Here is a 56,680-nt window from a genome sequence, read left to right on the forward strand (position 1 = left end):
CGGCGCGGACCCGGAGTGGCAGCGCCGCCGGGCGGAGCAGAAGGGCGAGGCGTTCCACGCCGAGGCGGCGAGCGACTCGCGGTACATCAACCGGGACGAGTTGAAGTACTCGCTCCGGTCGCTGCACCTCAACGCCCCCTGGGTCCGCAACGTCTACATCGTCACCGACCGGCAGCGTCCGGCCTGGCTAGACCTGAGCGCGGGCAACATCTTCCTCGTCAACCACGAGGAGATCTTCCGGGACCGGAGCGCGCTGCCGACGTTCAACTCGTGCGCCATCGAGAGCCAGTTGCACCACATCGACGGCCTCGCAGAACACTTCCTCTACCTGAACGACGACATGTTCTTCGGCCGCCCGCTGGCGCCGCAGACGTTCTTCCTCGCCAACGGCAACACCAAGTTCTTCCTGTCCCAGAACCGCATCCCGATCGGCCCGATCACCAGCCTTGACAGCCCGGTCGATGCGATGATCAAGAACAACCGGCGGTTGATCGAGGAGCGGTTCGGCCGGACCCTGACCCAGGGCAGCCAGCACGTGCCGTACCCGCTGCGGCGGAGCATCCTCGCGGAGATCGAGCGCGAGTTCCCGGCGGAGCACGCGGCCACGGTGCACAGCCGGTTCCGCAGCCCCACCGACCTCACGATCACCTACTCGCTGCACCACTACTACGCCTTCCTCACCGGACGCGCGTTGCCGGGTCACGTGAACTACGGCTACGTGCAGCTCGCGGTGCCGGACCTGGCGGCCCGGCTCAAGCGGGCCGAGGCCCGGCGGGACTGGGACACATTCTGCATCAACGACGCGTACTCGACGTACGCCCAACTCCAGCAGCAGATGGCCATCCTGGAGCCGTTCCTCGAGGCGTACTTCCCGGTGCCCAGTCCCTACGAGTCGGCGGGCCGGGCGTGAAGTTCTCCTTCCTCATCCACAACTTCTACGGGGTGGGCGGCACCAACCGGGCCGTGCTGAACCTGGCCACGGCGCTCGTGGAGGGTGGCCACGAGGTCGAGGTGGCCTCGGTGTTCCGCCGGCTCGACCGCACGATGTTCGACGTCGACGAGCGCATCACCGTGGTGCCCCTGGTCGACACGAGGCCCCGGCGGCCCGACCGCGCCAACCCCCGGCACCGGGAACCCTCGACGCTGATTCCCGAGTCCGAGGAGTTCCATCTGCACTACAGCCGGCTGACTGACGAGCGGCTGGTCGACTACCTGCGGTCCACCGACGCGGACGTCGTCGTCGGCACCCGGCCGGGACTCAACATCGCCGTCGCCCGGCACGCACCGGAGCACGCCGTGCGGGTCGCGCAGGAACACATGACGCAGGACCTGATCGACGACGCGCTGAAGGCCGAGATCCACCGGCACTACCCGCGCATCGACCTTGCGTACACGGTGACTGGCGCCGACGCCGAGGCCTTCCGCCTCGGCAACCCGGTTCCGGGAACCCGGATCGAGGTGCTGCCCAACAGCTCGCCCCCGCCCGGCGTCCCCGCCGCGGACGGCCGGGGCCGGATCGTGGTGGCGGCCGGCCGGCTCGACCCGATCAAACGGTACGACCGGCTGATCACCGCCTTCGCCCGCGCCGTCGTGGACTGCCCCGACTGGACGCTGCGGATCTACGGTGACGGCGAGCAGCGGCCGGCGCTCGCCGCCCTGATCCGTGAACTCGGCGTCTACGACCGTGTCCACCTCATGGGCCGGCGGGACGACATGTCGACGGAGTGGGTGAAGGGCTCGATCGCCGCCGTCTCCTCCGAGCGTGAGTCTTTCGGCATGACGATCGTCGAGGCCATGCGGCTCGGCCTGCCGGTCGTCAGCACGGACTGCCCGGTGGGGCCGCGCGAGATCATCGCCGACGGCGCGGACGGCCTGCTTGTGCCCACCGACGACCTGGACGCGTACACCGTGGCGCTGCGGACGCTGATGCGCGACGACGCCCTGCGCGCGCGCATGGGGGAGCAGGCGTTGGTCAACTCGACCCGCTTCGACCCGGCCCGCCTGGCGGCCCGGTTCGCGCACGAGTGCGCGGGCGTCCTCGCCACCCGCCGGGACGGGACGCCGAAGCCCCGCCGGGTCGCCCGCCGGATCCCCCGGGCCGGAGTGACCCGCTCGGTCCTCGCCCGCTCCGGCGAACTGCTCCGCGAACCGGACCTGGTCCGGACGCTGGCCGATCCGCTGCTACGCGGGATCGCGGGGAACGACCTCGCCCGGCGCGCGAGCATGGGCGCACTCGTCCGGCTGGGCAGGGTACGGCGAGCCCGTGGCACGAGCACCCGGCTGCAACAGGCGATCCGGCGTCGGGTGTCGGCTCCGTCCGACGGCCCCGTCGCCGACTGCCTGGTGCTCCCGGATCTGGCGCTGCGCTGGTCCGTCGACGCGGCGCTCTGCGTCGGCGGCGCGTCGGTCGTGCTGCGCAACCGCGACACCCGCGAGACCGTCGAGGTGGCCCTGGCTCCGTCGGTCGACGGGCTGCGGCACGAGGCCACGCTCGACGTGGCCGCTCTTCCCGAGGGCCGGTGGAACGTCCACCTGGCGGACGGAAAGGGTGTCCGACGCCGCCTGCGCCCGCAGCGGGTCGACAGCCGCGCCCTCGCGGGCGGACCGGACGACTGGCTCGCCGGGAGGCCGGCCGGGGTTCGGGCGCACGTGCCGTACCGCACCGCCGACGGCTTCCTCGCCGTGCGGAGCTGGGTGCGCGCCGCCCACGCCGAGGTCCGTCGGGTCACTCTCGACGGCGAGGCCGTCCTCGTCGGGTTCACGTGGCACGGACCGGGCACCCCGGACACGGCGATGCTCCGTCGCCGGGGGGACCGCACGGATTCCCTCGCCGTGCCCGTCGTTACGGCGGCCGACGGGACCCCGACCCTGGTGGTGCCCCTCGCGATGCTGGCCGAGCTCCGGCTCGGCCGGTACGAGGACTGGGACGTGTTCCTCCAGCAGCCGGCCGGCCCGGGCGAGGTCCGCCTGGGGCGCTTCGTCGACGACGTCGTCGACAAGAAGCGCGTCTACAACTATCCCGAGATCCATCTGCCCGACGAGGTGGACCTGAGCCTGGTCGAGGAGGACCCGGCCGCGACGGTGCGGGTCCGCCCCTTCTACACGGTCGACAGCGAACTGTCGCTCGTGGTCATCGACCGGCCGTAGCGCGAGCGGGCGAAGGGAACGGGATGAGCGAGCACGGGCCGGGACGGCCGAACATTCCACGGGCGGTGGCCGAGCCGTCCCGGCTGGTCGGCGTCTACCGCCGGGTGCTGAGCCCGCAGACGCGCCGGGCCATCGCGAAGAAGGTCAGCCCGCAGACCCGGCACCAGTTGAAGCAGTGGGTGGCGCGGGCGTCGGTCGACGGTCAGCTGGCGGGGCGTCGCGAGGAGCGGTTCGCGCGCCGGCAACCGGAGTTGCTGGCCGGCGGCGACCGGGCCGTGGTCACCGCGGACCGCGGCCCCCGGGTGGCGCAGGTCCGGGCCGACGTCACGCCCGGGCACGCCCGAGCGGGCAACCTGTCGGCCGTCACGTCGGCGCTGGACGCGGCGGGTGTGCCCTATTTCCGGGTGCGCGGCGCGTCGGACCGTTCCTCGGCCGTCGCCGTCGACGCCGCCGACCGGGAGCGGGTGTATGCAGCGCTCGCGCTCGCCTGCGGCCGGGTGCCCGGCTACGTCGCACCGCTGCGGCGCGGCGACGAGAGGCCGGTCCGGCCACCGGCTCCGGGCTTCGAGCCGCCGGTGTGGCGACGGCTGGACGACGCTCCCGTGGTGCGGCTGACCTGGTACTGGACGGATCCGCGCCACCGGCTGGTGCTGGGCCAGGCGTACGGGTGTGACGTCGAGTTCTGGACCCGGCAGGGCGACGCGCTCGTGGCGCCCCGGCGCAACCCGGTGGCCGAGCAGGTGGCGGCGACAGGCCCCACCGTCCTCGCGTCCGAGTCGGTCTTCACCGGCCTGGTGCCGGCCACCGCTCCCGCCACCGCCCGCACCCGGCCCGAGTTCGCGGGCCGGCTCCCCGACGACGTGACCTTCCCGGTCGACGTGGTCTACACCTGGGTGGACGGCACCGATCCGGACTGGCTGCGCCGCCGCGCCGAGGTGACCGGCGTCCCGTACCACGCCGAGTCGGCGAGCGCCGCACGGTTCCTCAGCCGCGACGAACTGCGCTACTCCCTGCGGTCGGTGCACCTGTTCGCGCCCTGGGTGCGGCACATCTACCTGGTGACGGACGATCAGGTGCCGCCCTGGCTGGACGAGTCGGCGCCGGGGATCCGGGTGGTCAGCCACCGGGAGATCTTCGCCGACCCGTCGGTGCTGCCGACCTACAACTCGCACGCCATCGAGAGCCAGCTGCACCACATCGACGGGCTCGCCGAACACTTCCTGTACTTCAACGACGACGTGTTCCTCGGCACGGACGTGGTGCCGCGGGACTTCTTCCTGGCCAACGGGATCTCCCGGTTCTTCCCGTCGCCGGCGTTGGTGCCCCCGGGCGCCCCGACCGCCGAGGACATCCCGTCGTCCGCGGCGGGAAAGAACAACAGGGCCCTCATCGGCGAGCGGTTCGGCACGGTGCTCAGCCGGAAGATGAAGCACATGCCGCACGCGTTGCGGCGCAGCGTGCTCTGGGAGATCGAACGGGAGTTCCCGGACGCGCACCGCCGGACGGCGGCGAGCCGGTTCCGCGGCATCACGGACATCTCGATCGCCTCGTCGCTGCACCACTACTACGCGTTCCACACCGGCCGGGCGGTGCCGGGAGACCTCGAGTACACCATCGCCGAGCTGTCCCATCCGGACACTCCCGCGCGGCTCGCGCACCTGCTCGCGCGGCGTGACCGGCACGTCTTCTGCCTGAACGACGCCTACTCCACGGAGGAGGACCTGGCCCGGCAGTTGTCGGTCCTGACGCCGTTCCTGGACACCTACTACCCGGTGCCCGCTCCCTGGGAGAAGGTCTGACCGGCGTCCCTCGCGCATGACGGTGGCCGGCCGCGCCCTGCCCGGCTGCGACCGGCCACCGTGTCCGTGGGCTCAGTAGTTGTAGCCGGAGCCTCCCGCGTCCGCCCCTTCCTCGCTGTCCGCCGGCGGGGCGACCGGCTTCGGGGTGCCCTTGGGCAGGCAGGTCAGGTTCTTCTTGCCGTCCGGCGCGACCACGAACCAGGTGCCGCTGACCCCCTGGCCCTTCCACTGGCCGGGCTTCTTGTCGCCGATGTACCGGTACAACGGCCAGCCGCCGAGGGTGAGCTGCCGGGTGCCGTCCTGGCGGGTGATGGTGCCGACCTTCTCCTCGGCGACGCCGCTGAGCTGCGGGTCGCCGTCGGTCAGCGCCGGCGGCCACACCTCCGCGCACTTGTCGACGCAGTTCGACGCGGGCGGGTCGGCGGTGTCCTTGTCGAAGCGGTAGAGGACCCACCCCTCCTCGTCGGTGACCACCTTGCCCATGCGGGCGATCGTCTTGCCGGTGAGCTTCTCGGTCAGGTCCACGTCGGCGGGCGGGACGTCGGCCGGCGGCGCCTCCGTCGAGGCCTCGGGCTCCGGCGACGCGGTGGGCTCGGCCGCGGTGACGGCGACCGGCTCGGCCGCGCTCTGGTTCGCTCCGTCGTAGCCGGCGGGAGCGCAGGCCGTCAGGGCGACCATCGCGCCCGCGACGATGACGGTCGTCCGCTTCATTCGTGCCACGTGCCCTCCTCGTGTCTCGGCAGTTCACCCAGGAGTACGGGGAGCGGGGGCGGCACGGTTGAAACAGTAACAGTGGTCAATTTCATAGCGATCGTTTGAACCGATCGACCGATTCGTTCGTGGGCCCGTACGCCGGCGTTTCTCGGCGTACGAAAAAATCGACGCCGGTCATTGTCTGACCGGCGTCGACGGGATTCTCGGCTGTTACGGCTCCACCGTGACCAGCGGGCTCGCCACGCCGTGGGCGTCCACCGACTGCACCTGGATCTGCTTGATGTCGCCCGGCTTCGCGGCGGTCGGCGCCGTGAGTTCGAGACCCTCGGTCCGGGTGTTCGTGCCGTAGCCCGAGGCCGGAACGGACCAGGTGGCGACCACCTCGGTGGCCGAGTTCTTGCGGATCACCACCAGCCGGCAGGTGCGCGGACCGGGCAGTCTCTTGAGGCTGAAATTGATTTGGGTGCCGTAGTCGCGGGCCACGAGGAACATCGTCGCCTCCACGCCGGTGGTCGGGTCCGTGGCCGCCACCTGGGCGCCCTCCACCTCGGTGCCGCCGATGCCGAGCCCCGTCGGGGAGGGGCCCGGTGTGGGCGGGTCGTTGACCGGCGCGGTCAGCGTGGGCTCGGCGACCACGTCGGGCGACCGGGCGTCACCGATGACGCTCGTGTAACCGATCCCCGTGAGGCCACCGACGACCAGCACCGCGGCCGCGGCCACGAGCATCTGCCGGAACCGCGTCCGCCGCCGGTCGGTGCGGACCGCGGCCAGCGTACGGTCCAGCAGGCGTGGATCGGTCGCCGTCTGCTCCAGCGCGGTCATCGTCTCGCCGTCGATGTCCGACAGCATCCCGACCACCGGCACCATCGTCTCCAGCTCGGCGGCGCACGCCCAGCAGGTGGCGAGGTGCTCCTCGAACCGCTCCGTGTCCTGCTCGTCCAGCACGCCGAGCGCGTACGCCGCGACGTCCATGTGGTCCGCCCGGCTCATTCCGTCACCCCCCGTTCCTGCAGAGCCGTGCGCAGCGCGCGCAGCGCGTAGTAGACCCGCGACTTGGCGGTGCCGAGCGGAAGCCCCAGTTCCTCGGCCGCCTCGGGCACGGTCCGCCCCCGGAAGTACGTGGCCACCAGGATCTCCCGGTGCGACTGACTCAGCGTACGCAGCGCGTCCGCCACCGTCATCGTGCGCAGGACCCGTTCGGTGCTGTCCGCCTCGGCGAACGCGGTCAGGTCTCGGTCGTACGTCTCCGCCGGGCGGGCCTGCTCGCTGCGGTGCTCGTCGATGGCGATCCGCCGGGCCACCGTGACCAGCCAGGGCCGCAGCGACGTCTGCCCCTGCGCACCCAACCGGTGGGCGTTGCGCCAGGCCCGCAGCAGCGTCTCCTGGACGATGTCCTCCGCGCGCTGCCGGTCCCCCCCGGTGAGGCGCATGACGAAGGCCAGCAGCGGACCGGCGTGCTCGGCGTACAGCAGTCGCACCAACTGGTCGGAGTGGCTGGCCTCGGTGGACACCGCCTGGTGGCGTCCGGGCGCCGGTCGCGGCGTCACCGGATCATTGTGGCGAGGCGCCTCGCGGGAGTCGACCCCCCGCCGGGCCGGCCGCGACTGGGACCGCGCGGACATCCAGTCCGGCCGTACCACATCGCCGTGCCAACCCGCCGCCACCGCGTGCATGCAGACCTCCGGATTCCCGTGACCACGACGGCCCTTGAGCGGGCCGCCCGGTGGTACGAACCTCCGGCGCGAACGGATCAACGACGGACGAAGAATTTCGCGGCTCTCCGTCCCGGGCGCGCGTCTCCGCTGATCGCGGCGATCATGCACTTGACGCCCCGGCGAAAGGGTCAAAAGCCGCGAACTTGGGGCTGAAAGCGCACGATCGGCGGGGACTCCTCGGCGGGGACCCGCGGGGCGGGCGGCGTCCGTCAGCGGCCGGTGGAGAAGAGACCCGGCGGCGGTGGGGTGGAGTCCCTGGCGTCGGCGTCGTGGACGATCGCGGAGCCGCCGGCGAACCGGTCGAGATCGTCGCCGGCGACGACCCGGCCCGGGAACCAGTCACCGGCGGCCCGCCGTGTCAGCTCCGGCACCGGCGGCTCGGTCCGCCCTGCCATCAGCACGAGGTTGCCGTACCGCCGCCCGCGCAGCACCGCGGCGTCGCCCACGAGCGCGGCGTGCGGCAGCACCGACCGGACGGTGGCGACCTGCGCCCGCGCGTGCCGCAGTGGCGGGCCGTCGGCGAGGTTCGCGAGGTACCAGCCGGCGGGCCGGAGCACCCGGGCCACCTCCGCGGCGTACTCGACGGAGGTCAGGTGCGCCGGGGTGCGGGCACCGGCGAAGACGTCGGCCACCACCACGTCGTAGCTGGCGTCCCGGCTGCCCGCGACCACCTCCCGCGCGTCCGCCACCCGTACCCGCAGCCGCGGGTCGCTCGGCCAGGGCAGCGCCCGGCGGACGAGGTCCACGAGCGCGCCGTCCACCTCGGCCACCCGCTGCGTCGAGCCGGGGCGGGTGGCGGCCACGTACCGGGGCAGGGTGAGCGCCCCGCCGCCGAGGTGCAGCACCCGCAGCGGAGCCCCGGCGGGCGCGATCAGGTCGAACGCCGTGGCGAGCCGGCGCACGTACTCGAACTCCAGGTGCGTGGGGTCCGTGAGGTCCACGTGTGACTGCGGGGCGCCGTCGACCAGCAGGGTCCACGAGCCGGCCCGGTCCAGGTCGGGAACCAGCTCGGCCCGCCCCGTCGCCACCTGCTCGACCACCCGGTCGGCCCCACCCCGCCTACGCCCCACCCGTCCAGTATCCCGACCGGCCCGCGGAGCCGCCCGCGCTGGCCCGTCCTCACCCCGCGCTGGCCGTCCTCACCCCGCGCTGGCCGTCCTCACCCCGCGCTGGCCGTCCTCACCCCGCGCTGGCCGTCCTCACCGCACTGGCCGTCCTCACCGCACCGGCCCCGTCCTTGCCGTCCGCGCCCGCCGGCTGGCGCTGTGACCGGCCAAGATCGCGCAACATCCCGGAAGTAGTGGCCTCCACCTCGATGGGAGGCCACTACTTCCGGGTTCGAGGGTGATCATGCGGGGAGTGCGCCCGGGCGCCCGCCAAGATCCTCACATCTTCTCGGAAAGTGCTGCCTCCCACACCCGCGAGGCAGCACTTTCCGGGAAGTTGCGAAGATCATCGTGCGCTCCGGTGCACGCATCCGACATGTGTGCGCACCGGCGCACCGGCGGACCGGCGGACCGGCCGACCGGCGCACGAGGCGTACCAACGGCTCCGGTGTTCGGAGTGAGCGGAGTGTCAGCGGCGGACCGCCGCGGCCCGGGCGGCCGCGGTGAGCGCCCGGTGTAGCAGCCGCGAGTCGCCGAGCAGGGCGCGCAGCCGGCGCTCGAGCCCGGCGATGGGGATCAGGTTCTGGGGCGCCCGCGGATCCTTGTACGGCGTCGAGGCGAACCGGGGGAGCGTGACGAGCGAGAGGTCGGCCAGCTCGACCGCTTCCCCGATGTCGAGGTCGGCGGAGCACTCCACCCGCACGATGCCCGCCCAGGGGGCGCCGGCGGCGACCGGCAGCCGCAGGTACCAGGACCAGCCGCCCCACGCCGTGCCCACCCGGAACACCGGCGACCGCTGGCCGGGGGAGAGACCGGTGACCACGGCGGTCAGCCGGGCGTCCAGGTACTGGCTGTGCTGGGTCTTGATGTAACCCAGGGTGCGCGGCAGCTGACGGCGGCTGCGCAGCGGCCCGTCGACGACCAGCAGGTCGCCGTCGGTGCGGGCCGCGTCGGAGACCGCCACCTCGAGCGCGGTGAGCGGGCCCTGCACGGCGGCCGGGAGCTTCGGAAGCTCGCCGGTGCCCCCGACCCGGTGCACCGGGTAGCGGACCGTGCCGGCCACCACGTCCCCCGCCGACGGGCTCGCCGTGAACAGGCCCCGGCCGACCCGGGTGCCGGCGAGCTGCGCCGCGCCCCGCTCCAGATCGCAGCGGACCACGCCCGCTGCGTACGAGGCCGCGAGGCCGGGGAACGAGCCGCCGTCGTCCTCGGCGGTCCAGATGCTGGCGTCGATGCGCCGCACCCCGTCGACGAGCAGCACCACGTCGGGCGCGCGCACCCCGGGGCGTACGTCGATCGCCCGCCAGTCGGCGGCGGGCAGCTCCGCGTCGGTCTCGACCTGTGCGCTGCTCGGCGCGGCGGGGCCGGTCGCGGACGCCTCGAACGACGCGCCGTACGACGGGTCCCACGCGTCGACGTAGAACCGGCCACCGGGCGCCGTCACCGGCCGCTCCGTTCCACCCGGGCGGAGCGGGCGTCCTTGCGGACCTCGAACCGCACCGGGATCCGCTCGGCCAGCGCCTGCACGTGGGTGACCACGCCGACCATGCGGTCGCCGCGGGCGGCCAGATTCTCCAGTGTGGCGGCGACCGTGTCGAGGGTGGCCGCGTCGAGGGTGCCGAAGCCCTCGTCCAGCACGATCGACTCGAGGCTCGCCGCCGTCGTGGACATGCCGGCGAGCTGCTCGGAGAGCGCCAGCGCCAGCGCCAGCGACGCCTGGAACGTCTCGCCGCCGGAGAGGGTGCGTACGCCCCGGCGCAGCCCGGCGTCGTGGTGGTCGACCACGAAGAACTCGCCCTTGTCGTGGACCAGGTCGTACTGGCCGCCGGAGAGTTCCCGCAGGATCCGCGACGCGCCGTCGACCAGCAGGTCCAGCGCCTCGGCGAGCAGCCACCGCTCGAAGTTGTTGGCCCGCAGGTGCCCGGCGAGAGCGCGGGCCACCTGGGCCTGGCGTTCGTGCCCGGCCCGCTGCTCGCGCAGGTCGGCGGCCTGTTCGCGCCGCTCCCGCAGCCGGCGGCGCTCCGCGTCGGCCCGCTCGACCGCGACGGTGACGGCGTGGACCGGGTCACCGGAGGCCGGGAGGCCGGCGTCGGTGAGGAGACCGTCGATGCGGCTCGCCACGGCGGCCGCCGCCGCGTCCGCCTCGCCGACCGCGCCCGCGAGGCCGGCCCGATCCGTCTCGCGTCGCCGCGCCTCGGCGCCGGCCCAGTCGGCGAGCGTCGTCCACGCGGCGGCGAGGTCATCGCGGTCGGCGGCCGGCGGACCGAACCGGGCGAGCCCGTCCCGCGTGCCGTCGAAGCGTCGCCAGGCCGCCCGCAGCCGCTCCTCGGCCGCGTCCACGCCGCCCCGCGCCCGTCGCGCGGCCTCCCGGCCGGCGCGGACCGCGGCGGCCGCCTCGTCGAGCGCCCGCCGCAGCCGGGCGTGCTCGGCGAGCTGCTCCCGCAGCGCCTCGGCCGTGGCCGCCCCGGCGAGCTGCCCGTCCAGCTCCGCGAGCCGCGCCCGGAGCCCGTCCTGCTCGGCCCGGGCACGCAGCAGCGCCCGGTCCAGCTCGCGGGCCGCCGCGTCGCGTTCCTGCACGACCCGCCTCGCCGCCTCGCTCGCCGCCCGGGCCGCCTTGCCCGCCTCCACGGCGCGTGCCACCGCCGAACCGGCGGGCACCGCGGGCACCTTCGGCACGACCTGCTCGCAGACCGGGCAGGCGGCACCGTCGGTCAGGTGCGCCCGCAGCGCCGCCGCCTGGTCGGCGGCCTTCGCCTCCTCGTGCGCCCGGAACGCCGCCGCCAGCTCCTCCTCGGCCCGCTCCGCGGCCGTCCGCGCCTCGGCGAGGGCCCGGGCGGCCGCGTCGTGCTCGGCGCCCAACGCGTCGACCGCCGCCCGCACGGCATTGGCCTGGGCGGCCAGCTTCGCCCGATCGGCGTACGCGGACAGCAGCAGCCGCACCCCGCTCTCGTCGCCGGCCGCGGCCAGCTCGCCCCGGAGCTTCTCCTCCCGCTCCTCGGCCAGCGACACGGCCGTCGCCGCCGCCTCGGCCTCGGCCCGTGCCGCCGTTACGGCCGCCGCCACCTCGGCGACCCCGGCCGGCGCCCGGACCGCGCCCAGCACGGCCAGCTCGGTGTCGAGGGCGTCCAGGGCCGCCGTCGCCTCCCGCGCCGCCGAGCGGGCCGCCTCCAGCTCGGGTACGGCGGCCGACACCGCGCCCGCCAGCTCACGCATCCGGTCGACCTGCTCGGTGGCCCGGGCGAACGCCTCGTCGTCGACGTCGGTGAGCCCGGCGAGCAACTGGTCGACCGCCTCCAGCTTCGCCTCGGCCTGCGCGGCCCGCGCGGTGGCCCGCTTCTGCACCTCCTCGTAGACGCCGAGGCCGAGCAGGTTCACGAGGATCTGCTGGCGGGTGGCCGGCTTGGCGTGCAGGAAGTCGGCGAACTGCCCCTGCGGCAGCACCACGCAGCTCGTGAACTGCTCGTACGGCAGGCCGACCGCCTCCAGCACCGCGTCGTCCATTTCGGCGGGCGTGCCGGCGATCACCTCGCCCAGGTCGTCCGGGCTGAGCCCGGTGTCGAGCTTGGTGACGTCGAAGCCGGACGGCATGAGCTGCATCCCGGCGCTCGCGGTCTTGACGTTGCCCCGGCTGTCCCGCCGGACCACGCGCGTGGCCACGTAGCGCGCGCCCGCGGACTCGAACACCAGCCGCACCCGCGCCTCGGCGGCCGACGGGGCGAGCGCGTTGGCGATGCCCCGCGCGCCACCCCAGCGGGGAACGGTGCCGTAGAGGGCGAAACAGATCGCGTCGAGCACCGTCGACTTGCCCGAGCCGGTCGGGCCGACCAGCGCGAAGAAGTCGGCGTCGGTGAAGTCGACGGTGGTCTCGTCCCGGAAGACGGTGAAGCCCGCCATGTCCAGCCGGATCGGCCGCATCAGTGGTCGACCTCCTCGATGAGCTCGTCGAAGAGCTCCCGCACGCCGTCGTCGGCGTGCCCGCGACTGGCCAGGTAGTCGGCGAAGAGGTCGCGGGGGGAGCGGCCGGACCGCTGGGCGACCCGTGTGCCGCTGCCGGGGGTCGGCACCAGCTCCGGGTCGATCCGGATCTCCAGCGCCCGGGGGAGCAGTTCCTGCACCTCCTCGCGCAGGCCGGCCCGGGGCTGCTCGCGCACGTACACCCGCAGCCAGGCGTCCGGCTGCTCCAGCTCGGCGAGCTGAGCGAGGGTGCCCCGCACGGTGCGCAGCGCCGCCGCCGCGGTCACCGGGACCTCCCGGACGCGGGCCGCCGTGTCGGCGGTGACCTCGACGATCGTCACCGACGGGACGTTCTCCTGTTCGCCGAAGTCCACGGCGAGCGGGCTGCCGCAGTAGCGGATCGGGCAGGGGCCGTCGACGCGCTGGGCACGGTGCAGGTGGCCCAGCGCCACGTAGTGCGCGGTGGCCGGGAAGACGGTCGCCGGCACCGCGTAGCCGAGCACGGTGTGCGCGTCCCGCTCGCCCCCGCCGGTGGCCGCGCCCGTCACCGTGAGGTGCGCGGTGACGAGGTGCACCCGGCCGGGCTCGGCGAAGCTCTCGGTGAGCCGGCCCAGCACCCGCCGCAGGTGGTCGGCGTACGTCTGGTTGGCCTCGGCGGCGGTCAGCTCGTACATCTCCACGGCGCGGACCGCGTAGCGCTGCGAGAGGAACGGCAGCGCGGCCACCCGCCACCGCTCGCCGCCGGTCGTGGTGCCGTCGATCACGTGCTCGTCGGGATCCTCGCGGACGCTGCCCCGCAGGGTGATCCCGGCGGCCTCCGCCCAGGGGCGCAGCGCGTCCAGCGCCGCGCCGTTGTCGTGGTTGCCGCCGATGGCCACCACGTCGGCGCCCGTGCGGCGCAGGGCCGTCAGCGCCCGCGTCACGAGGCGCGTGGCCTCCGGGGTCGGCGCCGCGGTGTCGTAGAGGTCGCCCGCCACGATGACCAGGTCGGGCCGCTCGGCGCGGGCCACCTCGATCACGCCGGCGAGCACCGCCGTGTGCTCCTCGGCCCGCGACCGCCCCTTGAGGACCTTGCCGACGTGCCAGTCGGAGGTGTGCAGGATCTTCACCGTGCCCGTCCTTCGCTCACCCTCTGGGCTCCCCTAGAAGGGAATGTCGTCGTCGCCGGCGCCGCCGCCGGAGCCGACCACGGCGAACGGGTCGGCGCTCTGCGTGATCGAGCGCAGCGTCTGGGACGGCGCCCGGCCCGCCTCGCTGACCCGGGTCGCCCACGCCGGGAACGGGAACTCCAGGCAGAGCGGCACCGGGATGTCCGGCTGGTTGACGAACATGGTGCCCGGCTTGGCGAGCAGCGCCCGCTGCCGCTGCGCGGGCGGCAGGAAACCGTACTCGGGGCGGGACGCCTCGGCCGGGTCGAGCCGGCCGACCACGCGGATCGCCGAGTTGGTGACGATCCGCCGCTCCACCTCGCTCGCCGTCTGCTGCGCGCCGACGAGGATCACGCCGAGCGAGCGGCCCCGCTCCGCGATGTCGAGCAGCACCTCCTTGATCGGCGAGGAGCCCTCGCGGGGGGCGTACTTGTTCAGCTCGTCGAGCACCACGAAGAGCAGGGGCTTGGCGGTGCCGGCCTTCTCCTTGCGCTCGAACTCGCTGCGCAGCGTCACGCCGACCACGAAACGCTGGGCGCGGTCCGGCAGGTTGTGCAGGTCGACGACGGTGACCTGGGCGCTCTCCGCCGTGTTGATGCTGTGCGGCCGGCGGGTGGCGAGGTCGCCCCGGATCAGCCGGCCCAGGTCCTTCTTGCTGCCGATGAGGCGTCGGGCGAAGGCGTTGACCGTGCCGAGCCCGACGGCGCTGCCGGCCCAGTCGGACCGGGTCTCGTCGTCGTTGAGCTGCTCGACGACGTGGTCGACGAGGTCGGTGTAGCTGCTGAGCCGCACCCCGTCGATGCTCACCCCGCCGTCGGCGGGCTGCGCGTGGCGGGCCAGGTGGGCGGTGACCGAGTGCACGACCATCGTGTACTGCTGACGTTCGTCGTCGGCGTCGGCGAAGACGTACGGCAGGAGCCGGTCGGCGCAGAACTCGTCGAGCGTCCAGTAGAAGCTGTCGACGCCGGTGAGCCGGCTGCTCACGTCGGGTGTGCCCGAGGAGTCGCCGACCCGGGGCGGGGCGTGGACCCGCACGTCGGGGAAGGCGCCGGCGTCGAGGCCGAGGCGCGCGTAGCCGGCCCGCGTGTCGTCGTCGAGGCGGGCGTTGGGGTGGTCGAGGAAGAGCAGGTCCTCGCCCTTGACGTTGAAGATGAGCGCCTTGGCGTTGACCGCGTCGCCGCCGAGCACCCCGGAGCGGAAGACCGAGTAGAGCAGGAAGGTGGCGAAGCTGGTCTTGGTGGCCACGCCCGAGATGCCGGAGATGGAGACGTGCGCGCCGCGGGTGCCGTCGAGGAAGTCGGCGTTGAGGTAGACCGGCACGCCGTCGCGGCCCATCCCCATGGGGATCCGGCGTTCCATCCGGTCGAAGTGCAGCGCCCGGGCGCGGGCGTCGCCCTCGGCGCGGTGCACCACGGCGCCCGGTGTGGGCGGCACGTAGAACTCCGGGTCGACCCGCGTGGTCGTCACCTCGGCCGCCTCCTGCACCTGCGCCGGGAGGGTGCCGTCGGCGATGGCGAAGACGTCGGAGTCGAACTGCGCGCCCTCGTGCCGGGCCCGCACCTGGGTGACCACCCCGGCGATGGTCACCGGTTCCCGGTCGGGCAGCTCCCGCCGCGTCACCACCACGTCGTCGAGTTGCAGGTAACTGCCGGGGGAGACCGCCGTCCAGAACTGCAGGGGGGTGGCGTCGGCGGTGCCGAGCACCCGGCCGACCCCGTCGACCGGGCCGTCGAACCCGTCATCCGTCATCGGGCAACTCCGGTCGGCTCGTCGTCGCGGTCAGGGCACACGTGGTGCATCCTGCCCGAGGAGTACGACAGGTTGCCACGCGACGCGGCGGACGCCACGCCGACGCACCGCTGCGCCCGCGTACCGTCACGTCGCCGGCACCCTGCGTGCCCGCGTTTTGCGGACGCGCGGCCGTTCCCGCGCGTGGACGCGTCGCCCGCCGCGCGGGGCCGGGCGCGCGCCGCGGCCCGGCGGGCGCGCCGCGGCCCGGCGCGCGCCGCGGCCCGGCGCCGTCGTCTCAGTCGCGGGCGTAGCGCAGCAGCAGCGTGCCGTCGTCCGCCGCGAGCACGTGCCGCAGCGGGAGCCGGCGTGGCGGGCCGGGCTCGCCCGCGGTGATCCGGCCGGGCCCGGGCCCGGCCAGCAGCGGCGCCACGGTGAGGCACAGTTCGTCGACCAGGTCGGCGGTGGTGAGCGCGCCGAACAGGTGCGGCCCGCCCTCGCAGAGCAGCTGGTCGTGCCCGCGCCGGCGCAGCTCGCGGAGGCCATCCGCGAGGTCGACCCGGTCGGTGCCGCAGGGCACCACCTCGGCCACCTCGCGAAGCCCGGGCGGCGGTACGGCGCCGGCGCGGGTGAGCACGAGCGGCCGGACCGGGGCGTCGGCGAACGCGGCCTGCGCGGGGTCCAGGTCGAGGCTGCCGGAGACGACGACGAGGGTGGGGTAGTCGGGCAGGCCACGCTCCCGCCGCCAGGCCCGGCGGCGTTCGTCGAGCCGCAGCGCCCGGTAGCCCTCGTGCCGCAGCGTGCCGGCGGCCACCACGAGCGCGTCGCAGAGCATCCGGAGGAGGCCGAAGACCTGCTTGTCGGGCTCACCGGAGAGCCCCGCGGAGTAGCCGTCGAGGGTCACCGCGCCGTCGAGACTCGACACGAAGTTCACCCGGAGGTGTGGCCGGTCGGCCCGGCCGTAGAGCGCGGTGAGCGCGTCGTCGTCGACGGCCTCCGCGGCGGGGTCGGGCCACAGCCGGCGGATCGGAATCCCGACGCTCATTCGCTGGCCGGACCGGTGACCGGAGGGGTCGGTCGGGCGGTACGGTGCTGGCAGTCGCACCAGTTCCGCCCCGGACAGTCGTCGTGCCGCCTGGCCCGGCACGCTCGGCAGATCATGCTGGCAGCCTATGCCCGAGGAGGAGGGGACAGCATGCCGCGTCAGATCTTCCAGGTGAGGATCAGCCTCGCCGGGGTCCGCCCGCCGGTCTGGCGCCGGGTGCTCGTGCCGTCCGGCTACACCCTCGACCGGCTGCACCGGGTGGTCCAGCACGCGATGGGCTGGCGCGACTGCCACCTGCACTCGTTCGAGATCGACGGCCTCCAGTACGGCGAGCCCGACCCGGACGGCGAGCTGGCGCTCCACGACGAGCTGGACGTACGTCTGGACGCGGTGCTCGGCAAGGGCAGCCGGTTCCGGTACACGTACGACTTCGGCGACTGGTGGGAGCACGACCTCGTGGTCGAGGACGCGGTGACCGCCGACCCGGACGAGCGCTACCCGGCCTGTCTGGACGGTGAACGGGCCTGCCCGCCGGAGGACGTGGGCGGCGCCTCCGGCTACCAGGCGCTGCTCGCCGCGCTGGCCGACCCCCGCCATCCGGAGCACCGGTCGATGCGGGACTGGGCGGGCCCGGGTTTCGACCCCGACGCCTTCGACGCCGGCCGGGCCGGCACCCTGCTGCGCCGCTTCTGCTGAGCGCCCCGTCCTGAGTGGGCACCACCGGCCACGGGTGTCGTGGTAACGAAATGGGAACGCTCCCAGCGTCCTATTGACACTCCCCGACGCCCGCCGTCACGCTCATGGGAGCGCTCCCGTCGCGTGGTCCGGATTCGTCCCGCACCCCGCCGCGGGCGCCGGCGCCGGCCGTGACCGGCGTACGGCACCCCCCACCACACACCCAGCCTCACCACCGAAAGAGGGGTCAGGATGAGCCTCACCACGCGGCGTACCCGGACGGCCATCGCCGCCCTGGCCGCGATCACCGCGCTCGGCAGCCTCGCGGCCTGCGGCAAGGACGACGAGCCCGCGGCCGGGGAGAAGCCCGCGAAGCTGGTCGTGGACACGTTCGGCGAGTTCGGCTACGACGAGGTCGTCAAGCAGTACGAGAAGGACACCGGCATCAAGGTCGAGCTGCGCAAGACCGCCCAGCTCAACGAGTACCGGCCCAAGCTCGTCCGCGCGCTCGCCACCGGCAAGGGCGCGGCCGACGTGGTCGCGCTCGAGGAGGGCATCCTCAACGAGTTCAAGGTCAACCCCGCGAACTGGGTCGACCTCCGGCCGCTGGTCGCCGACCACAGCAAGGACTACCTGCCCTGGAAGTACGAGCTGGGCAAGGCGCCGAACGGCCAGCTCATGGGCCTGCCCACCGACGTCGGCAGCCTCGCGGTCTGCTACCGGCGGGACCTCTTCGAGGCCGCCAAGCTGCCCACCGAGCGAGACCAGGTGGCCGCGCTCTGGCCGGACTGGCCCGCGTTCGTCGAGACCGGCAAGAAGTACCGGGCCGCCACCGGCAAGGGAATGCTCGACTCGGTCACCACGGCGGCCAGCGCCGTGATGTTCCAGAAGGGCGGCGACCTGTTCTACGACAAGGACGACAACGTCGTGGCCGACACCAGCGCGTCGGTGAAGGCCGCCTGGGACATGGCGATCACCATGGCGGACGCGAAGATCTCCGCGGCAACGGCCACCTGGTCGCCCGAGTGGTCCGCCGGCTTCAAGCAGGGCACCTTCGCGGCGACGTTCTGCCCGTCCTGGATGCTCGGCATCGTCGCGGACAACTCCGGCCCGGAGAACAAGGGCAAGTGGGACGTGGCGCCGGTGCCCGGCGGCGCGGGCAACTGGGGCGGCTCCTGGCTCGCCGTGCCGGAGCAGAGCAGGTACCCGAAGGAGGCGGCGAAGCTCGCCGAATACCTGACCAACGCGCAGAACCAGGTGGCCGCGTTCAAGCTCAAGGGCCCGCTGCCGACGAACCTGGAGGCGCTGAAGAACCCCGAGTTCACCGGCTACACCAACGAGTACTTCAACGGCGCGCCGACCGGCAAGATCTTCGGCGACAGCGTCGCGAAGATCCAGCCGCTGCATCTCGGCCCGAAGCACCAGGGCGTGAAGGAGAACGCCTTCGAGCCGGCGCTGCGGGCGTACGAGGCGGGGCAGATCACCCGGGAGAAGGCGTGGGAGCAGTTCACCAAGGACGCCAAGACGCAGGGCGCCTTCTGAGCTGAGCCGTACCGCACGGCGGTGGCGTCCGGGGTTCCGCCCGGACGCCACCGGCCGGTCCCCGTCCCGCCACCCGGCCACGCCGCCACCCGTGCCGGCGCCCGGAAAGGACTCCCATGAGCCTGTCGACCACGACGGCGCCTCCCGACGCGCCGTCGCCCCCTCCCGCCACCCGACGGTCGTCCCGGTCGCTCTCGCTGACCCGCCTCGACCTGAAGCTCTCCCCGTACCTCTACATCGCCCCGTTCTTCGTGGTCTTCGGCATCTTCGGGCTCTACCCGATGCTGCGGACCGCCTGGATGTCCCTGCACGACTGGAACCTGATCGGCGACCACACCTTCATCGGGTTCGACAACTACACGGCGCTGCTCTCCGACGAGTACTTCTGGAACGCCACGGCGAACACCTTCGGCATCTTCCTGCTCTCGACCGTGCCCCAGCTGCTGCTCGCCCTCTTCCTCGCGAACCTGCTCAACCGCACCGTCCTGCGCGCCCGGACCTTCTTCCGGATGGCCATCTTCATGCCGAACGTGGTGTCGGTGGCCGCCGTCGCCATCGTCTTCGGCATGCTCTTCCAGCGCGACTTCGGCCTCGTGAACTGGCTGCTCGGGCTCGTGGGCGTCGACCCGGTCGACTGGGACGCGCAGCGGTGGAGCTCGTGGACGGCGATCGCGTCGATGGTGAACTGGCGGTGGACCGGCTACAACACCCTGATCCTGCTCGCCGGCATGCAGGCCATCCCGCGCGACCTGTACGAGGCCGCGGCGATCGACGGGGCCGGCCAGTGGAAGCAGTTCTGGCGGATCACCCTGCCGATGCTCACCCCGACCTTCGTCTTCGTGGTGATCCTCTCCACCATCGGCGGGCTGCAGCTCTTCACCGAGCCGCTCGTCTTCGCCAACGGCAACATCACCGGCGGAGACCAGCGCGAGTTCCAGACCCTCGCCATGTACATGTACGAACTCGGCATCGAGAACCTGAACACCGCCGGGTACGGCGCGGCCGTGGCCTGGGCAATGTTCCTGATGATCGCGCTGGTCTCGCTGCTCAACTTCGTCCTCGTCCGCCGCACGGTGAAGTGAGGAGACCCGCCGTGACCTCCGCCTCCCGGCGCCTGTGGCGCACCAGCCCGCTGACCTACTGCGCGCTCGTGCTCGCGGTGCTCTTCTCGATCTACCCCTTCTACTACATGGTGGTCATCGCGACCCGCAGCCTCGACGCGATCAACGACGTCCCGCCGCCGGTGACTCCGGGCGGCGCGTTCGGCGACAACGTGGGCCGGGTGCTCGACAACGACGCCGCGAACTTCCTCACCGGCCTGCTCAACTCGGTCATCGTCTCCGCCGTGGTGACCGTCTCCGTGGTCGTCACCGGCTCGCTGGCCGGCTTCGCCTTCGCCAAGCTGCGCTTCCGCGGCCGCAACGCGCTGCTGCTGTCGATCATCGTGACCATGATGATCCCGACCCAGCTCGGGCTGATCCCGCTCTGGGGCATGATGCAGGACCTCGGCTGGTACGACACCCTCTACGCGGTGACGGTGCCCTTCATGGTCAGCGCGTTCGGCGTGTTCATGATGCGGCAGTACGCCACCCAGGCGATCTCCGACGAGCTCATCGAGGCCGGCCGCGTGGACGGGGCCAACACGTTCCGGATCTACTGGAGCGTCGTCCTGCCGGCGCTGCGCCCGGCGGCCGCCGTACTCGGGCTGCTGACCTTCATGGAGACCTGGAACTCGTACCTGTGGCCGTACGCCGTGCTGACGCCGGAGAACCCGACCCTCCAGGTCTCCCTGGCCTTCCTCTCGTATGCCTACTACACCGACTACTCGCAGGTCTTCGCCGCCACGGCCATCGGCACGGTGCCGCTGGTGCTCGTGTTCGCCGTGTTCGGCCGCCAGATCATCGGCGGGATCATGGAAGGTGCCGTCAAGTCGTGAGCATCCCCGCCAGCCCGCCCGCCGTCGACGTCCTCGGCCGGGGGCCGGAACCGACCTTCCCGCCCGGCTTCCGGTGGGGCGCGGCCACCGCGGCGTACCAGGTCGAGGGGGCCGCCGCCGAGGACGGGCGTACGCCGTCGATCTGGGACACCTTCAGCCGTACGCCCGGTCGCGTGCTCCAGGGGCACACCGGCGACGTGGCCTGCGACCACTACCACCGGTTCCGCGAGGACGTCGCGCTCATGGCCGACCTGCGCCTCACCTCGTACCGGTTCTCGGTCTCCTGGCCCCGGGTGCAGCCCGGCGGCGCCGGCCCCGTCAACGCCGCCGGCCTCGACTTCTACCGGCGGCTCGTCGACGAGCTGCTGGCCCACGACATCGAGCCGTGGGTCACCCTCTACCACTGGGACCTTCCGCAGCCGCTCGAGGACGCCGGTGGCTGGCCGGCCCGGGACACGGCCGGCCGGTTCGCCGACTACGCGGCGCTCGTGGCCGACGCGCTCGGCGACCGGGTCCGCTACTGGACGACGCTCAACGAGCCCTGGTGCTCCGCGTTCCTCGGCTACGGGTCGGGCGTGCACGCGCCGGGTCGGACCGACGGCGCCGACGCCGTCCGCGCCGGACACCACCTGATGCTCGGTCACGGGCTCGCCGTGGCGGCGCTGCGGGCGGCCCGGCCGGACGCCGAGGTCGGGGTGACCGTCAACCTGTACCCGGTCACCCCGGCCACCGACGCGCCCGCCGACCGGGACGCGGCCCGGCGGATCGACGCGCTGGCCAACCGGTTCTTCCTCGACCCGCTGCTGCGCGGGGCGTACCCGGCCGACCTCCTGGCCGACCTCCGCCGGGTCACCGACTTCGGTCACGTGCGCGACGGCGACCTCGCGGTGATCGCCAGCCCGCTCGACCTGGTGGGCGTCAACTACTACAGCCGGTACGTGGTGGCCGGTCCCGTCGACGGGGTGCACCGCCGGTCGCCGTCGGCCTGGCCCGGCAGCGAGGACGTCCGGTTCGTGAGCCGGGGCGTCCCGGTCACCGACATGGGCTGGGAGATCGACGCGCCGGGCCTCGTCGAGACGCTGCGCCGGGTGCACGACGAGTACACGGACCTGCCGCTGTACGTCACCGAGAACGGGTCGGCGTTCGTCGACGAGGTGGTCGACGGCCGCGTCGACGACGCCGAGCGGCTCGCGTACCTCGACGCGCACCTGCGGGCCGCGCACGCAACCATCGAGGCCGGGGTGCCCCTGCGCGGCTACTTCGCCTGGTCGCTCATGGACAACTTCGAGTGGGCGTGGGGGTACACGAAGCGGTTCGGCATGATCTACGTCGACTACGGCAGCCAGGCCCGGATCCCCAAGTCCAGCGGCCGGTGGTACGCCGAGGTGATCCGACGCAACGCGCTGCCCGCGCAGTAGGCTCGGGCCAGCCAGGCGGGCGGTCCGGCGCCACGGTCGCGCGGCGGCGCCGGGCCGCCCGACGTCGGAGGAGCAGACGATGACAACGCAGCGCAGCCGCTCACTCGGTCGCCCCACCCTCGACGCGGTCGCCGCCCGCGCCGGTGTCGGGCGGGGGACGGTCTCCCGTGTCGTCAACGGCTCCCCGCAGGTGAGCCCGGAGGCGCGGGCCGCCGTGCAGCAGGCCATCGCCGAGCTGGGGTACGTGCCGAACCGCGCGGCCCGGGCGCTCGTCACCCAGCGCACCGACTCCGTAGCGCTGGTCGTCTCCGAGTCCGGCGAGCGCGTGTTCACCGAGCCGTTCTTCGCGGCGATCGTCCGCGGGATCAGCTCCGCGCTCCTGGAGACGCCCATGCAGCTCTGGCTGGCCATGGTGCAGTCGCCCCTGGAGCGGGAACGCGTCGAGCACCACCTCACCAACCAGCACGTCGACGGTGTGCTGCTGCTCTCCCTGCACGACTCCGACCCGCTGCCCACCCTGCTCGAGGAGCGGGGCCTGCCGGCCGTGCTCGGCGGCCGGCCGGCGCGGATGCTGCGACCGGGGGCGCAGCCGGCCTGGTTCGTCGACGTCGACAACGTGGGCGGCGCCCGGCAGGCCGTCCAGTACCTCGCGGGCCGCGGGCGACGGCGGATCGCCACCATCGCGGGCCCGCAGGACATGGGCGCCGGCCTGGCCCGGCTCACCGGCTACACCGAGGCGGTCACGGCCGCGCTGGGCGGGGTCGACGACGACCTCGTGGCGTACGGGGACTTCAGCGAGGAGAGCGGGGCGGCCTGCATGCGCCGGCTGCTGGAGACCAGGCCCGACGTGGACGCCGTCTTCGTGGCCTCCGACCTCATGGCCTTCGGCGCGCTGCGTACGCTGCGCGAGGCCGGCCGGCGGGTGCCCGACGACGTGGCGGTGGTCGGCTTCGACGACGCGCCGATCGCGCGGCAGGCCGACCCGCCGCTCACCACCGTGTTCCAGCCCGTGGAGGAGATGGGGCGGCAGATGGCCCGGCTGCTGGTCGCCCGCGTCCGCGGCGACGATCTCCCGGCCCCCCACATCCTCCTGGACACCCAGCTCGTCAAGCGCGCGAGCGCCTGACCCACCCGCGCCCTTCCTCCCCGGTGATCATGAAGTTATTGCCGTGACACGCCGGTGTCCGGGGCAATAACTTCATGATCGACGCGGCGGTGCCGCCCGGGGGCGCGGGGACTGGGCCGGGTTACGCGGGCGCCGCGGTCCAGCGGCGGAGTTCGCGGCGGGCCAGGGAGGCGCGGTGGACCTCGTCGGGGCCGTCGGCGAGGCGGAGCGTCCGGGCACCGGCCCACAGGGAGGCCAGCGGGGTGTCCTGGCTGACGCCGGCCCCGCCGTACGCCTGGATGGCCTTGTCGATCACCCACTCCGCCATGGCCGGCGTGGCGATCTTGATGGCCTGGATTTCGGTGTGTGCGCCCTTGTTGCCGACCGTGTCCATGAGCCAGGCGGTCTTCAGCACCAGAAGGCGGGCCTGCTCGATGCGGACGCGGGACTCGGCGATCCACTCGCGGACCACGCCCTGCTCGGCCAGCGGCCGGCCGAACGCGACCCGCTCGGTCGCCCGCCGGCAGAGCAGCTCCAGCGCCCGCTCGGCCATCCCGATGAGCCGCATGCAGTGGTGGATCCGGCCCGGGCCGAGGCGGGCCTGGGCGATGGCGAAGCCGCCGCCCTCCTCGCCCACGAGGTTCTCGACCGGCACCCGGACGTCCGTGAAGTCGATCTCGGCGTGCCCGCCGTGGGACGCGTCGCTGTAGCCGAAGACCGTCATGCCGCGCCGGACCGTGACGCCCGGGGTGTCCCGGGGTACCAGCACCATGCTCTGCTGCCGGTGCCGGTCGGCGCCCGGGTCGGTCTTGCCCATCACGATGAAGATCTCGCAGGCCGGGTCCATGGCGCCGGACGACCACCACTTGCGGCCGTTGATCACATAGTGGTCCCCGTCCCGGGTGATCCGGGTGGCGATGTTGGTGGCGTCGGACGAGGCCACCTCCGGCTCGGTCATGCAGAACGCCGACCGGATCTCACCCTCCAGCAGCGGGCGCAGCCAGCGCTCACGCTGCGCCTCCGAGCCGAACTCGGCCAGCAGCTCCATGTTGCCGGTGTCCGGTGCCGCGCAGTTGAGCGCCTCGGGCGCCAGGTGCGGGCTGCGCCCGGTGAGCTCGGCGAGGGGAGCGTACTGGAGGTTGGTGAGGCCGGCGCCGTAGCGCCGGTCGGGCAGGAAGATGTTCCACAGGCCGCGCTTGCGCGCCTCGGCCTTCAGCTCCGCCATGACCGGCGGCCGTGCCCACGGGTCACCAGCGGCGAGCACCTGCGCGGCGTGCACCGGCTCGGCCGGGTAGACGTGCTCGTCCAGGAACGCGGTCAGCTCGGCGCGGAGCTGTTCGGTGCGGCTGTCGTACGCGAAGTCCATCAACGCTCCCCGGCGGCGGTCAGGCCGTACGCGATCAGCGGCGCCACCATCTCGCCGATCCGGTCGAATCCCTGCCCGAGGGTCTGGCCGAGCGTGTGCCGGTAGTGGATGCCCTCGCAGATCACGGCGAGCTTGAAGCAGCCCAGCGCGACGTGCCAGTGCAGCGGCCCGACGTCGACGCCGCTGCGTTCCGCGTACCGGTCGATGAGCTCGCCGCCCGTGGGGAACCCGGCGCGCGGGCCGAGCCCGTCGGCGACCGGGTTGCCGGCCGCGGTCTCGCTGCCGCCGAGCACGTCCCAGTACGTGAGCAGCAGGCCCAGGTCGGCGAGGGGATCGCCGAGGGTGGCCATCTCCCAGTCGAGCACCGCCCGGACCGCCACCGGGTCGACGGTGGCGAGCAGGTTGTCGAGCCGGTAGTCGCCGTGCACGATCCGGCCCGCGTTGGCGCTCGCGGGCACGGTCGCCGCGAGCCGGTCGCGCAGCTCGTCGATGCCGGGCAGCGGCCGGCTGCGGGAGCGGTCGAGCTGCCCCGCCCAGCGGCGCACCTGCCGTTCCAGGTAGCCCTCGGGCCGGCCGAAGTCGGCGAGCCCGACGGCCGTCGGCTCGACCCGGTGCAGCGCGGCGAGAGTGTCCATCATGGCCATCGCGAGGTCGCGTCGCGGGCCGTCGCCGAGCGGGTCGGTCTGCGCCCGCGTGCGGAAGACCTCCCCGGTCACGCGTCCCATGAGGTAGAACGGCGCGCCGATCACCTCCGGGTCGGGGCAGTGCAGGATCGCCCCGGGCACCGGCACGTCGGTGGGCGCCAGCGCCGAGATCACCCGGAACTCCCGGGCCATGTCGTGCGCGGTGGCCAGCACGTGCCCCAGCGGCGGGCGGCGCAGCACCACCTCGCGGTCCCCGGCGCGCAGCAGGTACGTGAGGTTCGACTTGCCGCCGGCGATCAGCGTCGCGCCGAGCGGCCCGGCGGCCAGCTCGGGGCGGTGCGCGGCGAGGTACGTGGCGAGCCGGCCCAGGTCGACGCCCGCGGGCGGATCCTCGGGGACGTCGCCGTCCGGGACGGTGGGGGTGGCCGGGTCTGCTTCGGCGGGGGTGGCCGGGGCGGCGCCCGGCCGGAGCGCGTCGACGGCCGGATCGGTCATCCGATTAGTTGATGGCAGCTCCGTCATGTTGTCAAGGTCGGGTTTTGCGTCCGGGACATGCCGCGGCAACAGGGACGAAATGGGCAGCGTCCAGGCTGGGGACCAGCCTGCCGGCCACCGCGCCGGCCCGCCGAGCGGAGGGACGACCATGTTGCTGCGAGTTCGGGTCACGCTGCCGGACCGTCCCGGCGCCCTCGGCCAGGTGGCCCGCACCCTGGGCGTGTCCGGCGCGGACATCGTCCAGGTGGTGGTGCTGGAGCGGCTCGGCGGGCGGGCGGTGGACGACTTCACCGTCGTGTGGCCGGGCGCCGCGCGCGTCGAGCGGCTGCTGGCCGGTCTGGCCGCCATTCCCGGCGTACGCGTGGACGGGGTCTGGCGGGCGATCGGCGCGCCCACCACGACCGGCCAGGACGCCGAGCTGCTGGCCCACGTCGCCGCGAACCCGGCCGACGGGGTGGCCACCCTGGTCGACGCGGCGCCCGGTCTGCTGGCCGCCGACTGGGCGGTGGCCGCCGTGGTGCCGCTGGACTGGGCGTCGCGCACCGGCGGGGGCGGCGCCACCGTGGCGCACGCGAGCTGGCGGGCCCCCGTACCGCCACCGCTGCCGGAGGTGACCCCGCTGCGCGCGCGCTCGGCGACCGCGCCCGACGGCACCCACTACGCGGTCGCGCCGTTCGGGCGGGCCGGTCTCGTGCTCGTGGTGGCGCGCGGGCACACCGACCCGCTCGTGGCGGCGGCGTTCCACGCCACGGAGGTCGACCGGCTGGCCCAACTGGTCCGGGCGGGCGCGGTGATCCTCGGCGACCGGCTCGACCTGGTCGGCGCCCCTGCGGTAACCGCCTAACCCCCCAAACCCCCGCCCCACCCCCCACGCCCGCCCCAGCCCCACCCGCCCTCGCGATCTTGCGGTTCGTGCCCCGGCGAAACGGGACGAACGCCATTTCTCCGGGGCCGAAAGTGCAAGATCGCGGGGGTGGGAGGCGGGGGTGGGGGCGCGGGGTGGGGGTGGGGTCAGGTCGTGGGGTAGCGGCTGTAGTCGGGGAAGTTGCCGTAGAGCCGCTCGTCGCCGCCCTGTGTAACCGCCTGCACGAGCAGGTCGCCGCCCACGAACGCGCCCTTCCAGGAGGCGCCCCGGCCGCCGAACGGCTCGTCCCGGTCGCCGCGCGAGCGGGGCTTGTTGATGCCCACCTTGAACGCCTGGAGGTCGACGGCGAGCTTGCCGGCCAGTTCCTCGTCGTCGCAGGCCAGCGAGGCGACCAACGCGCCGTTGGAGGCGTTCATCTGTGCCAGCAGCTCGTCGGTGGTGTCCACCACGACGATCGTGTCGACCGGCCCGAACGGCTCGGCGTGCATGAGCCGGGACCGGCCGGGCGGAGCGAGCAGCACGGCGGGCGCGACGTACGCCGACGTGTCCTGCCCGGCCAGGAACGGCGCCCCGTCGAGCTTGCCCCGGTACAGCGGAACGGCGCCGCCGCGGACCGCCTCGTCCACCTTGCGGCGTAGCTCGTCGGCCTTCGCGGCGCTGATGAGCGGCCCGAAGTCGAGGTCGGGCAGCGGGTCGCCCACCTGCCAGGTCTCGTCCACCGCAAGCGGGTGTCCGAACTGGATCGAGGAAACCACCGGCAGGTACATGTCGAGGAACTCGTCGACGAGGTTGCGCTGCACCACGAACCGGGGGTACGCGGTGCAGCGCTGCTTGCCGTACTCGAAGCCCTTCTTGAGGTGCGCGGCGAGCAGGTCCCACTGGGAGAACTCCCAGATCCCCCAGGCGTTGAGGCCCTCCTGCTCGATGAAGTGCCGCTTGTCGGAGTCGAGCAGCGCGGCGGCCACCTTGCCGCCGTTGGAGCGTCCACCCACGAAGGCCACGGCGCCGATCTCCGGCGCCCGGACGAGCACCTCGGACAGCTCCTCACCACCACCGGAGACGAGCGTCGCCGGCAGCCCGGCGCGGCGCATGAGCGCGTGCGCCACGGTGAGGCAGACGGCGCCGCCCTGCGACGGGGTCTTCGCGACGACCGCGTTGCCGGCGAGCAGTTGCACCAGCTCGGCGTGCACGAGCACGCTCATCGGGTAGTTCCACGAGGCGATGTTGCTGACCGGGCCGGGCAGCGGCTCGCGCCCGCCCGCGAGCATCCGGTCGATCTCACCGACGTACCAGCGGACACCGTCCAGCGCCCGGTCCACGTCGGCGCAGGCCAGCCGCCACGGCTTGCCGATCTCCCAGACCAGCAGCAGGGCGAGCAGGTCCCGGTGGGCGGTGAGGGCGTCCACCGCCGCGGTGACCCGCGCCGTGCGTTCGGTGAGCGGGGTGGCGGCCCACTCGCGGTGCGCGGCCGCGGCGTGCGCGACGGCGGCGTGGGCGGTGTCGGCGTCGAGCCGGGCCAGGTTGACCAGGACGGTGTTGTCCACCGGGGTCCGGACGGGCGTCGGCGAACCGATCGCCCGCCACGCGCCCTCGACGAGGTTGTGCAGCGTGGTGACGCCGTCGACCGGGGCGGCGAACGCCTCCGGGGTGGCGGCCACCGCGCGGGCCAGGGTCTCCGACCAGGCGGTGCCGTCGGCGAGTCGTAGGGCCATCGCGTCCTCCTCAGGTTCGACCGGGGAGCGGCGGCGTCGATGGCACCGCTGGTGTCGGGTACTGTGCCGCGCCGCGCGGCGGGCCAGCAACCGTACGCTCGTATGCCAGGACGGGTCGTCCCGGTCGGGCGCCGGAGGCGACCGCAACAGCGGGGCCGTTGAGCTGGGCGGACGGTGCCACATCATCGACAAGCATCGATGGTGTGAGCTATCTCCGGACGCCGTCGACCGGGTTACCCGCCGATACGGATTCCGGCTCGGCGCGGATCGGTCGAGCGTGGACACGGGAGGCAACGGCGAGCGGCCGCCGGACCGGGGGTCCGACGGCCGCTCGGGGTGCTGACGGGATCAGCTCGTGAAGGTGATCTTGTCCCGGCGACGACGCAGCGCCATCAGGACGACCCCACCCACGATGAGCGCCAGACCGGCGAGGCTGATGCTGGTCACGGCGACCCCGGTGAGCGGCAGGCCGCCCTCGGTGTCACCGCCACCACCGTTGCCGCCGACACCCGACGCGTCCGAGGGGGACGGGTTCGCCGACGGGTTGGCGGACGGGTTCTCCGAGGGGTTCGCCGAGGGGTTCTCGGAGGGGTTCTGCGACCCGCCCGGCGTCGGGGTGGGCGACCCCTCGCCGGGGGTGGACGTGGACGGCGTCGGGGTCGGCGACGCCGCGCACGGCTGCAGCCAGAACACCTTCTGCTTGGCCTTGCCCTTGCCGTCGGTCAGGTCGACGGTCAGCTTGATGTGGTAGCCCTGCTGGGGCTGGGCATCGAGGCCGGCCAGCGCCAGGTCGTTGGCGGAGAACCGGACGACCGCGTCGTGGTCGTTCGCCGCACCGGAGGCCGGGTCGTCGCTGATCACGTAGTTGTCGAGGAACTTGACCGTCGTGCGTCCCGTGGGCGGGTGCGCGGCGAGGGTGATGTCGGCCGTCTCCCCCTCGTCGAAGTTGAAGAACTCGAGTTCGAACTCGCAGCCGACGTGCGGCTGGTTGTCGACGCTGTCCCCGAAGGGCGCACCGTCGATCTTGACGGTGCCGTTGTCGCCCGGGGGGTTGTGCGGCTTGCCGGCGGCCGCCCACGCCGGGGAGGCGATGGCGAGACTGGCCGCGGCGGCAGCCGTCAGGACGGCAGCGCGCGCCGCGCGCCGACGCTGTGGCATGAGGATTCCTCCGAGATCGGGAGAGGGAACGGCACATGATCTCACGCACGAGATCGGCACTCGACATCGGTCGATCGGTTTGACCTGCGCATACGTCTCGGTGTGATCCGATTTTCCGGTCCGTCGACCGCGTGTCGGTGTAACGGACACGGGCGGGGCGGCGCTCCCGCGGAGCGGGTCGGCGTCGCTCCCCATCGGACCGTCTGACGCCGGTTCCTCGGCGATCGTCGCGCGTTCCCGGCAGGATACGGGTGGTGGAGCGGGCGTTGGTGACCGTGGGACACGGGCCGGCCGACCGGGCGCGGCTCGGGGACCTGCTGGCCGGGGCGCGGATCGCGCTGGTGGTGGACGTGCGCCGGTTTCCCGCGAGCCGCACCAACCCGGACGTCCGGCGTGAGGAGCTGGAACGCTGGCTGCCGGAGGCCGGCATCGACTACCGCTGGGAGCCGCGCCTCGGCGGCCGGCGGCACGTCCCGGCCGGCAGCCCCGAGCCGGACACCTGGTGGACGGTGGCGGCGTTCCGGGCGTACGCGGCGCACACCCGTACGCCCGACTTCCGGGCCGCGCTCGACGCGGCGCTCGCGGACGCGGCGGCCCGGACCACGGCCGTGATGTGCAGCGAGAGTGTCTGGTGGCGCTGCCACCGGCGGCTCATCGCGGACGTGGCGGTCCTCGGCCACGGCGTGCCGGTCGACCACCTGATGCCGGACGGCCGGCTCACCCCGCACCGGCCGGCCGCCGGCGCCCGGCGCGACGGCGGCCACGACCTGGTCTGGGACGGCTGAGTCGCCCTCGCGCCGCGGCGCCGCGCGGGGCCGGGAAGCGCGGTGTCGACGAAGCCAGCCGGCCCGCGTAGCCCGGCGGGGTCAGTCGACCAGTTCGTCGGCGAGCAGGTCCATGAGCAGGCCGTCGTGCCAGCGGCCGTCCGCGCCCCGCTCGTAGCGCCGCAGCACCCCGACCGGGCGGAAGCCGACCTTCGCGTAGCCCCGGATCGCCTGCGTGTTGGCCGCCGCGGGGTCGATCGTGAAGCGGTGGTGCCCGTACTCGTCGACCAGGTGCCGGACCAGCGTGCGGATCGCGTCCGGACCGAGGCCGCGCCCGTGCACCGCGGGGTCGAGGAAGATGTCGAGGCTGGCGTGCCGGTAGTCCGGGTCCTCCTCGGCGGACCACTGGATGGCGCCCACGACCCGGTCGTCGTGCCCGATGGCGTAGACGGTCAGCTCCTCGTCGGCGAGGTCGGCGCGCACCGTGGCGGCCAGATCGTCGTCGCCGCGCCACCACCGGCGTACCTCCGGCGTGGCCCGGATCGCCGCGAGCGCCGCCACGTCCTGGGAGCCGGCCGGCCGCAGCGTCACGAACCGCCCGCGCAGGACGCTCACGACCGCTCCCGCAACCGGCCGGTGCCGAGCCGCTCCAGGACGCGGGCGTCGGTGTGATCCTCGCGCTGCTTCGCGGCCGCGCCCGCGCCGTCCGCCATGGCCCTCCACCCGTCCCGGGCCACGGCATGGCCCGGAACGGCAACCTACCACCGCGGACGCGGTGGTGGGGGACGTCACATCGTCTCCGTGTGGGCGCGCGGACGCCGCCTCAGGAGCGGATCTCGCCGTGCTCGACGCAGACCGCCGACCAGCCGACCGGCACGACCTGCACCTTCATGCGCCGCCGGCACCGCGCGCAGAACCGCGGCGGCTCCAGCGCCCGGGCGCTGGCGCACGCCTCGTGCGGAGCGTCCCCAGTGGCCTCGCCGCAGCGGTCGCACCAGGTCGGCGCCGCGTCGTCCGCCAGCGTCAGCCCCACCGGCTCCGTCACCGTGGCCTCCTCACAGCGTCGCGGAGAGCGCCTTGACCGGCATCTTCAGGTCGTCGAGCAGCGCGAGGTCCTCGCTCGCCGGCCGGCCCAGGGTGGTCAGGTAGTTGCCCACGATGACCGCGTTGACGCCGCCCAGGAGCCCGTCGCGGGTGCCCAGGTCGCCGAGGGTGATCTCCCGGCCGCCGGCGTACCGGAGGAGGGTGCGCGGCATGGCCAGCCGGAACGCGGCGATGGCCCGCAGCGCGTCCTTGCCCTCGACGACGGGTCGGTCACCGAGCGGCGTGCCGGGGCGCGGGTTGAGGAAGTTCAGGGGCACCTCGTGCGGGTCCAGCTCGGCGAGCTGCGCGGCGAACTCGGCCCGCTGCTCGACCGTCTCGCCGAGGCCGAGGATGCCGCCGCAGCAGACCTCCATGCCGGAGTCGCGCACCATCCGCAGTGTCTCCCAGCGCTCCTCCCACGTGTGCGTGGTCACCACGTTCGGGAAGTAGGAGCGGCAGGTCTCCAGGTTGTGGTTGTAGCGGTGCACACCCATGTCGACCAGCTCGTCGACCTGCTCCTGGGTGAGCATGCCCAGGGAAGCCGCGACCTGGATGTCGACCTCGGCCTTGATGGCCGCGACACCCTCACGCATCTGCTTCATGAGGCGGGCGTCCGGGCCGCGTACGGCGGCCACGATGCAGAACTCGGTGGCACCGGTCGCGGCCGTCTGCTTCGCCGCCTCGACGAGGGACGGGATGTCCAGCCAGACCGAGCGCACCGGGGAGGTGAACAGGCCGGACTGCGAGCAGAAGTGGCAGTCCTCCGGGCAGCCGCCGGTCTTGAGCGACACGATGCCCTCGACCTCGACCTCCGGCCCGCACCAGCGCATCCGCACCTCGTGCGCGAGCTGCAGGGCGGCGGGCAGGTGCTCGTCGGGCAGGGTCAGCACGGCGAGGACGCCGGCCTCGTCGAGGCCGACGCCGTCACCCAGGACCCGGGCGCGGGCCTGGTCGAGGATCTCTGGCATGGCTCGTACCCTACAAGGCCCCTCCGGGAGGGAAAACGGCTGCGTCCGGGGCCTGCCCCTGAACGTCGGTTCAGGCCGGACGGGTGTGAGTGGGATCCGCCGGGCCGCATCGGGCGGGTGGTAACTTCGCCCGGCGGAGGCGGTCGACGGGGCCGGCCCGAGGCGGTGTGAGGGGTGACGGTGGCGGACTGGCTGGCGGCGCTGGACCGCCGTGCCGAGCTGCGGGCGAAGGCCGGGCTGACCCGCCGGCTGCACCCGCGCGCCGCCGGTGAGGCGGTCACCGACCTCGCCGGCAACGACTACCTCGGCCTGGCCACCCATCCGGAGGTCACCGCGGCGGCCGCGCGGGCGCTGTCGGCGTACGGACTGGGGGCGACCGGGTCGCGGCTGGTGCGCGGCTCCACCGACGCCCACCACGCGCTGGAGGACGCCCTGGCCGGCTGGATCGGCACCGACCGGGCGCTGGTCTTCTCCTCCGGGTACCTGGCGAACATCGGCGCGCTGCGCGCCCTCGTGCAGCCCCGCACGCTCCTCGTCTCCGACGCGCACAACCACGCCTCGCTCATCGACGGCTGCCGGATCTCCGGCGCGGAGACCGTCGTCACGGCGCACGCCGACGTGACCGCGGTCGCGGCCGCCCTCGCCGTGGCCCCCGACCGGCCGGCCGTGGTGGTCACCGAATCGGTCTTCTCCGTCGACGGCGACCTCGCCCCGCTGGCCGAGCTGCACGCCGTGGCCCGCCGGTACGGGGCGTTGCTGCTGGTCGACGACGCGCACGCGCTCGGCGTCACCGGCCCGGCCGGCGCCGGGGCGGTCGCCGCCGCGGGGCTGGCCGGCCAGCCGGACGTGGTGGTGACCGCCACGCTCAGCAAGGCGCTCGGCGGCGCGGGCGGGCTGGTCGCCGGCCCGGCCGAGTTCGTCCGACACCTCGTCGAGACCGGGCGGACGTTCATCTTCGACACGGCGCTGCCGCCCGCGGTCGCGGCCGGTGTACACACCGCCGTGGGTCTGGCCCGCGCCGGCGACCCGCTGCGCGCCGAGCTGGCCGCGCGGGCCGCGTTCGCCGTACGCCGGCTGCGTGAGGCGGGCCTTCCGGTGTCCGCGCCGGACGCCGCGGTGATCTCGGTGACCGCGCCGGGGCCGGAGGCCGCGACGACGTGGGCGGCGGACTGCCGCGACCGGGGTGTCGCCGTCGGCTGCTTCCGCCCGCCCTCCACACCGGACACCCGCTCCCGGCTCCGGCTGACCCTCAACGTCGGTGTGCCGCGGGCGGACTTCGAGCGGGCCCTGGAGGTCATCGTGGAGTGTGCGCCGTGAGCGCGAGGAGTGAGCCGGTTTTGCGAGCCCCGCAGTCGCGAACGAAGGTGGCGCCGTGAGCGCGAGGAGTGAGCCGGTTTTGCGAGCCCCGCAGTCGCGAACGAAGGTGGCGCCGTGAGCGCGAGGAGTGAGCCGGTTTTGCGAGCCCCGCAGTCGCGAACGAAGGTGACGCCGTGAGCGCGAGGAGTGAGCCGTGGCGGGGGCCGGTGGTGGTGACCGGCACCGACACCGAGGTGGGCAAGACGGTGGTGACGGCGGCCATCACGGCGGCCGCGCAGGCCGCCGGGCTGCGGGTGGCCGTCCTGAAGCCCGGCCAGACGGGTACGGCGACGGGCGAGCCCGGCGACGTGGACGCCGTGCAGCGGCTGGCCGCCCCGCTCACGGGTCGGACCCTGGCGAGCTTTCCCGACCCGCTCGCCCCGCTCACCGCGGCCCGGGTCGCCGAGCTGGAGCCGCTGGAGCTGTACACGGCGGTCGACGCGGTCCGCGAGGAGGCCGACAAGCACGACCTGGTGCTCGTGGAGGGGGCGGGCGGGCTGCTCGTACCGATGGGTCTGCGCCCGTCGGGCGAGCCGTGGACGGTGGCCGACCTGGCCGTCTCGCTGGGCGCGCCGGCCGTCGTGGTCGCCCGGGCGGGGCTCGGCACGCTCAACCACACGGCCCTGACGCTGGAGGCGCTGGACCGGCGGGCGGTGCCCGCCGGAGTGGTGATCGGCGCCTGGCCGACGGCGCCGGAGCTGGTGCACTGGACGAACCTCTCCGACCTGCTGCCGAACCTGCTCGGCGCGTTGCCCGCGGGGGCGGGCGCCATGGACCCGGGCGTGTTCCGGCGGTCCGCGCCGGGCTGGCTCACCCCGGCGTTGCACGGGGTGCTCGACGACTGGCGCGCGTGGGCCGAGGACATCGGCTGAACACCTGACTTTCGTCGGTGCCCGGCGCTCGCGGCGGTGGGTAGCCTGACCGCCGTGACCAGGTGGCGATGGGTGCGGACGGCGCCGCGCGGGGCGGCGCGGCGGCGCCTGCTCCGGGACGCGCTGCTGTGGGCGGCGCTCGCGGCGCCCGTCGGGTACGCCGGGCTCACTCCGCCGTACCCGCGGCTCTGGCTGCTGGTGGTGGCGGCTGGGCTGGCGCTGCTCGCCACGGCGGTGGCGGTGAGCCGGCGCTGGCCGGTGGTCGCCCTGACGCTGGTGGTGCTCGGTTCGCTGTTCCAGGGCAACTTCGTCTTCGCGATCCCGGTGTTCAGTTATCTGACCGGGCGGCGCAGCGCGAGCGCCGGCCCGGCCGTGGCCGCCTTCGCCCTGATCGCGGCCGGCGGCACGGCGCTGAACCTGGGGTTGCTCGGCACCGGCGCGGCCACCTGGTTCCTGCTCGCGTCGGTGCTGCTCTTCGCCGGGGTGTTCCCGTGGCTGGTCGGCCGTTACCGACGCCAGCAGCAGGAGCTGGTCGACGCCGGCCACCGGCACGCCGACGCGTTGGCCCGGGAGGCGCACGGCGCGGCCGAGCGGATCCGGCTGCGGGAGCGGGCCCGCATCGCGCAGGAGATGCACGACTCGTTGGGCCACGACCTCAGCCTCATCGCGCTGCGCGCGGCCGCCCTGGAGGTCGCCCCCGACCTGGACGGCCGGCACCGGGCCGCCGCGGGGGAGTTGCGGGCCAGCGTGGGCGCCGCCACCGAGCGGCTGCACGAGATCATCGGCCTGCTCCGGGAGGAGGCGGCCGGCGCCGGCACGCGGCCGGCCGACGAGAGCGTCCCCGACCTCGTCGACGGCGCGCGCGAGGCCGGCATGGCGGTACGCCTGGACGCCGCTCCGGACGTGTCCGACCTGCCGACGGTTGTCGCGCACGCCGCGCACCGGCTGGTCCGCGAGGCGCTCACGAACGCGGCCCGGTACGCCCCGGGCGCCCCCGTCGAGGTGCGGCTCGCGCGGGCCCGTGACCGGATCGAGGTGGCCGTGGTCAACGCCCCGGCACCGGCCGGTCCGCTGCCCGGCCCGCCGTCGCACGGCAGCGGGCTGCTGGCGCTCGCCGAGCGCGTACGTCTCGCGGGCGGCTCGCTCGACGCCGGCCCACGGCCGGACGGCGGCTTCGCGGTGCGGGCGTGGCTGCCGGCCGCCGGTCCGCCGCCGGAGGGCGCCGCGCCGGAGCCGGACGGGCCCGCCGTCGTGGCGGACCGCGCCTGGCTCGGGAGTGCGGAGGAATCCGCGCCCACCCCGCCGCGAGCGGCGGAGCGACCGTCCGAGGCGGAGCGGCGGCTGCACGAGGCCCGCCGGCGGGTCCGCCGCAGCCTGCTGGCGGCCCTCGGCGCGCCGGCGGGGCTCGCGCTGGTGCTGTCGTTCGTCTACTACCCGGTGGCGACCGCCGGCACGGTGCTCGACCAGGCGACGTTCGACCGGTTTCCGGTGGGCGCCGCCCGTGCCGACCTTCCGGGGCTGCCGCGCCGGCAGCTCGACCGGCCGGCGGGCGCCCACGAGGGCGGATGCGAGTACTACACCGACGGGAACTTCCCCCTGGCACAGCCGACCTGGCGACTGTGCTTCGCCGACGGGCGGCTGGCCAGCAAGGAGCGGATCGACCAGTGACCACCGACAGCATCACCATGCCCGTCCGGGTCGTGCTCGCCGACGACGAGGCGATGATCCGGGCCGGCGTACGCGCGATCCTGGCCGCCGACCCCGGCATCGAGGTGGTCGCCGAGGCGGGCGACGGCCGTGCGGCCGTGGAGCTGGTGCGGGCGCACCGGCCCCGGGTGGCTCTGCTTGACATCCGGATGCCCCGGCTCGACGGGCTGAGCGCGGCCGCCGAGATCCGCCGGCTGGTGCCGCAGACGGCGACGCTCATGCTCACCACGTTCGGCGAGGACGACCACATCGGCCGGGCGCTCGGGCACGGGGCGAGCGGTTTCCTGCTCAAGTCCGGCGACCCGCGGGAGCTGATCGCCGGTGTGCACGCGGTCGCCGACGGCGGGGCGTACCTGTCGCCGCGGGTGGCCCGTCGCGTCATCGAGCTGGGCGGCGGGCGGCTGACCCGGCGGCCGGCGGCGCGGGACCGCACGGCCGGGCTCACGGACCGGGAGCGGGAGGTGCTGGCGCTGGTCGGGGCGGGGCTGTCCAACGCGGAGATCGCCCGCCGGCTCCACCTGGTCGAGGGCACCGTGAAGACGTACCTCACCAGCATCTTCACCCGGTTGGACGTGCGTAATCGGGTGCAGGCGGCGATCCTCGCGTACGAGGCCGGCCTGGTCGAGCGGTGAGCGGGCTCCGGGGCGCGCCGCCCCGGAGCCCGTTCCTACCGCCGGCTCAGGCGTCCCGGCGGCGCAACGCGGCCCGGCCGAGCGCCAGCGCGGCCACCGCCCAGCCGGCGAGCAGCAGCAACCCCACGGCCGCCGGGTAGGGGTCGGTGTCACCGGCGAGGAAGTGCGCCCCGGCGACGCCCGGGAAGCCGTCGGCGATGCGGTTGAGCACGGTGATGTCCGGTTCCTGGAGTGAGAGCGGCACGATCATGAGCGTGGCCACGAGCACGACGAGGGTGAGCACCGCGCTGCGCAGGGCGGTGCCCAACCCGAGCGCCAGCACCCCGACGAGCGCCAGGTAGGCGGCGAACGCCACGACGTCCCCGGCGGTGCCCGCCGCGGGGGCCGTGCCCCACTCGCCGAGCACCGGCCGGGCCACCAGCACACCGACGCCGCCGAGCAGCAGGCCGGCGAGGAAGGTCACGGCCGCTGTCACCACGGCCTTCGCCAGCAGTACGCGTCCGCGCGACGGCGTGCACTGCAACGTCGTACGGATCGTGCCGCTCGTGAACTCGCTCGTGATGGCGAGCAGCCCGATCGCGAGGACCGCGTACTGGGTCAGCTCCACCGAGCTGGCGAGGATGCTGCCCACCGTGACGATGCCCGCGTCGTCGGCGGGGTCGTCGTTGGTGTTCGCGTTGGCCGCGTAGATGGCCAGCTGCCCGGCGGTGGCCGCCGTCACGAGCGCCGCGGCGAGGAGAGTCCACCAGGTGCTGCGTACCGACCAGAGTTTGGTCCACTCGGCGGCGACGGTGCCGCCGAAGCCGCCCGACCGGGTGGCGGGACGGGCGCGGGGAAGGGTGGTCGTGGTCATCGGGTCTCGCCTCCGGTGGGAACGCCCGCGTACTCGACGCTGTCGGCGGTCAGGTCCATGAACGCGCGTTCCAGCGACGCGCCGTGGGTGCTCAGCTCGTGCAGCCGTACGCCCAGCTCGTAGGCCAGGTCGCCGATGCGGTCGGCGCTGGCGCCCGTGACGGTGAGCTCGTCGGGGCCGGCCGCTTCGACGGTGGCGCCGGCGGCGGTGAGCCGCTCGGCGAGCGTGGCGAGCCCGGCCGGCTGCGGGCTGCGCACCCGGACGGCCACCGCGCTGCCGGCGATCACCTCGGCGATCGGCGCGTCGGCGAGCAGGCGTCCCCGGCCGATGACGACCAACTGGTCGGCGGTGAGCTGCATCTCGCTCATGAGGTGGCTGGAGACGAAGACGGTCCGGCCCTGCCCGGCGAGGGACCGCATGAGCTGCCGCACCCAGCGCACCCCGTCGGGGTCGAGCCCGTTCACCGGCTCGTCGAACATGAGCACGGGTGGGTCGCCGAGCAGCGCGCCCGCGATGCCGAGCCGCTGGCCCATGCCGAGGGAGAGGGTCCGGCCCGGCTTGGCGGCGGCCCGGTCGTCCAGCCCCACGCTGGCGAGCACCTCGTCGACCCGCCGGGTCGGTACGCCGTTGCTGCGGGCCATGGCGAGCAGGTGCGCCCGCCCGGACCGCGCCGGGTGGATGGCCTTCGCGTCGAGCAGCGCGCCCACCTCGTACAGCGGATGGCGCAACTCCCGGTACGCCCGCCCGTCGATGAGCGCCTTACCGGCGGTGGGCCGGTCGAGGCCGAGGATCATGCGCATGGTGGTGGACTTGCCGGCGCCGTTCGGGCCGAGGAACCCGGTGACCCGGCCGGGTGCGATGTCGACGGTCAGGTCGTCGACCGCGGTCGTCCCCCCGAACCGCTTCGTCAACCCACGTAGTGTGATCATGCGCTGACGCTAGGCGCGCGAGGTGCCGGTCCACCGCGCCCGAACGGCACCACTCCGCCCTGACTTTCGTCAGTCGCCGGCCGTCTCCGCCTCGCGACCGTGCTCCGCGGGGGACGGCGTGGCCGGGCGGCGAGTAGTCGTGCGGACGCTGTCGAGCTGCCCCGGAAATGGGGCAGCGCGGACCGGCGCCGCGGCGCCGCGGCACCGCAGCGCCTCTGTGCCTATCGCGGCGGTGCCTATGCGCAGCGGTGCCTCTGTGCGGCGGTGCCTCTGTGCGGCGGTGCGGTCCTGGTCGTGCCGGTCCCAGATCTGGGGCAGCTCGACAGGCGGCGCGAGCACCCACCGCTCGCCGGCCGAGGCGTCCACATCAACCCGCCGGTGCTCCGCGCCGGGCCGGCGGGTCGGGCGGTTCGGCGCGGCGGATGACGAAGGCGTCGGGCATCCGGAAGGTGAGGTTGTCCGGGCACCAGGGGGCGCGGACCACCGTCGCCCCGTCGAGCAGCGGGGTGGCCTCGGCGACCACCACGGCCGCCTCCATCCGGGCCAGCACGTCGCCCACGCAGCGGTGCGCGCCCGCGCCGAACGCCAGGTGCCGGCGCGATCCGCGCTGGCCGGGGCGGAACTCGTCGGGGTACGCGACGGTCTCCGGGTCGCGGCCGGCCCGGGCCAGCCAGAGCACGACGCTCGTTCCCGCGGGCACCCGCGTCCCGCCCAGCGTGCTGTCCGCCGCCGCCACCCGGCGCCAGGTCACGATCGGCGGTTCCAGCCGCAGACCCTCCTCCACGACGTCGCCGACCGCGATCTCCCCGGTGCGCAGCCCGGCCCGCACCGCGGGCTCGCCCGCGAGCCGGTGCAGCAGCAGGGTGAGGAACTGCGACGTGGTCTCCTGCCCGGCCACCAGCAGGAAGAACAGCGCGCCGACCACCACGTCCGGCGAGTGCCCCGCCGCGCGCAGCGCGCCCGCGAGCCCGCCACCGGTGGCCGCGAACTCGCGCAGCACCCGGTGGAACCGGCCCACCTCCTCGGCGAGCGCGACCTGCCGGTCGGCGTCCAGCGGCGCCCAGAACAGCTCGAGCGCCGCCCGGGCGAACGCCTTCACGGCGCCCACCGGCGCGTCCGGCAGGTCGACGAGCCGGGCCAGGACGAGCAGTGGCAGATCGGCGGCGAGCTCGGCGTACAGGTCGACGCTGGCGCCGGCGTCCAGGGCCGCGGTCAGCCGGGCGACCCGCTCCCGGACCAGGTCGGTCAGCCAGGGCCGCTGCGCGGCGACCCGGGACGGGTGCAGCGCCCCGGCGACGATCGCGCGGATCTCCGGGTGGCTCGCGCCCGCGTTGTTCGCGAGGGTGGGCGGCAGGCGGAACCGATGGCCGGCGAGCACCCGCAGCGCGTTGACCGGCATCGGGGTGACCGCGTCCAGCGCGTTGTCCGGCCGGTACGTGACCGGGTCGGTGAGCACCTGCCGGACCAGCGCGTGCCGGGTGACGACCAGGTGCTCCACACCGACGTGATCCGCCACGCGGGCCACGTCCGGCCAACCGGTGTCGGCGACCTGCGCCCAGCTGCGGAACAGCACGCCGACACGCTAGTCGGCGGCCTTCGGCAGGCCGGGCCGCAGCTGCCACACCGTGGTGCGCTTCACCCGCACGGTCTCCAGCGCCGGCGGCACCGGGACGTCGTACACGGCCAGCTCGTCGAAGCGGTCCCGGGGGAGGAAGGCGCGACCCGGGTCCCCCACGAGCACGCGGGCGCCGGCCCGGGCCGCGCGCAGCAGGAACCGCAGCATCCGCTTGGCCATCGCGTCGCTGTAGAAGACGTCCCCGGCGAGCACCACCTCCGCGCCCCCGGCGTCGCCGTCGAGGATGTCGCCGAACTCGGCGTCGACGCGTACCCCGTTGGCCTCGGCGTTGAGCGCCACCGCCGCCACCGCCAGCTCGTCGACCTCGACGGCGCGGACGGCGGCCGCGCCGGCCCGTGCGGCGGCGATGGCGACCAGCCCGGAGCCGGACGCCAGGTCGAGCACCCGGCGGCCGGCGATCAGCTCGGGATGGTCGGTCACGTAGCGTGCCAGCGCCTGTCCGCCCGCCCAGGCGAAGGCCCAGAACGGCGGCGGTCGGTCGGAGTGGAACTCGCCCTCGGTCAGCTCCCAGAGCCCGATGGGCTCGTCCGCCTGGTGCAGCCGGACCTCGGGGACGAAGGCCACCGGGGCGAGCCGGGCGTGCAGCCGGACGAAGGCGGTGGTGAGCTCGGACACCGGCCGATTCTCTCCCGGAGGTGGCGACGGGGTCGCCGCGGGGGACGGTGAGCGGTTCAGCACCGTGGGTGACATCGCCGGTCGTCCTTGGCGCGGGTCGCCACAACTCGCGTCTGGTAGGCCCGCGGCCGGCGCCGGACGACCGGCTCTGGGGCCCGCCGGGCCGGCCGGCCGGACGCTGGTAGGCGGACCGGGGCCGGCGCCACGCGGCGCCGGCCCCGGCTCCGGTCACTTCGAGAAGGCCTGGAACTCGGCGATGCGGACCTGGTCGCGCGCCGGGCTGGCGGTCGCGCAGTCGGTCGTGGTCGCCGGGTCGTCGTCCTGCTCACCGGCGTACGCCGGGCCACCCGTGCACTGGCTGTCCCGCACCTCGAGGCGCAGGTGCGTGGCGAGGGTGGTGGGCACCGGGAACGAGCGGAGGTTGATGTCCCGGGTGTAGGCGCGGTACGCACCGCCCGGGAACGCGTCGTCCGCGCTCGTGTAGATGCGCTGGAAGTGCGCCGGGTTCGCGCAGTCGGTGGTCTTCGCGTTGCAGGCCAGCACCGCGAACGACCGCAGCGAGCTGAGGGCGTTCTGGCTGCCGGTGTCGGCGTCGCCGCTGATCGCCGGGCGCAGCATGGCGCTGACGTTCACCCGCTTCACCACCTGCGGCGCGTCGCCGGGCAGCGCCACGGTGACCTGCTTGCCGGCCACCCCGTCGAGCGAGGCCCAGTTCGTGGCCTCGGTGTCGTCGGCGATCCGGTCGAGGTTGACCCCGTCGCCGCTGATCGTGGCGCCGGACGCCGTCGAGGCCAGGTTGCGGCTCATCCGCAGGTCGATGTAGCCGTCGTGGCCGGCCTTGGCCACGACGCTGAGCCGCTGGTGCCCGAAGCCGGGCGCCACCGCGAGCAGGTCGTACGTGCCGGCCACCAGCTCCACCGTGTCGGGCAGCGGCGTCGCCGGGTCGGTGTCGGCGATCGGGGTGGCCCGCGCCTCGTACTCGCCGACGTAGAGCCGGATCGGCGCGTCCTCGCTGTCGCCGCGCGGGCGGAGCGTGAACGTGGCGTTGCCGCCCCGGGGGGAGGCGAAGCTCGGGGTCGGGTCGGTGTCGGAGGCGCCGTTGGTGACGGCGTCCCGGCCCATGCCCGAGCGGGCGAACTCGGCCCAGATCAGGTCCTGGTTCGCCCCGCCGAAGCGGAGCTGGTCGGCGGTGAGCATGTTGTCGCGCATGTCGAGCATGCTCACCTGGCTCGCGGCCTGGAGCAGGAACGAGTCGAAGACGAGCTGCGACCAGCGCCGGTTGCCCGGGCACTTGTCGGCCGCCACCTTGCCCTGCGCGCACTCCAGCTGCCGCTGCGGGGTGCCGAGGCCGTACCGCTTCACGAAGGCGGAGCGGACGCGGTGGTTGGTGGCGCCCCAGATCTCCCCGTCGGCGTGCACGGCGGGACCGCCGGTGTTGTAGCCGACGTCGGAGTAGTTGAGCGGGCTCCGGCTGAGGTCGTAGTTCCGGATGCCGCTCACCAGGTTGCCGGTGACGTAGCCACCGACGATGAACGGCGTCTCGCCCGGCGCGCGGAGACCGTGCTGGAACAGGTACTCGGTGGCGAGCAGGTCGCTCCACGACTCGCCCATCGACCCGCCCTGGTGGCCGCCGATGCCGCTGTCCGGGCCGGCGATCATCCGGTTGCTGATGGCGTGCGTGTACTCGTGCCCGATCACCGTCATGTCGTAGTCGCCGTCGACGCAGGGCGGGTACGGCCCGCCGGCCTGCGGCTGCCACAGGTACATGTTGGTGGTGGGCGGCAGGCCGTCGCGCGGCGTGCCCTGGTTGGCGTTGTTCCGGTTGCCGGTCAGCGCGCCCTGCTGGGCGCGGCCCTGCTCCGCGTCGTTGCCCAGGCCGTTGGGGGTCAGGTTGACCGCCTGCAGGTTCCAGGCCGACTCGGTGAAGCCCAGGTGGTACGCCCAGTCGTGCATTCGGTTGTGCATGGCGAACAAGTTGCTGATGGCGGCGTCCGCGTCGTTGCGCTGGGCCGAGGTGAACACCGACGGGTTGCACCTGGCCTGGTGCCACTGGTCGGTGAACGGGTACTCGTAGCGGCGCTCGGGGCTGGGCGTGGCGTTCACGACCGGCGTGTTGGCGCCCCAGGAGATCACGGTGTTGGCGGAGTTGCCCCGCGAGGTGAACGTCGGCGTGCCGGTCGCCGCGTCGACGTCCCACGGGTTGCCGGTGGCCGGGTCACGGAACGCCGCCTGGCAGCCCGGGGCGGGGTCGCCGCACCAGCGGACCCGCGGGTCCTGGCCGGGGCCGAGGTCGCGGGGCGGGGTGGCCGGGAAGACCGCCCAGCTCGGGTTGTCCGAGTCGAAGTCGACGAGGTCCTCACGCACGAGCGTCTGGCCGGTGATGCCGTCGACGTAGGTGGTGAACGCGGCCGGGTGGTCGGTGTCCGACCCGATGAGCGTCACCTCGTACGCGGTGCGCGGCCCGTCGAGCGGCGTCGGTACGCCGACCTTCCGGACGCTGTGGCTGGCCACCGCGGTGGCGTCCAGCCCGGCGTCGGCGAGCGCCGCCGCGTACGCCTGCTCCTCGGTGAGGGTGGCCGGCGCGGGCGCCGCGGAGTCCCGGGACAGCGAGGAGCTGACGGAGATGACCTTCCCGCCGGTGATCGCCAGGGTGACGAGGCCGTCGTGCCCGGCCGGCAGGTCGCCGAAGCGCTGCCGGAGGGTGACGACCGCGCCGCTGCCGATGGGGCGGACCAGGACCCGTTCCATGGCGGCGACCGCCTCGACGTCCAGGCCGAAGAGGTCACGGTTGTCGGAGAGGTAGGTGCGTGCGGCGGTTTCCGGGTCGGCCGGCAGGCCGGTGGCGAGCGGGGCGTCGCCCGGACCGAGCGCGTGGGGGGTGCCGAGCTTGTTCCACCGCACGTCCGGGTCGGCCTTGCGGGCGAGCCCGCGCTGGCGGGCGTCCGGCGCCGCGCTGCCGGCGCGGTTGTCGACGTCGGCGTGCTCGTACCCCTCGGCGAACGGGCCGGAGCGGCGTTCGGCGGACGCACCCGCGCCGGGTGCGGCCGCACTGGTGCCGGCGGGCAGCAGCGCGGCGACCACCGCGGTCGCCGCCAGGACGGGGATGAGCCGGCGTCGGCGCCGGCTCATCAGGGGTGACCACCTCGGGTGTGGCACGGGACCTCCTCGTGGGAGCGGGAGGGCCGGCGCTCCGCCGGCCGCGCAGCGTCTCGACGCATGCGCATCTGTGGATACCAGGGGGAGTACGCGCCGGCAAGGTCCGTAGCTGCGTGTCGGTCCTTTCCGGCCGGCGTCGCGCCGGCGTGTCCGCTCGCGGGGCCCCGGACGGGCCGCCCGCGACGGGCGGTCGGGACGGGTCGGGGTGTCGGCGCTGGGGCTCAGTCCAGCGCGGCGGCGTCCAGGCCGAGCTCCCGGGCGGTGACGAGGCGGACCCACTCGGTGAACTGCCGCCGGGAGATCACCCGCTCGTGCACCGCGAGCTGGATGGCGAGGCCGTCCATGACCGCGCTGATCCGCCACGCGGCGCCCACCGGGTCGGCGCACTCGAAGGTGCCGTCGCCCACGCCGTCGGCGATGATCCGGGCGAGGTCCTCTCGCCAGCGCAGGTCCAGCCGGCGGGAGACCCGCTCGAGCTCCGGGGTCCGCAGCGACTCGGACCAGCCGTCGATCCACATCGGCCAGGACGTGGGTCGCCCGGCCGGCGTGTAGAGCTTCAGGATCCGCCGCAGCTTGGCCAGGGGCGGGGCGGGGGAGCGGACGACCGCGTCCAGTCGGGCCAGATCCTGCTCGACCGCATGCTCGAACGCCATGGCGACCAGGCGTTCCTTGGTGGCGAAGTGGTAGAAGACCAGCGCCTGGCTCACCCCGGCCGCGTTGGCGACGTCGGCCGTCCGGGTGTTGGCCAGGCCACGTTCGGCGATCACGTCGCAGGCCGTGCGCAGCAGGGCATCCAGGCGGATCTCGGCCGCACGTCTCGTCACGACCGTTACCGTAACCCATGGGGACGAACACGGGCAGTTACGATCGAGCCCTGACCGGACCGGCGGACAGTCGGAAGTTGGACACTTTTGGCCGCCCGGGCGCCGGGTCGTGGGGTGATCTCCGACGGGAGGGCAACCGAGTCAGGCTCCTAGGAAGCCGAGGCCGGGTGGCGTACCCGGGAAACCGGTCGAACGGGGACGGGGACGCGCCGACGGGGCACCCGAGTTGGCAACCGTTCACCGGCTCGGCTAGAGTTCTCATCCGTCACCGGGAAAGCCGGTGACACGCGGACGTAGCGCAGTTGGTAGCGCATCACCTTGCCAAGGTGAGGGTCGCGGGTTCGAGTCCCGTCGTCCGCTCGGAGCTGCCGCCACGCATGACGGGGGCAACCTCGGTGGGGTGGCCGAGAGGCGAGGCAACGGCCTGCAAAGCCGTGTACGCGGGTTCAAATCCCGTCCCCACCTCGGACAACACAGACGCGGGCGATTGGCGCAGTGGGAGCGCGCTTCCTTGACACGGAAGAGGTCACTGGTTCAAACCCAGTATCGCCCACCATCCGCACGGCAGATCGACGGCTCGTTACCGGCTCCCGGTGACGAGCCGCTCTGTTTTTCGCCGCAGCGGTGATTGCCGACATTCGCCGCCTGCGGGGCACGAATCGGCCAGCCCGGTTGGCTCGTGACGTTCTTCACGCCGCCGCCCCTCCCGCCGAGGCGCAGAGGTCGTACGGAATTCGATGCCGGCTCCGGTCCGGCCGCCCGGGACCGTTGCCGAAATCCCTTTCGCCGCAACGATCCTGGCGCAATCGGCGGTCGACGGGGGACCTTCGGCACGGCGTTCACCTGCGGCGTAGGCCATTCAACGTGCTCGCTGAATTGTGGCCGGACGCGAATTCGGCACGCATTACCCTGAGCGCCGGGGCAGATGTCCGCGGCCCTTTGTGGCACAGGACGGCGATATCGGCCGCGCGGACCCCGACGTCAGGGAAGGCACATATCGATGACGGGTCCCGCCACGCGGACGTGGGAGGGCATGACCATTCCGGTCGCCGGCACCTATCTCCTCGACCAGGCGCACAAGCGGATCGGTTTCGTGGGCCGGCACATGATGGTGAGCCCGGTCCGGGGTGAGTTCACGGAGGCGAAGGCCCGGATCACCGTGGCCGAGGATCCGTTGCGGTCCTCCGTGGTGGCGACCATCGGCACCGCGAGCATCGTCACCGGGTCCGACGACCGGGACGTGCACCTGAAGAGCCCCGACTTCCTCGACGTGGAGCGCTACCCGGCGATCGAGTACCGCAGCACGGGCGTCGTACCGCAGGACGAGACGGACCCCATCTTCTTCTGGGCACGCCTGCGCGGCAGCAACCGGCTCGGGCGTCGCGGCGGCGCGGACGTCGCGCCGCCGCCGATCCGCACCACCGGTCGGTTCGTCCTCAACGGCGAGCTGACGGTCAAGAACATCACCCGGCCGGTGGACCTCCAGGTCGAGTTCGGCGGCGCCCGGCGCGACCCCTACGGGCAGGACATCTTCGGGTTCACGGCCACGGCCGAGTTCGACCGGGAGGACTACGGCCTGCTCTGGAACGTCGCCCTGGAGGGCGGCGGCGTCCTGGTCGGCAAGTCCGTGCGGGTCGAGATCGCGGGAGAGGCCATCCGCCAGCGCTGAGCGCGTGCGACGTGACGGTGCCGGTCCGCGGCCGGGGGCTCAGCCGGCGGCGGAGAGCAGCGCCTCGCCGACATCGGTGCGGGCGCTGAGCAGCATCCGCCCCCGTCGGTGCGTCACCACGAGCCCGGCCGCCCGCAGCGCGGTGAGGTGCTGCGACACGCCGCCGGCCGACATTCCGGTGCGCCGGGCCAGCTTGGTGGTGCTCAGCGGCGCTTCCAGCTCGGCGAGCAGCCGCGCCCGACCGCGGCCGATCACGGCGGCCAGCGCGTCCGGCGCGGCGGCTGGGCGCTCCCATAGCGCGCCGATCCCGCGGGCCGGGTAGGCGAGCTGCGGGGCGTCCCCGGCCGAGATGCTCAGCACGGACGGCCACACGAACACCGACGGGACCAGCACGAGGCCCGGGCCGTCCGGGACGTCCGGGGCGAGGCAGTGCCGCTGTGCGATGAGCAGGGTGTCGTCCTCCCAGCGGACCTGCTGGTGCAGGTCGTTGAGGAGGCCGCCGGCGCCCTCCTCGGCGAGGCGGCGGGCCCGGGTGGCTACGTCGGCGTCGAGCAGCAGCCGGATGCGCGGCCAGTCGGGTGCGAGGGCGATCCGCCAGTAAGCCTCGACCTCGGCGGCCAGCCGCCGGAGTCCGGCCTCCGGGTCGGCGTAGAGGGCCGCGACGGCGGGACCGTGCTCGCCCGGGTAGAGGCGCAGGTGCGCGCGCACGGTGTCCGGTGGGGTGGCGACAAGCGCGGCCAGTTCGGCGGCGGGATCCGGGTTGAGGCCCGCCGGTGGCGGGGTGAGGAAGTCCGCCAGGTAGCCCGGCGGGGCCGGCACGAGCTGCCAGAGCAGACCGCCGTCGGGGCCGGCCAGTCCGGCCTCGGCCAGCCGTGGCCGGACCCGGCGCGCCCACGGCAGGTGGACGGCGTGCTCGCCCGGGTCCCGGAGCACCCGCACGCTGGCCACGACCTCCCACAGGCAGGAGACGGCGAACCGGATGCGGGCCACGGCGCCCGCCGACAGGCCGATCGCGACCATGCGTGCCCCCCGTCGATTTAGCTGGGGCTGAAACAATACTGCTGCCGCGCGGGTGCCCCGAGACTCGTCCCGTGACCGAACAGAACATCCGCGCCGAACTCTTCCGATCCCTGCACGTCCCGGGAACACCACTGGTCCTCGTCAACGCCTGGGACGCCGCGAGCGCCCGGATCGTGGCGGCCGCGGGGGCCCGCGCCGTGGCCACCACCAGCGCGGGCGCCTCCTGGAGCCTGGGCACGCCGGACGGCGACGCCCTCGGCCGTGAGGCGGCCGTCGACCTGGTGCGTCGCGTGGCCGCCGCGGTGCCCGTGCCGGTGAGCGCGGACATCGAGTCCGGGTACGGCGCCACGCCCGCGGAGGTCGCCGCGACCGTACGCGCGGTGATCGAAGCCGGTGCCGTCGGCGTCAACATCGAGGACGCGCGGCACGACGCCGGCTCGCCGCTGCGGGACGTGGCCGACCAGAGTGCCCGGATCGCGGCGGCGCGGGCGGCGGCCGACTCGGCCGGGGTGCCGCTCTTCGTCAACGCCCGGATCGACACGTTCCTGAGCGGCGTGGCCGGCGTCGACGAGACGGTGACCCGGGCCGTGGCGTACGTGGCGGCCGGCGCGGACGGGATCTTCGTGCCCGGGGTGACCGACCCGGCGACCGTCCGGGCCCTGGTCGAGGGGGTGCCGGCGCCGCTGAACGTCCTGGCCGGACCGGGCGCCCCGGCGGTGTCCGACCTCGCCGCGCTGGGCGTGGCCCGGGTGAGCCTCGGTTCGGCGGTGGCCGAGGCCGCGTACGCGGTGGCGCGCCGGGCCGCCGACGAGGCGTTCGGCGCGGGCACCTACCGGGCGCTCGCGGACGCCATCGACTACGGGACGCTCAACACGCTGATGGGATGACGGGGGACGGGCCGGTCACCTCGGACGAGACGACCGGCCCGTCGGGGCGTCCGCGGTCGCGACCGGTCAGCTCCGCCGGCGGCGACCGGTGCCCGCGCCTCACAGCGGCGGCGCGACGTCCCGGCGCTCCTCGACGCGGCGGTACTCCACCGGCTCGGTGGTGGTGACCACCTCGCGGCGACGGCGGCCCCAGATCATCGTGGTCATGAGAAGGCCGAGCACGCCGGCCGCCATGAGGATCCAGCCCACGACGTCGAGGTTGAGCCCGCCGAGGTTCGCGTCGAGCGCGAAGGTGAGGATCGCGCCGAGCGCGATCAGGAAGATGCTCGTTCCGATACCCACGACAGCCTCCTTGTCCTGGCAGTGGTGGTGCGCTGTCGAGGGCCTCTGTACCCCGGGGCGGATCGGCGCAACCACGGGGTTGCCGGGTCGGGCGCGAAGCGATCTTGGGTATCGGGTATGGTTCTCCCGTCGCCGGCGCTCGCCGGTGACGTGCGGACGTAGCGCAGTTGGTAGCGCATCACCTTGCCAAGGTGAGGGTCGCGGGTTCGAGTCCCGTCGTCCGCTCGCGACCCGCCCCGATGGTTGCCCGGTGCTGCCGGGTCCGGGCGGTGACCACGGGCGATTGGCGCAGTGGGAGCGCGCTTCCTTGACACGGAAGAGGTCACTGGTTCAAACCCAGTATCGCCCACCAGACGGATGAGCAGGACGAGCGGCTCGCCACCGGAGGACCGGTGGCGAGCCGTCGGCGTTCACGGCCCGGAGGCCGCCGTGACCCTCCCGCCCGGGAGCGGCCACGGCGGGCCCGGGATCACGGGACGATACGGACCGGCCCGCAGCCGAAGAACGTGAACGTGCCGGCCGCGGTGGTGAACTTACCGATCAGGCAGCCCTCGGTGTCACCGGCTGTGAAGCCGCCGTCGGCGGCGCGGAAGTGCAGCACCGCGTCGAGGTCGGCGTCGCGGGTCCGCTCGTCCAACTCGTAGCTGCGCTCGTCGTGCCGGCGGCCGTGCGTCTCGGCGCCGCCTCCGCCGCCGAGCACCACCGCCCGGGCCCCGAACCGGGCCGTGGGGGCGACGACGGTACGGGCGTCGAACGCGAGCGGGTTGCCGTACTCGCCCGCCGCCGTGGTCAGCACCGCGAGGGGCGTGTTGTTGCCGCCGGCGCCCAGGTTGATGCTGTTCGGGTCGCCGCCGGGCTTGACGTTGACGGTGACCGGCACCGCGCAGTCGACGGTGTGGGTGGTGGACCTCGTGTTGTTCCCCGCGACCAGGTCGACGTCGGCCGCGTGCACGGTCGCCACCGTCGAGGTGACGGTGACGGTCCGCAGGCCCGGCGCGTCGCACCGGACGGTCCACTGCCTGGTGTCGGTGACGTCGGCGCCCACGGCGACGCCGGGCAGCGTGGCCGTCTGCGTGGCCGGCGTGACGGTGAGACCCGGTCCGGCCACCGCGGTCGTGGTCAGCCCCGCGTCCGCCGGGCCGTCGGGGCCGTTGTTGGTGACGACGGTGGCGACCGAGATGGTGGCCGTCTGCCCGACCAGACCGATCGGCGGCGCGTCGGTCACGGTGACCGCCTCGACGGCGAGGTCCGCGCGGAGGCAGTCCTCGTCGTCCGGGTTGGCCAGGCAGAAGTCGTGGATCGCCTCGGTGAGGTCGGCCCGTACGATCTCGTCCTCGGCGGCGATGTCGGTGACGACGACCGTGGCGGCGTCCCGGTCGAACGGGGCGATCCAGCGACCCGACGCCCGCGGGTTGAGCCGCCGGGTCTCACCGCCGCCCGCCTTCTCGCCGAGCTCCCACATGGGGTGCCAGTCGTGGAACGTGTCGATCACTCCGCCCGACTCGCCGAGCACGTCGACCTTCGACAGCGGAGGGGCGCCCAGGTGCGATGGCGCGCGCTCATCCACCACCTCGACGTCGGTGACGGTCGCGTTGGCACGGCCGTCGAACGACACCCGTACGACGATCGACTTGGCCTCGTCCGCCGCCGCGTCGGCCGCGAAGTCCGGGATCGGTTCGAGGGTCGGGTCGTCGCCCGCCTCGGAGAAGGCCGGGGCGCCGGCCCACAGGGCGCCGCCCACGACGACCGGCAGCAGCCACCACGCCAGACGGCGGCGTGCGTTCGTTGTCCTGCGCATCGTCCTCATCCCCCTCAGCACTTCGCGCCGCGGCACTCGGCGAAGTACCACTCGATGCGTCTGATGTCCGCGGCCTGGGCCGTCGTGTTGTCGACCATCAGGTCGTTCGACCCCGGGTCGGAGACCGACCAGTCGAAGTCGTCCCAGTTCTCGATCTCCTCCTCGAACTCACGGCAGTCCGAGGCGGTGCGACCCAGGTCCGGCGCGTCGTCGGCGCAGTCCTCCGGCTCGTCGTACACGTTGGGGTAGACGTCCTGCTGGTAGTAACCGCCGTCGCAGCAGTACTCGTCGGCGAGCCCGAACGGGCGGTGCCCGGACTCGTGGCGGATCGTGCCGAAGCTGGTGTTCTCGCCGGAGAACACGTTCGAGCCGCCCATCGCGCAGTCGCGGAACGTGTCGACGTGCACGATCATCACGCTGTCGGCCCAGCCCGAGTCGGGTGCGACGTGGTCGCAGCCGTCCTCGGCCGGATCGGCCTGCCCGGTGCCGACCTGGAGCCAGAAGTTCATGGCGTCCTGGTGCACGAGGAACCGGTCGTAGCTGTAGAAGGAGTTGTAGATGATCTGCTGCACGTCGGCCTGGAACTGCGGGTCGGCGGCGCCGCTGTAGTCGTCCGAGTCGCCGACGAACACCCAGTCCACCCTGCTGTACGTGCTGCCGGTGTAGAGCACGGGCACCTCGTCGCCGGCGCCGGCCGTCGCGGCGACCGACCGCCAACCCGTGAAGATGGGTACGCCGCCGTCGACGCCGCGGCATCCGTAGCTGAAGCTGCCCCCGCCGGTGATGGTGTGGGTGTACGTGAGGGTGAGCGAGTTGCCGGCGCTCACCTTCGGGGCGGTGCGCTCGTTGACCCAGACCTCCAGCGTGTCGGCGCGGGTCGGGGCGAGCGCCCCGTCGAGGAACTCCGCGGTGATGGTGACGGTGTCGCCGACCTTCGGGAAGAGCGGGCTGTGCATGCACCGGATCCGGATGCCCGGCGCGGCCGGCGGCTCGGTGACCTCGACCCGCAGGCGGATGGACGCCGACTCGTCGGGAGTGCCGGTGCTCGTGAACACGCCGCAGCCGCCGTTCAGGTCACCGGTCACCGTGCAGGCGTTGAGGTCGAGCGTGAAGCTGAGCGCCTGGTCGGTGTCGTCGTCGTTGTCCGACGGGTCGTCCGGGTCGTCGCCGTCCGGGTCGAGGTCGGCGAGGTCGTCGTCGAAGCGCAGGAAGCCGTCCTCGTCGCGGATCTCCAGGTAGACGGGCACGGTGCCGCTGGACAGCGAGACCTGCTTGGAGAACTCCCAGTTCGGTTCGATCGTGTATGTGTCCTCGAACGGGTCGCTCGCGGGCGTGTCCTCGTTGTTGAACGACTCTCCGGCGATCTCGACGTAGCTGTAGAAGTCCGGGTCCTCCCCGAAGTCGTGGCCCTCCACCCGTTCGACGGTCACCCGGACCGTCATGTTGAGATCGGCCGCCGCCGCCGGGCTGCCCAGCACCAGGACCGGCAGCAGCGCGCTGACGAGGACCGGGACGATGGGGATCCCGCTGAGACGTCGTCGCCAGGCCCCGCGGGGCTCGGCCGCGTACACCACTTCGCTCATGCGCACCTCTTTCGCGCAGGCAGCCCGGACCCGCGAAGGTGGGCTGACGATGGTGGGAATCGCCTGGTGGGACGGCCAGGCTGGTCGCAGCGTAAGCGGGGAGTGAGGGCGTCAACCCGTACAGTCAGCTTCGCGATAGCGGTGTCGCCGGAAGCGCCGACACCGGGTTGGCCGTGCGGGTGGCGCCCGCCGTCGTCCGGCCCGGGCTGGTACCGGGAACCGGTCGGCGCCGACCGGAGGCCGTCAGTGCTGTCGGGCCGCCCGGCTCGCCCAGGCCGATCACGGTGTACTCGCGCGGCAACGCCAACATCGTCGCGGCGATGCACCGGCACGGGATCAAGCGGCTCGTCACGGTCAGTTCCAGCGTCCTGGACCCGACCTGGCGCCCGACCAGCGAGTTCTTCTTCAACACCGTCGTGGACCCGTTGGTGAACCGCAGGTTCGGTCGTACGGCGCACGATGACATGCGCCGGATGGAGTTCGTCGTGCGGGACAGCGGGCTCGACTGGACGATCGCGCGGCCCTCCGGCCTCTTCGACCACCACAGCGTGACGCGGTACCACGTCGAGGAGGACGTCGCCGACGGATTGTTCACGGCACGCTCGGACCTGGCGGCGAGCATGGTGGCCCAGTTGACCGACGACCGGTTCGCACGGCGGGCGATGGCCGTGATCACCACCGACGTCCGGCCCGGCGTCCTCGGTCTCATCTGGCGCGAGGTGGTGGCGAAGAAGAAGTGACCGGAAGTGTTCTGCCCTCGGCAGATCCGCTCACCGTGAACACCGGCCCGCTCCGCGGGGGCGAGCGGGCACAGTGGGCGCATGAGGATGCTGGTGCTCGGTGGTACGGGATTCGTGGGCGGGGCGACCGTGGCCGAGGCGGTGCGTCGCGGCTGGACGGTGACGGTGTTCAACCGGGGGCTGCACGGCGGCACGCCGGAGGGCGTACACCGGTTGCGGGGTGACCGGACGGCGCCGGGCGGGCTCGACGCCCTGACCGGCGGCGAGTGGGACCTCGTGGTGGACACGTGGGACGGCGCACCGCGCGCGGCCCTCGCCGCGGCCCGCGCGCTCGCCGACCGCGCGGGACGCTACGTCTACGTGTCCAGCGGATCGGTGTACGCCGAGCCGGTCGAGCCGGGCTCGGCCGAGGACGCGCCGGTCGTGGAGGCCGCCGCCGACGACGACGAGAGCGACTACGCGCGCAACAAGGCGGGCGCCGAGCGGGCCGTCCGGGCGGTGTTCGGCGAGCGGGCGCTGCTCGCCCGGGCCGGCCTGATCCTCGGGCCGGGCGAGGACATCGGCCGGCTGCCCTGGTGGCTCACGCGGATCGCCCGCGGCGGGGACGTGCTGGCCCCCGGCCCGGCCGACCTGCCGGTGCAGTACGTCGACGTCCGTGACCTGGCGGCCTGGCTGCTCGACGCGGGCGCGCGGGGCCGGTCGGGCGCCTACAACGTGGTGAGCCGGCCCGGCCACACCACGATGGGCGGCCTGCTCGACGCGTGCGTCACGGCGACCGGGTCGGACGCGCGACTGCGCTGGACGCCGCCGGAGCCGATCCTCGCGGCCGGCGTGACGCCCTGGAACGACCTGCCGGTCTGGATCCCGCCCGGCCACGAGTACCGGTGGTTGCAGGAGCGCGACGTCGCGCGCGCGTACGCCGCGGGGCTGACCTGCCGGCCGGTGGCCGAGACGGTCGAGGACACCTGGCGGTGGCTGGGGGAGGTGGGCGGCGTGCCGCCGCGCGCCGGCCGCCCGGCGCGGGCTCCGGTCGGTCTGGACCCGGCCCGGGAGGCGGCGCTGCTCGCGGCCGCCGCGGCCGGACCTGCCGGTGTGCCCTGAGCCGGGAGCGGTGGGCCGACCGACGGGGGCGGCCCACCGCGGGGCCGGCCGGTCGGAGCCCTTCTGCGTGGTCGGGACCGCGCGCCGACCGCAACTGTCACAGAACCATGACATGGCGCGGACGGCGCGCGGATCTGCCGGCCCGACCATGGCCACATGTATCCCTCGCTCACCCGGCAGCCGGTCGCCGGCCCGCCGCCGGCGCGACGGTTGCCGCTCAGCCACCGCGGCGCGCCGCCGGGCCAGTTGCTCGCGGCGGCCCTCGGCTCGCTGCTCGCGCTGGGGCTGACCTGCGGGGCGTTCCTCTGGACGCGGACCGGCCAGTGGCTGGACGGCCTGCTTCTGCCGCGTGCCGAGCGGGGCGGGAGTTACGAGCAGCGGACCGTCCTGCTCGGCCCCGCCAAGGCCGTGCTGGCCCTGTTCGGCAGCCCGTTGGTCCTGGCGCTCCTGCTCGGCGGGGTGCTGCTGGTGGGTCTGCTCCGGCGGCGGCCTGCGGCGGGTGTGGCAGGCGTCGGCCTGGTCCTCACGACGGTCGCCGTGGCCGGCGTGGCCAAGTCGCTGCTGCCCCGACCGGAGTTCCCGCTCGGCGACGGGAGCGCCCACAACAGCTTCCCGAGCGGCCACGTCTCCGCCGCGGCCGCCCTGCTGCTGGCGTTCCTGCTGGTCCTGCCGGGGCGTCCCCGACGGTGGCTCGCCGTGCCCGGGGCGGCGGGGGTCTCCGTGGTGGCCGCGGCCACGATGATCGCGGGGTGGCACCGGTTCAGCGACGCGCTCGGCGGCGTCCTGCTGGCCGTGGCGCTGTTCTGTCTGGCCGCGGCCGCGCTGGCAGGCGGGCCCGGCGGGGCCGGTGGCCAGGACCGGTGGGATGAGCCGCCCGGTGGGACGGGCGGGATGGCGGTGGGCGCCGTCGCGGTCGTGGGAGCGCTGCTGGCCGTCGTGTGTGCGGCGCCGCTGGAGGGCGGCCCTCTCCTCGCCGTCGTGGCGGCCACCGGGCTGACGGTGCTGGCCGTGGCCTCGGCGGTGTTCCTGCTCGACTCGGGCGGTCCGACCGTTGCGGGGATTCCCCCAAAGAGTCCGAGGAGTGGCGGGCAGGGGAGAATCTCCGTGGCGGGGCGGGAACCGGACGACAACCGGCGTCCCAAATGGTGAGACGGCAGAGTCGGCCTATGCTGCGATACTTGGCGACATGTCCCGGGTCCTGTTGATCGAAGACCACCAGACGGTGCGCGACGGGCTGCAACTGGCGCTCACCCGACACGGCCACACGGTGGACGCCGTGTCGACCGGCGAGCAGGGTCTGGACCGGTTGCGCGTGGCTCCGTCCGACGTCGTGGTGCTCGACCTCATGCTGCCCGGGATGGACGGGTTCGAGGTGTGCCGTCGCATCCGGGCCTCCGGAGACCTGCCGATCATCATGCTCACCGCCCGCAGCGACGACATGGACGTGGTGGCGGGCCTCGAGGCCGGCGCCGACGACTACGTCGTCAAACCGGTGCAGGCGCGGGTGCTCGAAGCGCGGATCCGCGCGGTGCTGCGGCGTACCGGCGGGGAGTCGCGGCGCACCGGCGGCGAGCAGGCGGCCCTGGAGCGGCACGGCGGCCTGACCATCGACCGGTCCGCCCTGGTGGTCAGCAAGGACGGGCTGCCGGTCAGCCTCGCCCCGACCGAGCTGCGCCTGCTGCTCGAACTCTCCCGCACGCCGGGCCGGGTGCTGAGCCGTCAGCAGCTGCTCGAGGCCGTGTGGGAGCACGGCTACCTCGGCGACTCGCGCCTCGTGGACGCCTGCGTGCAGCGGTTGCGCGCCAAGATCGAGGACGACTCGTCCGCGCCGGTCTTCGTCCAGACGGTGCGCGGGTTCGGCTACCGGTTCGGGCCGCTGTGAGCCGGTGGCGCTGGGCCGGTGGGCGGGCCTCGGGCCTGCGGGTCCGACTGCTGCTGGCGTTCGCGCTGCTCGGTGTGACCACCACGGCGGTGGTCGCCAGCGGAAGCTACTTCCAGGCGCGGCGGGTCATCCTCCAGCAGGCGCAGGACGCCGCCGTGGTGTCGCTGACCGACCAGCTCACCAAGGTCTACCCGATGCGCCAGCTTCCACCCACCCAGGCCGACCTCGACGAGATGGCCCAGCTCCTGTCCGACCGGGAGGGGTACGTGGTGGTGTACTACCACGACATGCGGGCCCAGACCGGCACCTTCGCGGACCCGTTCACCTCGGAGCTGCGGCGCACCGTCCAGGAGGGACGGGTCGCCTGGCAACGCGTCTCACTGGAGGGCGTACCCGTCCTGCTCATCGGGACCCAGCTGATGCTCGACCAGGCGGACGGCCCGCCCCGGCCGTCCGGGTTGGAGGTGTACGCCGTGCGCAGCCTGATCCCGGAACAGCGGAGCATCGACCAGCTCGCGACCCTCGCCTGGCTGACCGGAGGCCTCTCCCTCGCCCTCGCGGTCCTGCTCGCCCTGCTCGCCGCCGGCGGCGTGCTACGGCCCGTACGCGAACTGGGCCGGGCCGCGCAGCGGCTCGGCCAGGGCGACCTGACGACCCGGCTCGCCGTGCGGGGCACCGACGAGCTGGCCGACGTGGCGAGGACCTTCAACGACACCGCCCAGACGCTGGAACGGCAGGTCGGTGAGCTGCGCCGGATGGAGTCCGACGCCCGCCGCTTCGTGGCCGACGTGTCGCACGAACTCCGTACGCCGCTGGCCGCCATGACGGCGGTCACCGACGTCCTCGACGAGGAGGCGGACCGGCTGCCCGGCGACGCCGGCCGAGCCGCCCGCCTCGTCAGCCAGGAGACGCACAACCTCACCCGCCTCGTGGAGGACCTGATCGAGGTGAGCAGGTTCGACTCGGGGACCGCGCGGCTCGCCCTCGACGA

At 74.0% G+C, this 56,680-nt stretch carries 48 protein-coding genes and 5 tRNA genes (2 of these 53 only partly in view); 27 read left to right on the plus strand and 26 right to left on the minus strand.

The genetic code is table 11. From position 1 onward, the window contains the following. The 3 genes in view from ACSNOA_RS09955 to ACSNOA_RS09965 are tightly spaced (at most 23 nt apart) and all read left to right on the plus strand, a layout consistent with a single transcriptional unit that may run on beyond the window. Nucleotides 1–910 carry the 3' portion of a stealth conserved region 3 domain-containing protein gene (locus ACSNOA_RS09955; RefSeq protein WP_436657664.1) on the plus strand. It extends 701 nt beyond the left edge of the window, so only the last 910 of its 1,611 coding nucleotides appear in the window; its start codon lies beyond the left edge, outside the window; the stop codon is at nucleotides 908–910. Further along, complete coding sequence (locus ACSNOA_RS09960) at nucleotides 907–3,147, plus strand: glycosyltransferase (protein WP_436657665.1); 2,241 nt, start codon at nucleotides 907–909, stop codon at nucleotides 3,145–3,147. The genes ACSNOA_RS09955 and ACSNOA_RS09960 overlap by 4 nt, the downstream gene beginning before the upstream one ends. Before the next feature lie 23 nt (nucleotides 3,148–3,170). Beyond that, the gene (locus ACSNOA_RS09965) at nucleotides 3,171–4,946 is read left to right on the plus strand and encodes a stealth family protein (protein ID WP_436657667.1); all 1,776 of its coding nucleotides are present in this window, start codon (nucleotides 3,171–3,173) and stop codon (nucleotides 4,944–4,946) included. A gap of 72 nt (nucleotides 4,947–5,018) precedes the next feature. Here the strand turns inward: ACSNOA_RS09965 and ACSNOA_RS09970 are convergent, their stop codons facing one another. The 9 genes from ACSNOA_RS09970 to ACSNOA_RS10010 all read right to left on the minus strand — a co-directional run bounded on the left by ACSNOA_RS09970 (nucleotide 5,019) and on the right by ACSNOA_RS10010 (nucleotide 16,356). After that, nucleotides 5,019–5,666, minus strand: coding sequence for a hypothetical protein (locus tag ACSNOA_RS09970; RefSeq protein ID WP_436657668.1), 648 nt, complete (start codon nucleotides 5,664–5,666; stop codon nucleotides 5,019–5,021). Nucleotides 5,667–5,870: 204 nt separating this feature from the next. After that, nucleotides 5,871–6,650, minus strand: coding sequence for an anti-sigma factor family protein (locus tag ACSNOA_RS09975; protein WP_436657669.1), 780 nt, complete (start codon nucleotides 6,648–6,650; stop codon nucleotides 5,871–5,873). Beyond that, the gene (locus ACSNOA_RS09980) at nucleotides 6,647–7,333 is read right to left on the minus strand and encodes a sigma-70 family RNA polymerase sigma factor (protein ID WP_436657670.1); all 687 of its coding nucleotides are present in this window, start codon (nucleotides 7,331–7,333) and stop codon (nucleotides 6,647–6,649) included. The genes ACSNOA_RS09975 and ACSNOA_RS09980 overlap by 4 nt, the downstream gene beginning before the upstream one ends. Before the next feature lie 251 nt (nucleotides 7,334–7,584). Continuing rightward, entirely contained in the window at nucleotides 7,585–8,445 is an 861-nt protein-coding gene (locus tag ACSNOA_RS09985; RefSeq protein WP_436657671.1) for a spermidine synthase, read from the minus strand. Between the two features lie 505 nt (nucleotides 8,446–8,950). Further along, entirely contained in the window at nucleotides 8,951–9,925 is a 975-nt protein-coding gene (locus ACSNOA_RS09990) for a hypothetical protein (RefSeq protein ID WP_436657672.1), read from the minus strand. After that, nucleotides 9,922–12,396, minus strand: coding sequence for an AAA family ATPase (locus ACSNOA_RS09995; protein WP_436657673.1), 2,475 nt, complete (start codon nucleotides 12,394–12,396; stop codon nucleotides 9,922–9,924). Before ACSNOA_RS09995 ends, ACSNOA_RS09990 begins: the two co-directional genes overlap by 4 nt. After that, the gene (locus tag ACSNOA_RS10000; RefSeq protein ID WP_436657674.1) at nucleotides 12,396–13,544 is read right to left on the minus strand and encodes an exonuclease SbcCD subunit D; all 1,149 of its coding nucleotides are present in this window, start codon (nucleotides 13,542–13,544) and stop codon (nucleotides 12,396–12,398) included. The genes ACSNOA_RS09995 and ACSNOA_RS10000 overlap by 1 nt, the downstream gene beginning before the upstream one ends. Before the next feature lie 33 nt (nucleotides 13,545–13,577). Then, complete coding sequence (locus ACSNOA_RS10005; RefSeq protein ID WP_436657675.1) at nucleotides 13,578–15,332, minus strand: ATP-binding protein; 1,755 nt, start codon at nucleotides 15,330–15,332, stop codon at nucleotides 13,578–13,580. A gap of 277 nt (nucleotides 15,333–15,609) precedes the next feature. Further along, nucleotides 15,610–16,356, minus strand: a complete 747-nt coding sequence (locus tag ACSNOA_RS10010) for a pyrimidine reductase family protein (RefSeq protein WP_436657676.1) — start codon at nucleotides 16,354–16,356, stop codon at nucleotides 15,610–15,612. A 150-nt stretch (nucleotides 16,357–16,506) separates the two neighbouring features. On the opposite strand from ACSNOA_RS10010, the gene ACSNOA_RS10015 reads away from it, so the two are divergent. The 6 genes from ACSNOA_RS10015 to ACSNOA_RS10040 all read left to right on the plus strand — a co-directional run bounded on the left by ACSNOA_RS10015 (nucleotide 16,507) and on the right by ACSNOA_RS10040 (nucleotide 23,053). Then, nucleotides 16,507–17,052 (plus strand): plasmid pRiA4b ORF-3 family protein, encoded by a 546-nt coding sequence (locus ACSNOA_RS10015; protein WP_436657677.1) that lies wholly within the window; start codon nucleotides 16,507–16,509, stop codon nucleotides 17,050–17,052. Nucleotides 17,053–17,283: 231 nt separating this feature from the next. Further along, nucleotides 17,284–18,573, plus strand: a complete 1,290-nt coding sequence (locus tag ACSNOA_RS10020; RefSeq protein ID WP_436657678.1) for a sugar ABC transporter substrate-binding protein — start codon at nucleotides 17,284–17,286, stop codon at nucleotides 18,571–18,573. A gap of 116 nt (nucleotides 18,574–18,689) precedes the next feature. Then, nucleotides 18,690–19,655 carry a carbohydrate ABC transporter permease gene (locus tag ACSNOA_RS10025; RefSeq protein WP_436657679.1) on the plus strand — a complete coding sequence of 322 codons (966 nt, stop codon included), beginning with the start codon at nucleotides 18,690–18,692 and terminating at the stop codon, nucleotides 19,653–19,655. 11 nt (nucleotides 19,656–19,666) lie between these two features. Continuing rightward, a complete protein-coding gene (locus tag ACSNOA_RS10030) occupies nucleotides 19,667–20,509 on the plus strand; it encodes a carbohydrate ABC transporter permease (protein ID WP_436657680.1) in 843 nt (280 codons plus the stop codon). Beyond that, complete coding sequence (locus ACSNOA_RS10035) at nucleotides 20,506–21,927, plus strand: GH1 family beta-glucosidase (protein WP_436657682.1); 1,422 nt, start codon at nucleotides 20,506–20,508, stop codon at nucleotides 21,925–21,927. The genes ACSNOA_RS10030 and ACSNOA_RS10035 overlap by 4 nt, the downstream gene beginning before the upstream one ends. Before the next feature lie 79 nt (nucleotides 21,928–22,006). After that, nucleotides 22,007–23,053, plus strand: coding sequence for a LacI family DNA-binding transcriptional regulator (locus ACSNOA_RS10040; RefSeq protein WP_436657683.1), 1,047 nt, complete (start codon nucleotides 22,007–22,009; stop codon nucleotides 23,051–23,053). A 121-nt stretch (nucleotides 23,054–23,174) separates the two neighbouring features. On the opposite strand, the gene ACSNOA_RS10045 is transcribed toward ACSNOA_RS10040, so the two are convergent. Continuing rightward, entirely contained in the window at nucleotides 23,175–24,398 is a 1,224-nt protein-coding gene (locus ACSNOA_RS10045) for an acyl-CoA dehydrogenase family protein (RefSeq protein ID WP_436657684.1), read from the minus strand. After that, nucleotides 24,398–25,537: a phosphotransferase family protein gene (locus ACSNOA_RS10050; RefSeq protein ID WP_436658367.1), complete on the minus strand. Its 1,140-nt coding sequence runs from the start codon at nucleotides 25,535–25,537 to the stop codon at nucleotides 24,398–24,400. The genes ACSNOA_RS10045 and ACSNOA_RS10050 overlap by 1 nt, the downstream gene beginning before the upstream one ends. Before the next feature lie 148 nt (nucleotides 25,538–25,685). Between ACSNOA_RS10050 and ACSNOA_RS10055 the strand changes: the two genes are divergently transcribed. Next, nucleotides 25,686–26,381 (plus strand): amino acid-binding protein, encoded by a 696-nt coding sequence (locus tag ACSNOA_RS10055; RefSeq protein WP_436657685.1) that lies wholly within the window; start codon nucleotides 25,686–25,688, stop codon nucleotides 26,379–26,381. Between the two features lie 167 nt (nucleotides 26,382–26,548). Here ACSNOA_RS10055 and ACSNOA_RS10060 read toward each other — a convergent pair whose 3' ends face one another. Then, the gene (locus ACSNOA_RS10060) at nucleotides 26,549–28,114 is read right to left on the minus strand and encodes an aldehyde dehydrogenase family protein (RefSeq protein ID WP_436657686.1); all 1,566 of its coding nucleotides are present in this window, start codon (nucleotides 28,112–28,114) and stop codon (nucleotides 26,549–26,551) included. Between the two features lie 348 nt (nucleotides 28,115–28,462). Beyond that, a complete protein-coding gene (locus ACSNOA_RS10065) occupies nucleotides 28,463–29,272 on the minus strand; it encodes an LPXTG cell wall anchor domain-containing protein (RefSeq protein WP_436657687.1) in 810 nt (269 codons plus the stop codon). A gap of 254 nt (nucleotides 29,273–29,526) precedes the next feature. Here ACSNOA_RS10065 and ACSNOA_RS10070 point away from each other — a divergent pair, with 254 nt between their 5' ends. Beyond that, the gene (locus ACSNOA_RS10070) at nucleotides 29,527–30,057 is read left to right on the plus strand and encodes a DUF488 domain-containing protein (RefSeq protein WP_436657688.1); all 531 of its coding nucleotides are present in this window, start codon (nucleotides 29,527–29,529) and stop codon (nucleotides 30,055–30,057) included. Between the two features lie 81 nt (nucleotides 30,058–30,138). On the opposite strand, the gene ACSNOA_RS10075 is transcribed toward ACSNOA_RS10070, so the two are convergent. From ACSNOA_RS10075 to bioB, 3 genes are all read right to left on the minus strand, one after another. Next, a complete protein-coding gene (locus tag ACSNOA_RS10075; protein WP_436657689.1) occupies nucleotides 30,139–30,651 on the minus strand; it encodes a GNAT family N-acetyltransferase in 513 nt (170 codons plus the stop codon). Nucleotides 30,652–30,859: 208 nt separating this feature from the next. Beyond that, entirely contained in the window at nucleotides 30,860–31,081 is a 222-nt protein-coding gene (locus tag ACSNOA_RS10080) for a hypothetical protein (RefSeq protein WP_436657690.1), read from the minus strand. 10 nt (nucleotides 31,082–31,091) lie between these two features. Next, nucleotides 31,092–32,087, minus strand: coding sequence for a biotin synthase BioB (gene bioB / locus ACSNOA_RS10085; protein ID WP_436657691.1), 996 nt, complete (start codon nucleotides 32,085–32,087; stop codon nucleotides 31,092–31,094). Nucleotides 32,088–32,267: 180 nt separating this feature from the next. Between bioB and ACSNOA_RS10090 the strand changes: the two genes are divergently transcribed. From ACSNOA_RS10090 to ACSNOA_RS10105, 4 genes are all read left to right on the plus strand, one after another. After that, nucleotides 32,268–33,404, plus strand: a complete 1,137-nt coding sequence (locus tag ACSNOA_RS10090; RefSeq protein ID WP_436658368.1) for an 8-amino-7-oxononanoate synthase — start codon at nucleotides 32,268–32,270, stop codon at nucleotides 33,402–33,404. Between the two features lie 206 nt (nucleotides 33,405–33,610). Next, nucleotides 33,611–34,315, plus strand: a complete 705-nt coding sequence (gene bioD, locus ACSNOA_RS10095; protein ID WP_436658369.1) for a dethiobiotin synthase — start codon at nucleotides 33,611–33,613, stop codon at nucleotides 34,313–34,315. Between the two features lie 54 nt (nucleotides 34,316–34,369). Further along, a complete protein-coding gene (locus tag ACSNOA_RS10100) occupies nucleotides 34,370–35,983 on the plus strand; it encodes a sensor histidine kinase (RefSeq protein ID WP_436657692.1) in 1,614 nt (537 codons plus the stop codon). Nucleotides 35,984–36,000: 17 nt separating this feature from the next. Next, a complete protein-coding gene (locus ACSNOA_RS10105) occupies nucleotides 36,001–36,654 on the plus strand; it encodes a response regulator (RefSeq protein ID WP_436658370.1) in 654 nt (217 codons plus the stop codon). Nucleotides 36,655–36,700: 46 nt separating this feature from the next. On the opposite strand, the gene ACSNOA_RS10110 is transcribed toward ACSNOA_RS10105, so the two are convergent. From ACSNOA_RS10110 to ACSNOA_RS10135, 6 genes are all read right to left on the minus strand, one after another. Continuing rightward, nucleotides 36,701–37,507 carry an ABC transporter permease subunit gene (locus ACSNOA_RS10110; protein ID WP_436657693.1) on the minus strand — a complete coding sequence of 269 codons (807 nt, stop codon included), beginning with the start codon at nucleotides 37,505–37,507 and terminating at the stop codon, nucleotides 36,701–36,703. Beyond that, nucleotides 37,504–38,436, minus strand: a complete 933-nt coding sequence (locus ACSNOA_RS10115) for an ATP-binding cassette domain-containing protein (RefSeq protein WP_436657694.1) — start codon at nucleotides 38,434–38,436, stop codon at nucleotides 37,504–37,506. Before ACSNOA_RS10115 ends, ACSNOA_RS10110 begins: the two co-directional genes overlap by 4 nt. A 367-nt stretch (nucleotides 38,437–38,803) precedes the next feature. Further along, nucleotides 38,804–40,009, minus strand: coding sequence for a cytochrome P450 (locus tag ACSNOA_RS10120; RefSeq protein ID WP_436657695.1), 1,206 nt, complete (start codon nucleotides 40,007–40,009; stop codon nucleotides 38,804–38,806). Between the two features lie 9 nt (nucleotides 40,010–40,018). Next, nucleotides 40,019–40,687 (minus strand): class I SAM-dependent methyltransferase, encoded by a 669-nt coding sequence (locus ACSNOA_RS10125; protein ID WP_436657696.1) that lies wholly within the window; start codon nucleotides 40,685–40,687, stop codon nucleotides 40,019–40,021. Nucleotides 40,688–40,915: 228 nt separating this feature from the next. Then, nucleotides 40,916–43,816, minus strand: a complete 2,901-nt coding sequence (locus tag ACSNOA_RS10130; RefSeq protein ID WP_436657697.1) for a M36 family metallopeptidase — start codon at nucleotides 43,814–43,816, stop codon at nucleotides 40,916–40,918. A gap of 248 nt (nucleotides 43,817–44,064) precedes the next feature. Next, nucleotides 44,065–44,667, minus strand: a complete 603-nt coding sequence (locus tag ACSNOA_RS10135) for a TetR/AcrR family transcriptional regulator (protein ID WP_436657698.1) — start codon at nucleotides 44,665–44,667, stop codon at nucleotides 44,065–44,067. Between the two features lie 287 nt (nucleotides 44,668–44,954). On the opposite strand from ACSNOA_RS10135, the gene ACSNOA_RS10140 reads away from it, so the two are divergent. From ACSNOA_RS10140 to ACSNOA_RS10155, 4 genes are all read left to right on the plus strand, one after another. Continuing rightward, nucleotides 44,955–45,027: transfer RNA gene (locus ACSNOA_RS10140), tRNA-Gly, on the plus strand. A gap of 34 nt (nucleotides 45,028–45,061) precedes the next feature. Next, nucleotides 45,062–45,132, plus strand: a tRNA-Cys gene (locus ACSNOA_RS10145). A 16-nt stretch (nucleotides 45,133–45,148) separates the two neighbouring features. Next, nucleotides 45,149–45,223 (plus strand) — tRNA-Val (locus ACSNOA_RS10150). A gap of 477 nt (nucleotides 45,224–45,700) precedes the next feature. Next, a complete protein-coding gene (locus ACSNOA_RS10155; RefSeq protein ID WP_436657699.1) occupies nucleotides 45,701–46,336 on the plus strand; it encodes a YceI family protein in 636 nt (211 codons plus the stop codon). A 39-nt stretch (nucleotides 46,337–46,375) separates the two neighbouring features. Here the strand turns inward: ACSNOA_RS10155 and ACSNOA_RS10160 are convergent, their stop codons facing one another. Next, entirely contained in the window at nucleotides 46,376–47,356 is a 981-nt protein-coding gene (locus ACSNOA_RS10160; protein WP_436657700.1) for a helix-turn-helix domain-containing protein, read from the minus strand. A gap of 71 nt (nucleotides 47,357–47,427) precedes the next feature. Here ACSNOA_RS10160 and ACSNOA_RS10165 point away from each other — a divergent pair, with 71 nt between their 5' ends. Beyond that, nucleotides 47,428–48,243 (plus strand): isocitrate lyase/PEP mutase family protein, encoded by an 816-nt coding sequence (locus ACSNOA_RS10165; protein WP_436657701.1) that lies wholly within the window; start codon nucleotides 47,428–47,430, stop codon nucleotides 48,241–48,243. 99 nt (nucleotides 48,244–48,342) lie between these two features. On the opposite strand, the gene ACSNOA_RS10170 is transcribed toward ACSNOA_RS10165, so the two are convergent. Beyond that, nucleotides 48,343–48,585: a DUF6458 family protein gene (locus ACSNOA_RS10170; protein ID WP_436657702.1), complete on the minus strand. Its 243-nt coding sequence runs from the start codon at nucleotides 48,583–48,585 to the stop codon at nucleotides 48,343–48,345. 152 nt (nucleotides 48,586–48,737) lie between these two features. Between ACSNOA_RS10170 and ACSNOA_RS10175 the strand changes: the two genes are divergently transcribed. Both ACSNOA_RS10175 and ACSNOA_RS10180 read left to right on the plus strand, forming a co-directional pair. After that, nucleotides 48,738–48,810: transfer RNA gene (locus ACSNOA_RS10175), tRNA-Gly, on the plus strand. Nucleotides 48,811–48,862: 52 nt separating this feature from the next. Then, nucleotides 48,863–48,937, plus strand: a tRNA-Val gene (locus ACSNOA_RS10180). A gap of 117 nt (nucleotides 48,938–49,054) precedes the next feature. Here the strand turns inward: ACSNOA_RS10180 and ACSNOA_RS10185 are convergent. Continuing rightward, nucleotides 49,055–50,383, minus strand: a complete 1,329-nt coding sequence (locus tag ACSNOA_RS10185) for a hypothetical protein (RefSeq protein ID WP_436657703.1) — start codon at nucleotides 50,381–50,383, stop codon at nucleotides 49,055–49,057. Between the two features lie 14 nt (nucleotides 50,384–50,397). Next, nucleotides 50,398–51,966, minus strand: a complete 1,569-nt coding sequence (locus tag ACSNOA_RS10190; protein ID WP_436657704.1) for a hypothetical protein — start codon at nucleotides 51,964–51,966, stop codon at nucleotides 50,398–50,400. Between the two features lie 179 nt (nucleotides 51,967–52,145). On the opposite strand from ACSNOA_RS10190, the gene ACSNOA_RS10195 reads away from it, so the two are divergent. The 5 genes from ACSNOA_RS10195 to ACSNOA_RS10215 all read left to right on the plus strand — a co-directional run. Further along, nucleotides 52,146–52,706 (plus strand): NAD(P)-dependent oxidoreductase, encoded by a 561-nt coding sequence (locus tag ACSNOA_RS10195; protein WP_436658371.1) that lies wholly within the window; start codon nucleotides 52,146–52,148, stop codon nucleotides 52,704–52,706. Between the two features lie 81 nt (nucleotides 52,707–52,787). Then, the gene (locus ACSNOA_RS10200) at nucleotides 52,788–53,807 is read left to right on the plus strand and encodes an NAD-dependent epimerase/dehydratase family protein (RefSeq protein ID WP_436657705.1); all 1,020 of its coding nucleotides are present in this window, start codon (nucleotides 52,788–52,790) and stop codon (nucleotides 53,805–53,807) included. A 156-nt stretch (nucleotides 53,808–53,963) separates the two neighbouring features. Next, nucleotides 53,964–54,956, plus strand: coding sequence for a phosphatase PAP2 family protein (locus ACSNOA_RS10205; RefSeq protein ID WP_436657706.1), 993 nt, complete (start codon nucleotides 53,964–53,966; stop codon nucleotides 54,954–54,956). A gap of 37 nt (nucleotides 54,957–54,993) precedes the next feature. Then, complete coding sequence (locus ACSNOA_RS10210) at nucleotides 54,994–55,689, plus strand: response regulator (RefSeq protein ID WP_436657707.1); 696 nt, start codon at nucleotides 54,994–54,996, stop codon at nucleotides 55,687–55,689. Beyond that, a protein-coding gene (locus ACSNOA_RS10215; RefSeq protein ID WP_436657708.1) for an ATP-binding protein crosses the window boundary here: on the plus strand, nucleotides 55,686–56,680 show its 5' portion. 469 nt of this gene lie beyond the right edge of the window; 995 of the gene's 1,464 nt are visible here — the first part of the coding sequence; it begins with the start codon at nucleotides 55,686–55,688; its stop codon lies beyond the right edge, outside the window. The genes ACSNOA_RS10210 and ACSNOA_RS10215 overlap by 4 nt, the downstream gene beginning before the upstream one ends.

This window comes from Micromonospora sp. URMC 103, assembly GCF_051386435.1.
Taxonomy (GTDB): Bacteria; Actinomycetota; Actinomycetes; order Mycobacteriales; family Micromonosporaceae; genus Micromonospora.

What these genes read in the sequence shown, in the direction of transcription:
- ACSNOA_RS09965 (WP_436657667.1), top strand. Translation starts at nt 3,171, where the DNA reads ATGAGCGAGCACGGGCCGGGACGGCCGAACATTCCACGGGCGGTGGCC.
- ACSNOA_RS09975 (WP_436657669.1), bottom strand. Translation starts at nt 6,650, where the DNA reads ATGAGCCGGGCGGACCACATGGACGTCGCGGCGTACGCGCTCGGCGTG.
- ACSNOA_RS09980 (WP_436657670.1), bottom strand. Translation starts at nt 7,333, where the DNA reads ATGCACGCGGTGGCGGCGGGTTGGCACGGCGATGTGGTACGGCCGGAC.
- ACSNOA_RS09995 (WP_436657673.1), bottom strand. Translation starts at nt 12,396, where the DNA reads ATGCGGCCGATCCGGCTGGACATGGCGGGCTTCACCGTCTTCCGGGAC.
- ACSNOA_RS10005 (WP_436657675.1), bottom strand. Translation starts at nt 15,332, where the DNA reads ATGACGGATGACGGGTTCGACGGCCCGGTCGACGGGGTCGGCCGGGTG.
- ACSNOA_RS10010 (WP_436657676.1), bottom strand. Translation starts at nt 16,356, where the DNA reads ATGAGCGTCGGGATTCCGATCCGCCGGCTGTGGCCCGACCCCGCCGCG.
- ACSNOA_RS10015 (WP_436657677.1), top strand. Translation starts at nt 16,507, where the DNA reads ATGCCGCGTCAGATCTTCCAGGTGAGGATCAGCCTCGCCGGGGTCCGC.
- ACSNOA_RS10020 (WP_436657678.1), top strand. Translation starts at nt 17,284, where the DNA reads ATGAGCCTCACCACGCGGCGTACCCGGACGGCCATCGCCGCCCTGGCC.
- ACSNOA_RS10025 (WP_436657679.1), top strand. Translation starts at nt 18,690, where the DNA reads ATGAGCCTGTCGACCACGACGGCGCCTCCCGACGCGCCGTCGCCCCCT.
- ACSNOA_RS10040 (WP_436657683.1), top strand. Translation starts at nt 22,007, where the DNA reads ATGACAACGCAGCGCAGCCGCTCACTCGGTCGCCCCACCCTCGACGCG.
- ACSNOA_RS10045 (WP_436657684.1), bottom strand. Translation starts at nt 24,398, where the DNA reads ATGGACTTCGCGTACGACAGCCGCACCGAACAGCTCCGCGCCGAGCTG.
- ACSNOA_RS10050 (WP_436658367.1), bottom strand. Translation starts at nt 25,537, where the DNA reads ATGACCGATCCGGCCGTCGACGCGCTCCGGCCGGGCGCCGCCCCGGCC.
- ACSNOA_RS10055 (WP_436657685.1), top strand. Translation starts at nt 25,686, where the DNA reads ATGTTGCTGCGAGTTCGGGTCACGCTGCCGGACCGTCCCGGCGCCCTC.
- ACSNOA_RS10060 (WP_436657686.1), bottom strand. Translation starts at nt 28,114, where the DNA reads ATGGCCCTACGACTCGCCGACGGCACCGCCTGGTCGGAGACCCTGGCC.
- ACSNOA_RS10065 (WP_436657687.1), bottom strand. Translation starts at nt 29,272, where the DNA reads ATGCCACAGCGTCGGCGCGCGGCGCGCGCTGCCGTCCTGACGGCTGCC.
- bioB (WP_436657691.1), bottom strand. Translation starts at nt 32,087, where the DNA reads ATGCCAGAGATCCTCGACCAGGCCCGCGCCCGGGTCCTGGGTGACGGC.
- ACSNOA_RS10105 (WP_436658370.1), top strand. Translation starts at nt 36,001, where the DNA reads ATGCCCGTCCGGGTCGTGCTCGCCGACGACGAGGCGATGATCCGGGCC.
- ACSNOA_RS10110 (WP_436657693.1), bottom strand. Translation starts at nt 37,507, where the DNA reads ATGACCACGACCACCCTTCCCCGCGCCCGTCCCGCCACCCGGTCGGGC.
- ACSNOA_RS10115 (WP_436657694.1), bottom strand. Translation starts at nt 38,436, where the DNA reads ATGATCACACTACGTGGGTTGACGAAGCGGTTCGGGGGGACGACCGCG.
- ACSNOA_RS10130 (WP_436657697.1), bottom strand. Translation starts at nt 43,816, where the DNA reads ATGAGCCGGCGCCGACGCCGGCTCATCCCCGTCCTGGCGGCGACCGCG.
- ACSNOA_RS10155 (WP_436657699.1), top strand. Translation starts at nt 45,701, where the DNA reads ATGACCATTCCGGTCGCCGGCACCTATCTCCTCGACCAGGCGCACAAG.
- ACSNOA_RS10160 (WP_436657700.1), bottom strand. Translation starts at nt 47,356, where the DNA reads ATGGTCGCGATCGGCCTGTCGGCGGGCGCCGTGGCCCGCATCCGGTTC.
- ACSNOA_RS10185 (WP_436657703.1), bottom strand. Translation starts at nt 50,383, where the DNA reads ATGCGCAGGACAACGAACGCACGCCGCCGTCTGGCGTGGTGGCTGCTG.
- ACSNOA_RS10190 (WP_436657704.1), bottom strand. Translation starts at nt 51,966, where the DNA reads ATGAGCGAAGTGGTGTACGCGGCCGAGCCCCGCGGGGCCTGGCGACGA.
- ACSNOA_RS10200 (WP_436657705.1), top strand. Translation starts at nt 52,788, where the DNA reads ATGAGGATGCTGGTGCTCGGTGGTACGGGATTCGTGGGCGGGGCGACC.
- ACSNOA_RS10205 (WP_436657706.1), top strand. Translation starts at nt 53,964, where the DNA reads ATGTATCCCTCGCTCACCCGGCAGCCGGTCGCCGGCCCGCCGCCGGCG.
- ACSNOA_RS10210 (WP_436657707.1), top strand. Translation starts at nt 54,994, where the DNA reads ATGTCCCGGGTCCTGTTGATCGAAGACCACCAGACGGTGCGCGACGGG.